The sequence below is a fragment of the Allohahella marinimesophila genome, from assembly GCF_039538005.1.
GTDB lineage: Bacteria > Pseudomonadota > Gammaproteobacteria > Pseudomonadales > Oleiphilaceae > Allohahella > Allohahella marinimesophila.
In genome coordinates, this window is sequence record NZ_BAABBO010000018.1 from 57,672 (window position 1) to 115,342 (window position 57,671).

General features: G+C 56.4%; 56 protein-coding genes and 1 tRNA gene (2 of these 57 cut by a window edge). 36 read left to right on the forward strand and 21 right to left on the reverse strand.

The window, feature by feature from the left end:
• From trhA to ABD735_RS16855, 5 genes are all read left to right on the forward strand, one after another.
• Window positions 1–395, forward strand: the 3' portion of a protein-coding gene (gene trhA, locus ABD735_RS16835; RefSeq protein WP_344808616.1) for a PAQR family membrane homeostasis protein TrhA. 292 nt of this gene lie to the left of the window's left edge; the window shows 395 of its 687 coding nt (coding positions 293–687); the start codon falls outside the window, past its left edge; the stop codon is at window positions 393–395.
• A 219-nt stretch (window positions 396–614) separates the two neighbouring features.
• Complete coding sequence (locus ABD735_RS16840; protein WP_344808618.1) at window positions 615–2,537, forward strand: PrkA family serine protein kinase; 1,923 nt, start codon at window positions 615–617, stop codon at window positions 2,535–2,537.
• A gap of 79 nt (window positions 2,538–2,616) precedes the next feature.
• Entirely contained in the window at window positions 2,617–3,918 is a 1,302-nt protein-coding gene (locus ABD735_RS16845) for a YeaH/YhbH family protein (RefSeq protein ID WP_344808620.1), read from the forward strand.
• A 61-nt stretch (window positions 3,919–3,979) separates the two neighbouring features.
• Window positions 3,980–5,557, forward strand: a complete 1,578-nt coding sequence (locus ABD735_RS16850) for a SpoVR family protein (RefSeq protein ID WP_344808989.1) — start codon at window positions 3,980–3,982, stop codon at window positions 5,555–5,557.
• Between the two features lie 9 nt (window positions 5,558–5,566).
• On the forward strand, window positions 5,567–5,899 hold the full coding sequence (locus tag ABD735_RS16855) for a hypothetical protein (protein WP_344808622.1): 333 nt from the start codon (window positions 5,567–5,569) through the stop codon (window positions 5,897–5,899).
• 8 nt (window positions 5,900–5,907) lie between these two features.
• Here the strand turns inward: ABD735_RS16855 and ABD735_RS16860 are convergent, their stop codons facing one another.
• Window positions 5,908–6,870: a diguanylate cyclase domain-containing protein gene (locus ABD735_RS16860; RefSeq protein ID WP_344808624.1), complete on the reverse strand. Its 963-nt coding sequence runs from the start codon at window positions 6,868–6,870 to the stop codon at window positions 5,908–5,910.
• Between the two features lie 133 nt (window positions 6,871–7,003).
• On the opposite strand from ABD735_RS16860, the gene ABD735_RS16865 reads away from it, so the two are divergent.
• From ABD735_RS16865 to ABD735_RS16875, 3 genes are all read left to right on the forward strand, one after another.
• Window positions 7,004–8,302, forward strand: a complete 1,299-nt coding sequence (locus ABD735_RS16865; RefSeq protein WP_344808626.1) for an NADH:flavin oxidoreductase/NADH oxidase family protein — start codon at window positions 7,004–7,006, stop codon at window positions 8,300–8,302.
• A 117-nt stretch (window positions 8,303–8,419) separates the two neighbouring features.
• Entirely contained in the window at window positions 8,420–8,725 is a 306-nt protein-coding gene (locus tag ABD735_RS16870) for a DUF6482 family protein (RefSeq protein ID WP_344808627.1), read from the forward strand.
• 13 nt (window positions 8,726–8,738) lie between these two features.
• The gene (locus ABD735_RS16875; RefSeq protein ID WP_344808629.1) at window positions 8,739–9,227 is read left to right on the forward strand and encodes an FKBP-type peptidyl-prolyl cis-trans isomerase; all 489 of its coding nucleotides are present in this window, start codon (window positions 8,739–8,741) and stop codon (window positions 9,225–9,227) included.
• Between the two features lie 434 nt (window positions 9,228–9,661).
• On the opposite strand, the gene ABD735_RS16880 is transcribed toward ABD735_RS16875, so the two are convergent.
• On the reverse strand, window positions 9,662–10,702 hold the full coding sequence (locus ABD735_RS16880; RefSeq protein WP_344808631.1) for a type II secretion system F family protein: 1,041 nt from the start codon (window positions 10,700–10,702) through the stop codon (window positions 9,662–9,664).
• A 153-nt stretch (window positions 10,703–10,855) separates the two neighbouring features.
• Between ABD735_RS16880 and ABD735_RS16885 the strand changes: the two genes are divergently transcribed.
• From ABD735_RS16885 to ABD735_RS16895, 3 genes are all read left to right on the forward strand, one after another.
• A complete protein-coding gene (locus tag ABD735_RS16885) occupies window positions 10,856–12,844 on the forward strand; it encodes an NHL repeat-containing protein (RefSeq protein WP_344808633.1) in 1,989 nt (662 codons plus the stop codon).
• Window positions 12,845–12,956: 112 nt separating this feature from the next.
• Complete coding sequence (locus ABD735_RS16890) at window positions 12,957–13,565, forward strand: sigma-70 family RNA polymerase sigma factor (RefSeq protein WP_344808635.1); 609 nt, start codon at window positions 12,957–12,959, stop codon at window positions 13,563–13,565.
• A complete protein-coding gene (locus ABD735_RS16895; protein WP_344808637.1) occupies window positions 13,562–14,299 on the forward strand; it encodes an anti-sigma factor in 738 nt (245 codons plus the stop codon). The genes ABD735_RS16890 and ABD735_RS16895 overlap by 4 nt, the downstream gene beginning before the upstream one ends.
• A 30-nt stretch (window positions 14,300–14,329) precedes the next feature.
• Here ABD735_RS16895 and ABD735_RS16900 read toward each other — a convergent pair whose 3' ends face one another.
• Window positions 14,330–14,866 carry an SUF system Fe-S cluster assembly regulator gene (locus tag ABD735_RS16900; protein ID WP_344808639.1) on the reverse strand — a complete coding sequence of 179 codons (537 nt, stop codon included), beginning with the start codon at window positions 14,864–14,866 and terminating at the stop codon, window positions 14,330–14,332.
• A 207-nt stretch (window positions 14,867–15,073) separates the two neighbouring features.
• Here ABD735_RS16900 and sufB point away from each other — a divergent pair, with 207 nt between their 5' ends.
• The 10 genes from sufB to ABD735_RS16950 all read left to right on the forward strand — a co-directional run bounded on the left by sufB (window position 15,074) and on the right by ABD735_RS16950 (window position 23,576).
• Window positions 15,074–16,516 carry a Fe-S cluster assembly protein SufB gene (gene sufB / locus ABD735_RS16905; RefSeq protein ID WP_344808641.1) on the forward strand — a complete coding sequence of 481 codons (1,443 nt, stop codon included), beginning with the start codon at window positions 15,074–15,076 and terminating at the stop codon, window positions 16,514–16,516.
• 54 nt (window positions 16,517–16,570) lie between these two features.
• Entirely contained in the window at window positions 16,571–17,335 is a 765-nt protein-coding gene (sufC, locus tag ABD735_RS16910; RefSeq protein ID WP_344808643.1) for a Fe-S cluster assembly ATPase SufC, read from the forward strand.
• Window positions 17,332–18,783 carry a Fe-S cluster assembly protein SufD gene (gene sufD / locus ABD735_RS16915; RefSeq protein WP_344808645.1) on the forward strand — a complete coding sequence of 484 codons (1,452 nt, stop codon included), beginning with the start codon at window positions 17,332–17,334 and terminating at the stop codon, window positions 18,781–18,783. The genes sufC and sufD overlap by 4 nt, the downstream gene beginning before the upstream one ends.
• Complete coding sequence (locus ABD735_RS16920; RefSeq protein ID WP_344808647.1) at window positions 18,780–20,009, forward strand: SufS family cysteine desulfurase; 1,230 nt, start codon at window positions 18,780–18,782, stop codon at window positions 20,007–20,009. Before sufD ends, ABD735_RS16920 begins: the two co-directional genes overlap by 4 nt.
• Before the next feature lie 48 nt (window positions 20,010–20,057).
• Window positions 20,058–20,441: a HesB/IscA family protein gene (locus ABD735_RS16925; protein ID WP_344808649.1), complete on the forward strand. Its 384-nt coding sequence runs from the start codon at window positions 20,058–20,060 to the stop codon at window positions 20,439–20,441.
• 3 nt (window positions 20,442–20,444) lie between these two features.
• The gene (gene sufT, locus ABD735_RS16930) at window positions 20,445–20,987 is read left to right on the forward strand and encodes a putative Fe-S cluster assembly protein SufT (protein WP_344808651.1); all 543 of its coding nucleotides are present in this window, start codon (window positions 20,445–20,447) and stop codon (window positions 20,985–20,987) included.
• A complete protein-coding gene (locus tag ABD735_RS16935) occupies window positions 20,987–21,448 on the forward strand; it encodes a SufE family protein (RefSeq protein WP_344808653.1) in 462 nt (153 codons plus the stop codon). The genes sufT and ABD735_RS16935 overlap by 1 nt, the downstream gene beginning before the upstream one ends.
• A 6-nt stretch (window positions 21,449–21,454) precedes the next feature.
• Window positions 21,455–21,766, forward strand: a complete 312-nt coding sequence (locus ABD735_RS16940; RefSeq protein ID WP_344808655.1) for an SGNH/GDSL hydrolase family protein — start codon at window positions 21,455–21,457, stop codon at window positions 21,764–21,766.
• Window positions 21,767–22,040: 274 nt separating this feature from the next.
• A complete protein-coding gene (locus ABD735_RS16945; protein WP_344808657.1) occupies window positions 22,041–22,727 on the forward strand; it encodes an immunoglobulin domain-containing protein in 687 nt (228 codons plus the stop codon).
• Between the two features lie 162 nt (window positions 22,728–22,889).
• The gene (locus ABD735_RS16950; protein WP_344808659.1) at window positions 22,890–23,576 is read left to right on the forward strand and encodes an immunoglobulin domain-containing protein; all 687 of its coding nucleotides are present in this window, start codon (window positions 22,890–22,892) and stop codon (window positions 23,574–23,576) included.
• A gap of 4 nt (window positions 23,577–23,580) precedes the next feature.
• On the opposite strand, the gene ABD735_RS16955 is transcribed toward ABD735_RS16950, so the two are convergent.
• The gene (locus ABD735_RS16955; RefSeq protein WP_344808661.1) at window positions 23,581–24,948 is read right to left on the reverse strand and encodes a flagellar assembly protein T N-terminal domain-containing protein; all 1,368 of its coding nucleotides are present in this window, start codon (window positions 24,946–24,948) and stop codon (window positions 23,581–23,583) included.
• A 4-nt stretch (window positions 24,949–24,952) separates the two neighbouring features.
• Window positions 24,953–25,720, reverse strand: a complete 768-nt coding sequence (locus ABD735_RS16960) for an LPP20 family lipoprotein (protein ID WP_344808663.1) — start codon at window positions 25,718–25,720, stop codon at window positions 24,953–24,955.
• Window positions 25,721–25,966: 246 nt separating this feature from the next.
• On the opposite strand from ABD735_RS16960, the gene ABD735_RS16965 reads away from it, so the two are divergent.
• Both ABD735_RS16965 and ABD735_RS16970 read left to right on the forward strand, forming a co-directional pair.
• Entirely contained in the window at window positions 25,967–27,169 is a 1,203-nt protein-coding gene (locus ABD735_RS16965) for an acetyl-CoA C-acetyltransferase (RefSeq protein WP_344808665.1), read from the forward strand.
• Between the two features lie 4 nt (window positions 27,170–27,173).
• Window positions 27,174–27,638 (forward strand): tRNA (cytidine(34)-2'-O)-methyltransferase, encoded by a 465-nt coding sequence (locus tag ABD735_RS16970; protein ID WP_344808667.1) that lies wholly within the window; start codon window positions 27,174–27,176, stop codon window positions 27,636–27,638.
• Window positions 27,639–27,663: 25 nt separating this feature from the next.
• Here ABD735_RS16970 and ABD735_RS16975 read toward each other — a convergent pair whose 3' ends face one another.
• The 6 genes from ABD735_RS16975 to ABD735_RS17000 form a co-directional block, all read right to left on the reverse strand.
• On the reverse strand, window positions 27,664–28,068 hold the full coding sequence (locus ABD735_RS16975) for an ectoine synthase (RefSeq protein ID WP_344808669.1): 405 nt from the start codon (window positions 28,066–28,068) through the stop codon (window positions 27,664–27,666).
• A 30-nt stretch (window positions 28,069–28,098) separates the two neighbouring features.
• Entirely contained in the window at window positions 28,099–29,424 is a 1,326-nt protein-coding gene (ectB, locus tag ABD735_RS16980) for a diaminobutyrate--2-oxoglutarate transaminase (RefSeq protein WP_344808671.1), read from the reverse strand.
• Window positions 29,425–29,546: 122 nt separating this feature from the next.
• Entirely contained in the window at window positions 29,547–30,074 is a 528-nt protein-coding gene (gene ectA, locus ABD735_RS16985; RefSeq protein WP_344808673.1) for a diaminobutyrate acetyltransferase, read from the reverse strand.
• 273 nt (window positions 30,075–30,347) lie between these two features.
• Entirely contained in the window at window positions 30,348–30,866 is a 519-nt protein-coding gene (secB, locus tag ABD735_RS16990; protein WP_344808675.1) for a protein-export chaperone SecB, read from the reverse strand.
• 40 nt (window positions 30,867–30,906) lie between these two features.
• Window positions 30,907–31,170 (reverse strand): glutaredoxin 3, encoded by a 264-nt coding sequence (gene grxC, locus ABD735_RS16995; protein WP_344808677.1) that lies wholly within the window; start codon window positions 31,168–31,170, stop codon window positions 30,907–30,909.
• A gap of 45 nt (window positions 31,171–31,215) precedes the next feature.
• Window positions 31,216–31,689 (reverse strand): rhodanese-like domain-containing protein, encoded by a 474-nt coding sequence (locus ABD735_RS17000; protein ID WP_344808679.1) that lies wholly within the window; start codon window positions 31,687–31,689, stop codon window positions 31,216–31,218.
• Between the two features lie 223 nt (window positions 31,690–31,912).
• Between ABD735_RS17000 and gpmI the strand changes: the two genes are divergently transcribed.
• The 4 genes from gpmI to ABD735_RS17020 all read left to right on the forward strand — a co-directional run bounded on the left by gpmI (window position 31,913) and on the right by ABD735_RS17020 (window position 37,106).
• Entirely contained in the window at window positions 31,913–33,490 is a 1,578-nt protein-coding gene (gene gpmI, locus ABD735_RS17005; RefSeq protein WP_344808681.1) for a 2,3-bisphosphoglycerate-independent phosphoglycerate mutase, read from the forward strand.
• A gap of 79 nt (window positions 33,491–33,569) precedes the next feature.
• Complete coding sequence (locus ABD735_RS17010; protein WP_344808683.1) at window positions 33,570–34,769, forward strand: murein hydrolase activator EnvC family protein; 1,200 nt, start codon at window positions 33,570–33,572, stop codon at window positions 34,767–34,769.
• Window positions 34,770–34,822: 53 nt separating this feature from the next.
• Entirely contained in the window at window positions 34,823–36,214 is a 1,392-nt protein-coding gene (locus ABD735_RS17015) for a S41 family peptidase (RefSeq protein WP_344808685.1), read from the forward strand.
• A gap of 67 nt (window positions 36,215–36,281) precedes the next feature.
• Entirely contained in the window at window positions 36,282–37,106 is an 825-nt protein-coding gene (locus tag ABD735_RS17020) for a divergent polysaccharide deacetylase family protein (protein WP_344808687.1), read from the forward strand.
• Here ABD735_RS17020 and ABD735_RS17025 read toward each other — a convergent pair.
• From ABD735_RS17025 to ABD735_RS17050, 6 genes are all read right to left on the reverse strand, one after another.
• The gene (locus ABD735_RS17025) at window positions 37,079–37,534 is read right to left on the reverse strand and encodes a DUF2244 domain-containing protein (RefSeq protein ID WP_344808689.1); all 456 of its coding nucleotides are present in this window, start codon (window positions 37,532–37,534) and stop codon (window positions 37,079–37,081) included. The two genes, ABD735_RS17020 and ABD735_RS17025, sit on opposite strands and share 28 nt — an antisense overlap.
• 61 nt (window positions 37,535–37,595) lie before the next feature.
• Window positions 37,596–38,369, reverse strand: a complete 774-nt coding sequence (gene hisF / locus ABD735_RS17030) for an imidazole glycerol phosphate synthase subunit HisF (RefSeq protein WP_344808691.1) — start codon at window positions 38,367–38,369, stop codon at window positions 37,596–37,598.
• Window positions 38,370–38,383: 14 nt separating this feature from the next.
• The gene (gene hisA / locus ABD735_RS17035) at window positions 38,384–39,151 is read right to left on the reverse strand and encodes a 1-(5-phosphoribosyl)-5-[(5-phosphoribosylamino)methylideneamino]imidazole-4-carboxamide isomerase (RefSeq protein ID WP_344808693.1); all 768 of its coding nucleotides are present in this window, start codon (window positions 39,149–39,151) and stop codon (window positions 38,384–38,386) included.
• Window positions 39,152–39,208: 57 nt separating this feature from the next.
• The gene (hisH, locus tag ABD735_RS17040; RefSeq protein ID WP_344808695.1) at window positions 39,209–39,862 is read right to left on the reverse strand and encodes an imidazole glycerol phosphate synthase subunit HisH; all 654 of its coding nucleotides are present in this window, start codon (window positions 39,860–39,862) and stop codon (window positions 39,209–39,211) included.
• A gap of 4 nt (window positions 39,863–39,866) precedes the next feature.
• Window positions 39,867–40,511: an imidazoleglycerol-phosphate dehydratase HisB gene (gene hisB, locus ABD735_RS17045; protein ID WP_344808697.1), complete on the reverse strand. Its 645-nt coding sequence runs from the start codon at window positions 40,509–40,511 to the stop codon at window positions 39,867–39,869.
• A 52-nt stretch (window positions 40,512–40,563) separates the two neighbouring features.
• Window positions 40,564–41,055, reverse strand: coding sequence for an SRPBCC family protein (locus tag ABD735_RS17050; protein ID WP_344808699.1), 492 nt, complete (start codon window positions 41,053–41,055; stop codon window positions 40,564–40,566).
• A 64-nt stretch (window positions 41,056–41,119) separates the two neighbouring features.
• Between ABD735_RS17050 and mutY the strand changes: the two genes are divergently transcribed.
• A complete protein-coding gene (mutY, locus tag ABD735_RS17055; RefSeq protein ID WP_344808701.1) occupies window positions 41,120–42,271 on the forward strand; it encodes an A/G-specific adenine glycosylase in 1,152 nt (383 codons plus the stop codon).
• On the forward strand, window positions 42,268–42,543 hold the full coding sequence (locus tag ABD735_RS17060; RefSeq protein WP_344808703.1) for an oxidative damage protection protein: 276 nt from the start codon (window positions 42,268–42,270) through the stop codon (window positions 42,541–42,543). Before mutY ends, ABD735_RS17060 begins: the two co-directional genes overlap by 4 nt.
• A 32-nt stretch (window positions 42,544–42,575) precedes the next feature.
• Here ABD735_RS17060 and ABD735_RS17065 read toward each other — a convergent pair whose 3' ends face one another.
• Window positions 42,576–42,734, reverse strand: coding sequence for a YqaE/Pmp3 family membrane protein (locus ABD735_RS17065; RefSeq protein WP_344808705.1), 159 nt, complete (start codon window positions 42,732–42,734; stop codon window positions 42,576–42,578).
• A 174-nt stretch (window positions 42,735–42,908) separates the two neighbouring features.
• On the opposite strand from ABD735_RS17065, the gene acnA reads away from it, so the two are divergent.
• From acnA to ABD735_RS17100, 7 genes are all read left to right on the forward strand, one after another.
• Window positions 42,909–45,656, forward strand: coding sequence for an aconitate hydratase AcnA (gene acnA / locus ABD735_RS17070; protein WP_344808707.1), 2,748 nt, complete (start codon window positions 42,909–42,911; stop codon window positions 45,654–45,656).
• 6 nt (window positions 45,657–45,662) lie between these two features.
• Window positions 45,663–46,550, forward strand: a complete 888-nt coding sequence (locus tag ABD735_RS17075; RefSeq protein ID WP_344808709.1) for an alpha/beta hydrolase — start codon at window positions 45,663–45,665, stop codon at window positions 46,548–46,550.
• Between the two features lie 88 nt (window positions 46,551–46,638).
• A tRNA-Phe gene (locus ABD735_RS17080) sits at window positions 46,639–46,714 on the forward strand.
• A gap of 265 nt (window positions 46,715–46,979) precedes the next feature.
• Window positions 46,980–48,140 (forward strand): N(2)-acetyl-L-2,4-diaminobutanoate deacetylase DoeB2, encoded by a 1,161-nt coding sequence (doeB2, locus tag ABD735_RS17085; RefSeq protein WP_344808711.1) that lies wholly within the window; start codon window positions 46,980–46,982, stop codon window positions 48,138–48,140.
• A gap of 70 nt (window positions 48,141–48,210) precedes the next feature.
• Window positions 48,211–49,485 carry an aspartate aminotransferase family protein gene (locus ABD735_RS17090; RefSeq protein ID WP_344808713.1) on the forward strand — a complete coding sequence of 425 codons (1,275 nt, stop codon included), beginning with the start codon at window positions 48,211–48,213 and terminating at the stop codon, window positions 49,483–49,485.
• Window positions 49,482–50,792 carry an ectoine hydrolase gene (doeA, locus tag ABD735_RS17095; protein ID WP_344808715.1) on the forward strand — a complete coding sequence of 437 codons (1,311 nt, stop codon included), beginning with the start codon at window positions 49,482–49,484 and terminating at the stop codon, window positions 50,790–50,792. Before ABD735_RS17090 ends, doeA begins: the two co-directional genes overlap by 4 nt.
• Before the next feature lie 16 nt (window positions 50,793–50,808).
• Window positions 50,809–52,170: an NAD-dependent succinate-semialdehyde dehydrogenase gene (locus ABD735_RS17100; protein WP_344808717.1), complete on the forward strand. Its 1,362-nt coding sequence runs from the start codon at window positions 50,809–50,811 to the stop codon at window positions 52,168–52,170.
• On the opposite strand, the gene ABD735_RS17105 is transcribed toward ABD735_RS17100, so the two are convergent.
• The 3 genes in view from ABD735_RS17105 to ABD735_RS17115 are tightly spaced (each overlapping or abutting the next) and all read right to left on the reverse strand, a layout consistent with a single transcriptional unit that may run on beyond the window.
• On the reverse strand, window positions 52,163–53,653 hold the full coding sequence (locus ABD735_RS17105; protein WP_344808719.1) for an efflux transporter outer membrane subunit: 1,491 nt from the start codon (window positions 53,651–53,653) through the stop codon (window positions 52,163–52,165). The two genes, ABD735_RS17100 and ABD735_RS17105, sit on opposite strands and share 8 nt — an antisense overlap.
• The gene (locus tag ABD735_RS17110) at window positions 53,592–56,828 is read right to left on the reverse strand and encodes a multidrug efflux RND transporter permease subunit (protein WP_344808721.1); all 3,237 of its coding nucleotides are present in this window, start codon (window positions 56,826–56,828) and stop codon (window positions 53,592–53,594) included. The genes ABD735_RS17105 and ABD735_RS17110 overlap by 62 nt, the downstream gene beginning before the upstream one ends.
• Window positions 56,825–57,671: the 3' portion of an efflux RND transporter periplasmic adaptor subunit gene (locus ABD735_RS17115; protein WP_344808723.1), read on the reverse strand. Its footprint extends 305 nt past the window's final position; only the last 847 of its 1,152 coding nucleotides appear in the window; its start codon lies beyond the right edge, outside the window; it ends in the stop codon at window positions 56,825–56,827. Before ABD735_RS17115 ends, ABD735_RS17110 begins: the two co-directional genes overlap by 4 nt.

Consider the following 57,671-nt stretch of genomic DNA (forward strand, 5'->3'; position numbering starts at 1 on the left):
ATTTACTGATCGCCGGCACCTACACCCCCTTTTTGCTCGTTAATATGCGCAGCACGACCGGGTGGGTGGTTTTCGCAATTTTATGGACCCTCGCCCTCACCGGCATCTACTTCAAACTGAAGAGCCCTGGAAAGCGCCACAAGGTGCATCTTGTCAATTACATCGTTATGGGCTGGATGGGGCTGATAGTGGCGCCACAGTTGATGATGAGCCTGCCGCCGGTCGCGCTCGACCTGATCATTGCGGGCGGTATCGTCTACACCGTTGGCATCATCTTTTATCTGCTCGATCGGGTACCATATGCGCACTCGATCTGGCACCTTTTTGTGCTTGGCGGAAGCACCTGTCACTACATTGCAGTGTACTACGGAGTGTTACTTACAGATGCGTCATGATGCGATTTCGAGCAGAAGACGGCTATCCATGCCTCATGAATTCGACTATATTCTAAGTGAACGCAATGCTTTCTGAGCTCTGAAAGCAAGGTTGTCAGAACCTCTTTTCTGATGACTGACCCTTGCGCCCGGGGGAGTTCAGAAGCAATGGAAGGCAGGTTGAATTGCTGGCATCTCATGCCGCACATTGTCACTTAGCAGTCATTCCGGAGCAGCCAGATGAGTCTATTTTCTCACTTCTCGAATCGGTTCGAAGCGCGGCAGGAAGAGGAGTACTCCCTTGAGGAGTATCTCGACATCTGCAAGAAGGACCCCTCAGCCTACGCGTCTGCTTCCGAACGTATGCTGATGGCGATCGGCGAACCCAAGTTCGTCGACACCGCGAAAGATCCACGGCTCAGCCGGATCTTCAGCAACAAGATCATCAAACGATATCCCGAATTCGAAGAGTTCCACGGCATGGAAGAAGCCGTCGAACAGATCGTCTCCTTTTTCAAGCATGCTGCCCAGGGTCTTGAGGAAAAGAAGCAGATTCTCTATCTCCTTGGACCAGTTGGTGGCGGCAAGTCATCGCTTGCTGAAAAACTGAAATCGCTGTTTCAGAAGCAGCCCTTCTATGCGATCAAAGGCTCGCCTATTCAGGAAAGCCCGCTTGGCCTGTTCGACCCGCTCGAAGACGGTCAGATCCTGCAGGACGAATATGGCATTCCCAAGCGCTACCTGAACTACATCATGTCCCCCTGGGCGGTGAAGCGGCTGCACGAGTTCAATGGCGACATCAGCCAGTTCAAGGTAGTCAAGCTCTACCCCAGCCTGCTCAACCAGGTGGCGCTGGCGAAAACCGAGCCGGGTGATGAGAACAACCAGGACATCAGCGCGCTGGTCGGCAAGGTCAATATCAGGATGCTGGAGGAATATGCACAGCATGATCCTGATGCCTACAGCTTCTCGGGCGGCCTGAACAAGGCCAACCAGGGCATGCTCGAATTCGTGGAGATGTTCAAGGCGCCCATCAAGGTGCTCCACCCGCTACTGACCGCGACTCAGGAAGGTAACTACAACACGACTGAAGGTATGGGTGCCGTGCCTTTCGAAGGCATCATCATGGCGCACTCGAACGAGAGCGAGTGGCAGACCTTCCGCAACAACAAGAACAACGAGGCCTTCCTCGACCGAATTTATATCGTGAAGGTGCCCTACTGCCTGCGCGTCACCGAAGAGATCAAGATCTACAACAAGCTGCTGAGTTCGAGCTCTCTGGCCGGTTCGCCCTGCGCCCCGGACACGCTGAGCATGCTGGCCCAGTTCTCTGTGTTGTCACGTCTCAAGGAGCCTGAAAACTCCAGCATCTTCAGCAAGATGAAGGTGTACGACGGGCAGAACATCAAGGACACCGACCCAAAGGCCAAGTCGATTCAGGAATACCGCGACAATGCGGGCGTCGACGAAGGCATGGATGGTTTGTCCACCCGCTTTGCCTTCAAGATCCTGAGCCGCGTGTTCAACTTCGATACCACCGAAATTGCGGCCAACCCGGTTCACCTGTTGTATGTACTCGAGCGGCAGATTGAACAGGAGCAGTATGCGCCTGAAGTTCAGGACCGCTACCTGCGAAACATCAAGGAATTCCTGGCTCCGCAGTATGTCGAGTTCATCGGCAAGGAAATCCAGACGGCTTACCTTGAGAGTTACTCGGAATATGGCCAGAACATCTTCGATCGTTACGTGACCTATGCCGACTTCTGGATTCAGGATCAGGAATATCGGGATCCGGAAACCGGTGAAAACTTCGATCGCAGCTCGATCAACGATGAACTTGAGAAGATCGAGAAGCCTGCTGGTATCAGCAATCCCAAGGACTTCAGAAACGAAGTGGTCAACTTCGTACTGAGAGCACGGGCGAACAACCAGGGCAAGAACCCGTCCTGGCTGAGCTATGAGAAGCTGCGCGCCGTGATCGAGAAGAAGATGTTCTCGAATACTGAGGACCTGCTGCCGGTGATTTCCTTCAATCCGAAGGCCTCGCAGGACGATCAGACCAAGCACCAGGATTTCGTCAAGCGTCTGATCGAACGGGGCTATACCGAGAAACAGGTGCGGCTGCTGTGCGAATGGTATCTGAGGGTGCGCAAATCCCAGTAATGCGACAGGGTCTGAACGACACTCTTGCCTGTGCAATATCTGGCGATGCAATACCTGGCGGTCTTCCAGTGGTGGCTGAATGAATGGAACCCATGTCGTCGACAGACGACTCAACGGCAAGAACAAGAGCGCTGTTAATCGACAGCGCTTCCTTCGCCGCTATAAGAGTCATATCCGCAAGGCCGTCACTGAAGCGGTCAACAAGCGCTCCATCACCGACATTGACCGTGGTGAGCGTATTTCCATACCCACCAAGGATATCAGTGAGCCGCTGTTCCGTAGTGGCCGTGGCGGACGGCGTAATGTCGTGCACCCCGGCAACAAGGAATATACCCAGGGTGACCTGATCGAACGGCCGGAGGGTGGTAGCGGACAGGGTCAGGGCCAGGGCAAGGCCAGTGATTCTGGTGAAGGCAATGACGAGTTCGTGTTCCAGATTTCTCAGGAGGAGTTTCTCGACTTCATGTTCGAGGATCTCGAACTGCCGAATCTGGTACAGAAGCAGCTCAAGGACACGACCAAGTTCAAGTATGTACGTGCCGGCTATACCAGTTCCGGCACGCCCAGCAAGATCAATATCGTACGCAGTCTTCGTGGTGCCTATGCCCGGCGCCTGGCGCTCGGTGGCCGAACCCGTGGCCGAATCAGGGAGCTGGAAGCCGAACTGGAAACCCTGAAGGCTCATCCAGCCATCGACGATCCCGTCCTCAAGCTGAAGGATCGAATGCTGGAAGTCGAAGCTGAAATCGAACGGCTTCGGAAGCGCGTCAAGGCGATCCCGTACATCGATGAAATCGACATTCGCTATAACCAGCATCTGAAGCAGCCGAAGCCGGCTACATCTGCGGTGATGTTCTGCCTGATGGATGTTTCCGGCTCGATGAGTCAGAACCACAAGGATATCGCAAAGCGATTCTTCATACTGCTCTATCTCTTTCTGCAGCGAAACTACGAAAAGATCGATGTGGTCTTCATTCGCCACCACACCAGCGCGAAAGAGGTCAATGAAGAAGAGTTTTTCTACAGCCGGGAGACTGGCGGCACCATCGTGTCCAGCGCCCTCAAACTGATGGCCGAGATCGTAGAGCAGCGCTACCCCGCCCAGGACTGGAACATCTACGCGGCGCAGGCCAGCGACGGTGATAACTGGAACGATGACTCACCGCGCTGCAGCAAGTTGCTGGCAGAAAACATCCTGCCCCGTCTGCAGTACTATTCCTATATTGAGATAACGCCTCACGAGCACCAGATGCTCTGGTACGAATACGAGAAGATCGCTGCGCAGTTCCCTGGACGCTTCGCCATAGAACAGATCGGCGATGCTTCAGATATCTACCCGGTATTCCGAAAACTGTTTCAGAAGCAGCTTGAGAACGGGTAACCGTCAAGGGTGACACATCATGCAGCACGCTATGAATGAGCCGACAAACAAATCGCAGCCAATGTCGTGGGTCCATCCGGTCAAGGCCAGCTCCATCAAGCCCATCGAGACCCGTTTCAAGCCACTCACCGAGGGGAGTGACTGGACCTTCGAGCTGATCGACGAGTTCGACCGCGCCATTCGCGAGTGTGCCGAGGAATACGGCCTCGACACCTACCCTAATCAGATTGAAGTCATCAGTGCCGAGCAGATGATGGATGCCTATTCGTCAGTGGGCATGCCGCTCGGCTACAACCATTGGTCCTTCGGCAAGCAGTTCCTGCAGACAGAAAAGGCCTATAAGCGCGGCCAGATGGGTCTCGCCTATGAGATTGTCATCAATTCCGACCCCTGTATTGCCTACCTGATGGAAGAAAACACCATCCTGATGCAGGCGCTGGTGATCGCGCATGCCTGCTACGGACACAATTCGTTCTTCAAGGGTAACTATCTGTTCCGTACCTGGACCGATGCCGGCGCCATCATCGATTATCTGCTGTTCGCGAAGAACTACATCACCAAATGCGAGCAGCGCCATGGCGTCGAAGAGGTCGAGAAATTCCTCGACTCCTGTCACGCCATCATGAACCACGGGGTCGACCGATATAAGCGGCCTTCGCCAATTTCTGCCGGCGAAGAAGAAAGAATGATGAAGGAGCGGGAGCAGTACCTTCAGCAGCAGGTCAACGAACTGTGGCGCACCATTCCGCAGAAGGATGCCAAGGGCGCCCGGAAGAAGCAGACCCGGTTCCCGCTCGAGCCGCAGGAAAACCTGCTGTATTTCATCGAAAAGAACGCCCCGCTGCTAGAGCCCTGGCAGCGTGAAATCGTCCGTATCGTGCGCAAGGTCGCCCAGTATTTCTACCCGCAGCGGCAGACCCAGGTGATGAACGAGGGATGGGCCACATTCTGGCATTACACCCTCATCAATCGCATGTACGACAAGGGTTACATCCCCGACGGCCACATGCTGGAGTTTCTGCAGAGTCATACCTCGGTCGTGTTTCAACCGGAATTCGACAGTCGTTACTACAGCGGCATCAACGTGTATGCGCTGGGCTTTGCCATGTTCCAGGACATCAAACGCATATGCGAGTCACCCACAGAGGAAGACCGCAAGTGGTTCCCGGACATTGCTGGGTCGGACTGGCTCCAGACCGTTCATTTTGCAATGCGCAACTTCAAGGATGAGAGCTTCATCCTGCAGTTTCTCTCGCCCAAGGTGATTCGCGATTTCAAGTTCTTCCACATTCTGGATGACGATGAAGAGTCGCATTACCGGATTGAAGCGATTCACGATGAAAATGGCTATCGCCGTGTCAGGGAGGCGCTGGCTCGTCAGTACAACCTGAGCATGCGTGACCCCAACATTCAGGTTTTCAACGTCAACGTCCGGGGGGACCGTTCACTGACCCTGCGCCATGCACCGACAGACCGCGTGCCCCTTCATGAGGAAGATGCAGAAGAGGTGCTCCGACACATTCACCGCTTGTGGGGCTTCGACGTGCACCTTGAAACGGTGTTTGACGACCATGTGGTGCGGACGGTGAGTATTCCGGATTACGAAAGTCAGATCGACGAATCCGATCCGGACGTATAGTCTCGTGTTATGGACCCTAGTCATTTTACGGTCGAACGCGCGCAGGAAGCAGCTGCCGCGCTCGACAACATACTTCGTAAGCGGACGCATGCCAGAAAGGTGCTCGGCCAGACGATGATTTTTCCGGGCAGACTGGGGGAAGCCCTGCGCCTGCCGCAGATCAAGAATGCCCTCAACAGCAAGATGAGCCATCGACGCGAGGTCGGTCTGGATCAGTTCCGCAATCTCTGGCCTACCTTGTCAGAGCCGACGAAACGGGCAGTGCTCGATCGCATGGGCTGGTACGAGGTCGATGCCATGGACTGGGAAGATAAACGCTCCAATCGTCGACCGCTGGTCTAGCGCCTGCTTCAGATGGCCCGTTTGGCAGCGTACATTCTCGAATCAGCTCCCCGGAACAAGGTTTCGCGGTCAGTTCCATCATCTGGAAACAGCGCACAGCCGACACTGGCTGTCATCTGATAGAGTTCAGTGCCGACCAGAAATGGCTTTGAGAATACCGATTCGAGTCGCATCAAGGCCTTGGGCAGAACGGTGGCCAAAACTTCTGTCGCCTTCAAGCCCGTCAACAATATCGCAAACTCGTCCCCACCCAATCGACAGGCGATATCCGAGCCTCGAACTTCTGCGTTGAGGCGCTGAGCGATGGCGATCAGGAGCTGATCCCCTGCTTCGTGGCCGAATCTGTCGTTGATGGGCTTGAACAGATCAAGATCCAGGTACAGCAGAGCCATCTTTTCCTGCTTCTCCCCCGCCTGCGCCAAAGCGAGATCGAATGCCTCCTGAAACAGTGTTCGGTTTGGAAGATCGGTCAGGGGGTCATGGTGAGCGAGATGGTGAAGCCTCGCCTCAGCCAGCTTCAGATCGGTGATGTCCCTCGCGACTGCCAGTCGCAACTGTTCCTGCTCGAGCCAGCGTGCAGACCACATCACATGGACGGTATTGCCATTCTTGTGGACATATCGATTGATGAAGTGATGCTGCGCCTCCCCTTGCTTGACCTTGGCTGCCACGAGCTCTGTCATCGCACGATCTTCCGGATGGGTCAGATCGATGATCCGACGCCCGACCAGTTCATCACGTGTATAGCCGAACATACGCTCACAGGCTGAGCTGACGCAGACACAATACCCATCACCGTCCACCACGAACACCGCGTCGAGCAGCAGATCGATGATACCAGGCAAGAGATCAGGTTGTTCAGGTAATGCTAATACCGATTCCATAAACGTCCAGAAGAAATGCCACCAGGAGAAAAGACTGAAACCTTGATCCAGATTATAGTCGGAACTGCCGTTCATTGCTCTCGTCATCCTCTGATTCTCCCAGACCGCCGCCATTTCACCTCTACCCTCTCTAGCCAACTCACTATATACTTCGTAAATGACCCGCGGTCAGTTATCGATCAGAGGCCTGATAACAATGCCAACAAGGAGCTCAACCTGCATGCCAGCCAACCAAGAATCCACGCTTGCGCTCGAAACACTCGCTCAGCCCCTCTTGCTGGCCTGCGGTGTCAAGATCCCGAATCGCTTCTGCAAGGCAGCCATGACCGAGGGTCTGGCCACCCCGCGAGGCGTCCCTGGCGAACAGCTCGAAACCCTTTATCGTCGCTGGTCCCGCGGCGGTGCAGGCCTGCTGCTGAGCGGCAATGTCATGGTCGATGGTCGTTATCTGGAGCGCGGTGGCAATGCCGTTCTGGAAGACGACACCCACCTCGATAACTTTCGCCGCTGGGCAGCTGCTGGTACGGAAGGCGGCAACCAGTTCTGGGTGCAGCTCAACCATCCAGGCCGACAATGTTCGCGCATCGTCAACAGCCAGCCGCTGAGCCCATCTGGGGTGCAGCTGGAGCTCCTGGGCAATTTTGCCAGGCCGCGCAAAATGACAGTGGCCGACATTGAGGATGTCATTAACAGGTTCGGACGCTCTGCCGCTCTGGTGAAAGAAGCAGGATTCACCGGCGTGCAGATTCATTCGGCTCATGGTTATCTGGGCTCACAGTTTCTGTCGCCGGTGACGAATAAACGCAGCGATGACTGGGGCGGTTCGCTGAAGAATCGCGCGCGCTTTCTACTGGCTACCGTCGATGAAGTGAGAAAACAGACCGGGGCAGACTTTCCGATTTCGGTGAAGCTCAACTCAGCCGACTTTCAGAAAGGTGGTTTCACCCTCGAAGAATGCCTGCAGGTCGCAGCCTGGCTCGGCGAACATGGTGTCGATCTACTTGAAATTTCTGGCGGTACCTACGAAAACCTGGTGTTCATGGATACCAGCGAGGCAGATGAACAGCGCGAAAGCACCCGCCAGCGCGAAGCCTTCTTCCTCGAGTACGCCGAGGCCATCGCCTCTGCCACTACGGTGCCGCTGATGATTACAGGCGGATTCCGCAAGGTCAGTACCATGATCTCCGCACTCGAAGACGGGACCACGGCCATGATTGGCCTTGCCCGTCCTTTCTGTGTGGCGCAGGATCTTGCAAACGAGGCATTGAGCGGGCGAATCGAGCAACTGCCAAACCATGAGAAGCGGCTTGTTCTGGGCAAGGGTTTTCTGGGAACGGCGAGTTCGTCTGCGGCCATACGAGCCATCAACAATCAGGGTCAGGCCGGCTGGTATTATCATCAGATCCGTCGCCTGGCTCGAAACGAGCGACCGCGGGAAGAGCTCGGCATCCTGAACGCCTTCTGCCGCCATATGATCAGTGACTTCAGCCTTGGTATTCAGCGGAGACGACTTGGTTAGCGCGCCCGGCCGGCTCAACTTTTGATTGACCAGCACAGTACATCCTGTCAGCCTTTTAGCACGTCAGCGGCCCGGTGGCCCGTCCACCAGGCTCGCACCAGCGTCCGGAGCCTCACGATGTTGATCACCGACAAAGAGTTGCCCAACCTGCCAGCGAATGTTCGGGTCAATGTTCATTCTCATGGCTATTTCGTGTACTCGGTGGAATTCAGAACAGCGAATGGCAGCCGCTTCTATTCCCGCGATGGCCTTGAAGTTCAGCGCTTCATGAGCCTGCAGGGTATAAAAGAGGCCTTCCAGACCCTTCCCTTGCAGGATATCTGGCTGATTCATCACTCGGCTTACGATGAAATGGTCGGGCAGCCGGTTGGCGCCGAAAGCGAGCTCGCGGTGCCTCTGGATTTTTCTTTACCCTACGAATGACAGGAGACACGAATTGATCAGCAACAACAGCGTCGTTGAGGTCAGCTATCGCATACTCGATAGCGAAGGTGAACTGCTCGACCAGACTGAAGATGGCGAACCCATGGTGTATCTGCATGGGCATAACAATCTTATGCCTGCGCTGGAAAAGGCGCTCGACGGCAAGGCTGCCGGCGACGATGTCGAGATCACGCTGCAACCCAGTGAAGCCTTTGGCGAGCTGCAGCCAGACTCGGTACAGCGCGTATCGAAGAAGCATTTCAAGCAGTATGGCAAGCTGTCAGTGGGCGACGTCATTCCACTGCGCACGGAAGATGGTCAGAAAATCGTGACCATCACCAAAGTCGGCCATAGCATGGTCGATGTCGATACCAACCACCCCTATGCCGGCAAGACCGTGCAGTTCAAGGTCAAGGTACTGCGCGAGCGTGCTGCCACCGAAGAAGAAGTCGCGCACGGCCATGCCCATGGCTTTGATGGTGAATCAGGACACCACCACTAGTATCCCCTGAGGCAGACGCCGATTACGAAGCTGCCATAAAGAAGAACATCAGGCAGCTCCCCACTCCCATACCCAGCGTCAGCCAGCCCCAGGGCAGGCTGGCAGCAGATAGCAGTCGTTTTTGCCACGCGGCACGGCGGAGGCTTCTTGAACGTGCCAGATGTGTGGCAGGAAGTCGCCTGAGCGTGCTGCCTGGGATGGGCTGCATTTCTGTCAGCAAGGGCGGATGAAGAGTCTGGGAATGGGTGCTGTCCGGTGAGCTTCCACTGGCAGAAGGTCCACCTTCGAGCGTATTGATCTGTCTCCTGAAAAGAGGTTTCGGCAATTTATTGAAGATGCGCATGGGTAATCCTGTGGTTTTATTATTATGACACCCATCATGTCACGCCACTGCCCCCCGAACTGTGAGCCCCATCCAGTTTTTTGCTGCCGATTCAACGCAGTATCTGGTAAATGAGATAATGACCCGCTGTCACTATCGCCAGGCCGCCGACGGCAACGAGCGCCAGAATCGCAGGCCTGGTGCGCTTGAGCAGCTCGCTATATGAGGCTTTGACGATGTCGGTCACGCCTGGTTCCCACAGCTTGCTCTTCTTCAACTGACTCGCATCGACCATGAGCAGCGTGTCCTGCAACACACCGCTGCGCTGGAAAGCTATCGAGAGCGGATGGCCCAGTGAAACATCCGCACTGACCAGTTTGTACTTTTCTCGCAGGACTGCGGTGGTTTCAGCATCCGCAGACAGGCTCAGCGCCCGTTTCAGCTGAATGCCAGCCTGAATACAGAGCCCGAGATTGAGGAGGTAGTGATAGAGACTCCGCGATCCCTGCGTTTGCCGGAAGAGTGGCAGGAAATTAAGCGCCCGCCAGACTCTCGCATCAGGCCGTATCCACGAGCGGACCAACCAGGTATACACCGGAAGACCAAGCAGCAGCAGAACAGCATGCAATATACCCAGTGCAGACAGATGATCCCCTGCAGCTGATCCGCCTGGAATCAGCAGAATGAAGGGCAGCAGGAGTGTGACCCCCAGCCAGAGCAGCCAGAAGCCGAAGAACAGTGAGCGGCCAGTACTGGCCAGAATGGTGTGGTGATCACAGATTCGGGCGAATACCTCGACCACCCGTCCGCTGGCCAGGCCGAACCGGATAAAGCGCAACTCCCATTCCACGAACAGATCAGACGCCTCGAAATGTGTCAGCAGCGCTGTTTCAGGCGCAGATTTCACCTTGTTCGCCAAGGCCTTGAGCCCACGGTGATAGCACTTGGGCACGACATCCAGCACCTCCTCGAACACTGCGGGAAAGCCGCTGCCGCCAGCCAGCCGGCCTGCTATTTCCGCGAACAGGAGGGCGCGATTACCCGGCAGGCTTTGCGCCCACATATTTACTTGCATGATGGTGAGATCCATTTTCGCCAGAATACGACTCAGTTTGGCCAGCAGGGCGGCTGATGGCAAACGCTGTTTGGTCAAATGCCTGAAACTAATTCCGTGGATTGCCGTAACTCGGTGCACCTCAGGTAAATCCAGATCGGAGTAGTCACTATGACAAAACAAGATAATCAGTCAACGCCACGAGTATGCCGCCCAGACTTCGGACATAAACTGCCCAGGAGCCTGATTTGCGTGCTGGCACTAGGCACCGCTGCTGGCATCGCAGGCTGCGACAACGATGACAATGACGATAAAAATCGTACCACCCCACCTGCACTCGAGACGGCTCAGCTTTATCTTTCAGCCAATGGCGCCGCGTCAGCAGGCACAGTAACGGCTTTGGATACTCTGGCCGCAGCCCAACGTACGTTTCAGTCAGGCAATAATGAAGGCATTCTGATCGACGCAAGCGGTGATGCCTTACATGCAGGCGATGGCTCGAATATTGGCTTGAGAACAATATGTCGCATTGATAGTCGCCCCGATGGTGCTGTCTACGATGAGACTGTTGATCGTGAGCTAGCTGGACCGAGCACAGGCATGGTGAATCCAAAAGGTATAGCTACGGCGGAGGCCAGCGGTCTCGTATTCATTGCTGACTTTGGCGCCAGCAAGCTGAGCGTGTTTGGCAAGGCTGCCGATGGTGATGCCTCGCCGTTGGGTGAAACACCCTTGGCCGTCAAGCCATGGGACCTGGCCTATGATGAAGCCGCCGATAGGCTGTTTGTCGCGCTGACCGATGGCACAATCGCCGTGTACGATGGCTATGTCGCCAGCGGCTACGTCGGCACAGCCATGCGAACAATCACCCCCGCGAATGCCAATGCGGAGAAAATCTCCACCAATCTCCATGGCATTGCTTATGAGGCAGCCTCAGACAGACTCGTCGTCAGTGACGTCGGTGATGCCAACGTTGCCACTGATGGCGCGCTCTTTGTGCTGAGTGCAGCTTCGACGGCTGATGGCCTGATATCGGTTGATCGACAGATTGCCGGCCCCTCCACTTCACTGGGCAATCCGGTCGATCTGACGCTCGACGGCACTACAATGCGGATTGCAGAAAAGTCGAATGACCTTATTATCACTTACGCAGATATCTTTGCTGGCGCCAGTGGCGATGTCGCCCCTGACTATACAGCCGCAGCAGATAAACCAGAGTCGCTGGCGCTGGTGGAGGGCCAGTTGACTGGCACGGATGGCTCTGATCTGGCGCCCGGCGCTGAGCCGCGCTCCGCAGTGGTGGCCACCAGCAACCCGGCGACCGTCGGTCCAGGCTTTGGCATGGTCTCCAGTATAAACCTCACACTGGACACTCCCCTTGCGAGCTTCGACAGCACACTTGCCTTGGAGAGTACGGCTTTCGACATCGCTGGCGACGCCTATTCGACTTTCGACAGCAATTCGATGGGCGGCCTGTTGGTGACTGGCAGCCTGGCTTCTGAGCGAAATGGCGATAGCTATACTGCGTCGAGAGACAGGATGATCACCGGTATGGCGACTACCCTGACAGCGCCCAAGGGCCTTGATGTAGCATCGCAAGCCGGGCTGGTGTTCGTGGCTGAGAATGATGCTGCGAGTGCTGGCATCAAGATTTTCTCTGCCTGTGCGGGCGGCGATGTCGCGCCTTTGATGACGCTTACCGCAAGTGGTGGCATTCAGCCATGGGATGTTGATTATGACCCGACCAGTGATACAGCGTATGTGGCATTGACGAACGGCACGGTAGCTGTCTTCGATGCGGTCGTAGAGCAACTGAACGCCGGCATGTCATCAATCAGCACAGAGTCGAGACTCATTCAGCCTGCGGTTTCAGGCAGTGCCCTGGCAGGACCGACCAACTTGCACGGTATCGACTATGTGCCTGAGCAGGACGCCCTCATTGTCAGTGATGTCGCCAGCCCCACTGACGCGACTGACGGTAAATTGATGACGATAGCCAATGCGTCGGCTGCCAACGGCCTTACTGAGGTCTCCGCCCTGATTGCAGGCTCAGCCAGCCAGCTGGGAAATCCTGTCGACCTTGTGTTCGATGGGCAGGCAGTGTTCGTTGCAGAAAAGTCCAATGCACAGATTCTCAGGTTTGATAACATTTTCGCCAGTTCAGGCGGAGATATTGCCCCTGCTGGATCTATTGCATTTACTGCACCTGAAAGTGTGGCTCTGATGCCGACTCAACGCTAGTCGATCGAAAGCTATCAGGCTATGATCGGGAATATTTGCGTGAATTCTGCCCATACTTCCGGGTCAGATTCGCCATTCCCGTTCATCAGCCTTACTGGATACCGAACTGCTCATGATATCAAGCTCTGTGAACGCGGCACAATCGGCGGGGTCCGGGAAGCATTCCGTCCCGGACACAGGCAGGCTCGTGGAGCTGCTTGCGCAGGTCGCCGAAGCTGACAGGGCTGCTTTCCATCTCCTGTATCAGGCCACCAGTCGGAAATTGTATGGTGTGGTCCTGCGAATAATGAAGCGTCAGTCACTGGCTGAAGAAGTTCTTCAGGAGGTTTATCTTCGCATCTGGAACAGAGCGGACTCCTTCGAAGCTTCAAAAGCCTCTCCCATTACCTGGATGATGACCATAGCCAGAAACCGCGCGCTCGATGAAGTTCGTAGGCGGACGCCAGAGCTGGACGACAATAGCGAGATTGAGATGATTGCAGATGGCAGCGCCAGTTCGCCCCATGGTCGAGCTGAAGTCAGTCAGGCCCTGGGTCGCTTGCAGACGTGTATTGACGGCGTCGGCGGCCAGCAGGCTCAAATGGTAAAGCTGGCCTATCTCGATGGCCTGTCGCGCGAGGCGCTGGCGACTCGTTTCAGTCAGCCAGTCGGCACGGTAAAAGTATGGCTTCACAGAAGTCTCAAGCAGATCCGGGCCTGTATGGCGGAGGTGTTGTCATGAACGAACTCGAGCGCCTGGCGGCCGAATATGTTCTCGGCACGCTGGACAGTGATACCCGTCAGCAGATCAGCCTGCGGCGGCTCGATGAGCCGGATCTCGAAGCCCTGATCAGCGACTGGGAGGCTCGCCTGAGCCCCCTGCTCGATGAGGTCGAGGAGGTGACTCCGAAGGCCGACCTGTGGAGTCGGATCGAACAGAGGCTGAACGACTCTGGCGCCACTCGTACCACGGCATCAATTCAGGGGCCAATAGCTACAGACGAGCTTGGTCAGTTAAGGCAGCAACTCTCGCGCTGGAGAGCTGCGGCAGTGGGTGGGTTCGGAATTGCAGCCGGGCTATTGGTAGCGTTATTACTCGGCAATCCGCTTGCTCATGACGCTATGGTGAAGACGCCTCACGTAGCGGTTTTCCAAAGTAACGACGAGCAACCAGCCTTCCTCATGACGGTTGACCTGGATACCAGACAATTGAAAATCGAGCCTGTGAAAGCTCAAGGCGTATCAGGCAAGACCTATCAACTCTGGATCAAGTCCGACCGGCTCGGCCCGGGCGTGCATTCTCTCGGCTTGCTCGAGTCAGCGGACCTTCCCACACGTAAAAAACTACAGGATTATGATCCCGAACTCCTGCGCTCAGCGACGTTTGGCATCAGTCTCGAACCAGAAGGCGGCTCGCCAACCGGTCAACCGACAGGTCCGGCCATACACGGCACGCTATACGATACATCCATCTAGTCAGCGCAGGGCCTGGAACAACCAGCCCTGCTATCGGGCGAGCTGCACCATGGCTATCCGCCCCGGTGCAGCCTGATTGTTCTGTACCCTGGCCACTACGTCCTCACGCGTCAGCTGACCAGACATATCCTTGAGCGAAATCGCCGAGAACAGGGAGGTCACGGTGCCATTGATGACCGACCAGTTGCGCTGCACGTTGCAGTTGCTGATCACATCACACTGACGGCTGTCACTACAGCAGTCGGTCAGGGCGACTTCCCCCTCTACTGCCGACAGCACATCAGCCAGGCTGATCTGCTCTGCTGGTGCAGCCAGACGATAGCCCCCACGCATCCCACGCTCGGAAACGACGATACCGCCGTCCACGAGCAGCTTCATGATCTTTCTGGTGGTCGCAATCGTGAGTGAGGTCTGTTCAGCCACCCACTCCAGCTTGACCAGTTCGGTCAGCCTGCCCACTGAAGATGAGCCTGAAGTCGGTTCCTCTGCTGCGCGAGCGGTCTCGGCGCGCGAGAGCGTAGCCGCGATCACAAGGCCGTAATCGGCCAATTTGGCCAAACGCATCATCGCGTGATTACCGTGTCTTTAATTGCTGCCACGATCGTGCCTCAAATACAGGATTTGGCTATACATTACCATATTGGTATTGATTTAAAAGCCCTGCTCCATTAATATTTGCCGTACAGAGACGAGCAAAATAATACAAGTCAGACCCGTCAAGCTTTCAGCAGCCCCTTCCGGGGATACATACTTCAGGACCATCGCGGAGCAACAATGAGCAACGCTTCAGTTAACGAATACATGTCGCGTAAATATCAGGCAGGTTTCACTTCGGATATCGAAAGTGACTCACTACCGCCTGGTCTGAACGAAGACGTGATCCGCTTCATCTCCGCGAAGAAGGACGAGCCTGAATTCATGCTTGAATGGCGCCTGAAAGCCTACCGCGCCTGGCTTGAAATGAAGACGCCGACCTGGGCGCACGTCAAGCACCCTGAGATAGATTTCAACGACATCATCTATTACTCGGCGCCGAAGTCGAAGAACGACGGCCCCAAGAGCCTGGATGAGGTCGACCCGGAGTTGCTGCGCACTTACGAAAAGTTGGGCATTCCACTGCACGAACGTGCCGCGCTCGCTGGCGTAGCGGTCGATGCCGTATTCGACAGCGTTTCGGTCGCGACCACCTTCAAGGAAAAGCTGTCGGAAGCCGGCGTGATTTTCTGCCCTATTTCCGAAGCTGTGCGAAAGCATCCGGAGCTGGTGCAGAAGTACCTCGGCTCTGTAGTACCGATTCGGGACAATTTTTACGCCGGTTTGAACTCCGCAGTCTTCAGCGATGGTTCGTTCGTGTACATCCCCAAGGGCGTACGCTGCCCGATGGAACTGTCGACCTATTTCCGTATCAACGCGGCGAAGACCGGGCAGTTCGAACGCACGCTCATCATTGCCGATGAAGGCAGCTATGTCAGCTACCTCGAAGGCTGCACCGCGCCCATGCGTGACGAGAATCAGTTGCACGCGGCCGTGGTCGAACTCGTGGCGCTCAAGGATGCACAGATCAAGTATTCAACGGTACAGAACTGGTACCCGGGTGATGAGGAAGGTAAAGGTGGCATTTACAACTTCGTCACCAAGCGCGGCATCTGCGCCGGCGAAAATGCCAAGATCAGCTGGACGCAGGTTGAAACCGGTTCCGCCATCACGTGGAAATATCCCAGTGTCATCCTCAAGGGTGACCACTCGACTGGCGAATTCTATTCGGTTGCGCTGACCAATAACTTCCAGCAGGCCGATACCGGCACCAAGATGATTCATCTTGGCAAGAACACCAAAAGCACGATCATTGCCAAGGGCATCTCCGCAGGTCGTAGTGACAGCAGTTATCGCGGTCTCGTCAGATTCGGGCCTGGCGCGGAAGGCGCTCGCAACTTTACCCAGTGCGACTCGCTATTGATCGGTGACAAATGTGGCGCGCACACCTTCCCTTATATTGAAAGCAAGAACATGAGCGGCGTCGTCGAGCACGAAGCCACGACTTCGACCGTCAGCGACGAACAGCTTTTCCTCTGTCAGCAGCGTGGCATCGATGCAGAGCGGGCGGTTTCCATGATCGTGAACGGCTTCTGCAAGGAAGTGTTCAAGGAGCTGCCGATGGAGTTCGCTGTCGAGGCAGGCAAGTTGCTTGAAGTGAGTCTCGAAGGCGCAGTCGGCTAAGCGCTGCCGCCTCGGAAGAATTGTTTAATCACAGCTTTGATACAGGATATCGCTATGTTGTCAGTCAACGACCTCTATGTTCAGGTCGAGGGAAAGGAAATACTCAAGGGCCTTACGCTGCAGGTCAAGCCTGGTGAAGTGCACGCCATCATGGGCCCCAACGGCTCTGGCAAGAGCACACTGAGCCATGTACTCGCTGGCCGCTCCGGTTATGAAGTGACAGGCGGCAGCGTGTCCTACCAGGGTAAGGATCTGCTGGAACTGGCGGCCGAAGAGCGTGCGCGTGAAGGCATCTTTCTGGCCTTTCAGTATCCTGTCGAAATCCCGGGCGTCAGCAATCTGCAGTTTCTGCGGACCTCGCTCAACAGTATTCGCAAGCATCGTGGCGAAGCCGAGCTGGATGCAGCAAGCTTTCTGCGTCAGGCGCGGCAATTGATCGGCAAAGTCGACCTCGACCCGGAGTTCCTCAAGCGCGGCGTTAACGAAGGCTTTAGTGGCGGCGAAAAGAAGCGCAATGAGATTTTCCAGATGCTGATGCTCGAGCCCAAGCTGGCGCTGCTGGACGAAACTGATTCAGGCCTCGACATCGATGCGTTGCAGGTTGTGGCTACCGGCGTTAATACACTGAAGCGTGAAGATCGCTCAGTGATACTCGTCACTCACTACCAGCGTTTGCTTAAGTACATCGTGCCTGATTACGTGCATGTACTCGCCAATGGCCGCATCGTGAAATCCGGCGGCAAGGATCTCGCTCTGGAGCTCGAAGAAAAAGGCTATGGCTGGCTGAACATCGATGATGAGGCAACGGCAACGATATGAGCGCAGAACTCACGCAGACATCACCGACCGACCTCGACAGCAAGAGCTTTGGCGAACAGGCTCAGCCACTCAGCTTGCCGGATGACCTTCGTGACTGGCTGGTCGATCAGGCTCTCGCACGCAGCGCTGATCAACGCTGGTCGTCTGCAGGAGAGCGCTTCAAGCAGATTCAGGCAGATGCCCTGCAGACTTTGAAGGCTACGCCCTTCCCTACCCGGAAAACCGAATCGTGGCGCTACACCAGCGTTCAGCCCTTGATCGCTGCCGTGAATGCTGCAGCGTCGAGCGCAGATGCGAATGCAGATCCGGCTTCGGAAGAGTGCTTGCAGCCAGAAGCCCTTCAGGCCCTCATCGATCAGGCGGATCTTGTTGTCCGCTTTTCTGACACCGGCGAAGCCATGCTGAAACTTGGCGAGGCTCAAGCCGCCCATCTGTTGTCGTTCACCTTGCATCAGGCCTCCGGTGAGTCGACAAAGGCGCCCAACGGCGAAGCTGACCTGCTCGGCGAGTTTGGCTCCCGCGTTCCCCAGGGTTATTACCCCTTTGTGTCTGTTAATGCGGCGCTCTTGAGCACTTGCCTCGAGATCCGCGTAGCAGCAGCGTCTGATGACAGTGAGAGCGTCAAGCCCCGCATACTGTTGTTGAACGGCAGCCAGGACGCCGGACAGGGTTCGTTGTCCGACAGGCAGCACAGCAGAGTCCTGCTGAAGCTGGCTCGTGACGCCCATGCCGAATTGACCGAAGTCAGGCTTGATGCCGGTTCTGCAGCAGTCTTTGCGACCTCCGTACTGGAAGCTTCGCTAGAAGCCAATAGCAGGCTTCAGCACTACCAGTTCTCGGCGGCTGCAGCCAGCGATAGCCTATATGCGGCAGCCTTCATCAAACTGGGCAATCATGCGAACTACGCGTTCAACGGTCAGAGCACGGGTAGCGCACTCTCACGTACCGATCTTACGGTTGAACTGACGGCACCTGGTGCCTACGCCGCGCTGAATGCGCATATGCTGCTGAATGGCAATAATCGCTGTGATTATCATACAGCGCTCGAACACATGGCCCCGCATTGCGAGAGCGATGAACAGGTCCGCAGCATCGTGAGCGACAAGGGCAAGGCAGTCTTCAATGGCCGAATTCATATTCACCGCGATGCCCAGAAGACCCGTGCGGAAATGAACAATCGCAACCTGCTGATGAGCCCTCAGGCTGAAGTCAACACCAAGCCCGAGCTCGAGATTTACGCCGACGACGTCAAATGCGCGCACGGCGCGACGATCGGCCAGCTGGATGCGAGTGCCGTGTTCTATTGCAAGTCGCGCGGTATCGATGAGCAGAGCGCTCGATCGCTGCTGAGCGAAGCCTTCATTGTGGAAACGATTCAGCTGATGCCTGCCCAGGCCCAGCAGGATCTTGCCATGGCACTGCTACAGCGTTTTCAGGAGACGGTGTGAGCCCACAGGCCTTCGACGTCGACAGAATCCGGGCAGACTTCCCGATTCTGGCGCAACAGATTCGCAACAAGCCGCTGGTCTACCTCGACAATGCGGCGACTTCGCAGAAGCCCTCCTCGGTCATCAGTGCCGAGCAGCTGTATTATGAGCAGTTCAACTCGAATGTACATCGCGCGGCTCACGCCCTGGCGGATCGTGCCACCATTGCTTTCGAGGGTGCAAGAGAGCGTGTCAGAGTCTTTCTGAATGCCAACAGCACTCAGGAAATCATCTGGGTCAAGGGTGCAACAGAAGGCATCAACCTGGTAGCACAAAGCTGGGGCCGGGAGAATCTGAAACCTGGCGACGTCATACTGGTTTCGATGCTGGAGCATCACGCCAATATCGTACCCTGGCAACAAGTGGCTCTGCAGACAGGGGCTACCGTGCAGCCGGTTCTGGTGACGCCTGAAGGTGACATCGACCTGGATGACTATCGTAGCAAACTGACGACCAAGGTCAGGCTGGTAGCTGTGAGCCATGTCAGCAATGCCCTGGGCACCATCAATCCGGTTGCCGACATGATCAGACTGGCCCATGACGTGGGTGCGAAGGTTCTGGTTGATGGCGCGCAGGCCACGCCTCACCTGATGGTCGATGTGCAGGCCCTGGATTGCGACTTTTATGTCTTTTCGTCGCACAAGGTCTTCGGCCCCACTGGCATTGGCGCGCTGTACGGCAAGCAGGCGCTGCTGGAAGCCATGCCGCCCTGGCAGACCGGTGGTGAGATGATTGAACGGGTGTCGTTCGACGGCACCACCTTCAATCAACTGCCATTCAAGTTCGAAGCAGGAACGCCCGCTATCGCCCAGGCCGTCGGACTCACTGCTGCCCTGGATTATCTCGGCCTCATGGATCGTCAGGCCGCCGAAGCGCATGAACAGGCGCTGCTTGCTCGGGCAACCGAAGTCTCACGCGACATCCCCGGCCTGCAGCTTGTTGGCACGGCGAGAAACAAGGTCAGTGTCCTGTCTTTCAATATCGATGGCATCCATTCAAATGACATCGGCACCCTGCTCGATCAGCAGGGTATTGCCATTCGAAGTGGTCATCACTGCACCCAGCCCCTAATGAGCCATTTTGGTATCACAGGCACCGCCAGGGCATCCTTCGCCTTCTATAACACCATGGCGGAAGTGGATGCGCTCTTCAGCGGCCTGCAGAAGATCGTGAAAATTTATGGGTGAGACCTCAGCTGGTTTCTCACCACATTCGACAATCGGGAAGGTAACGCTATGACTGCACAGGTAAACACGGTTGAGCCCACCGCCCGCGGGCGTACCCTTGAGCTCACAGAGAATGCCAGAGCCCACATCGCGGGTCAGATGCAAAAACATCCTGACGCGGCAGCTTTCAGAATCGGCGTGAAAATGAGCGGCTGCTCCGGCTATATGTATGTTGTTGATGTGGCAGATGCCATCTCAGCGGAAGACGAAGTGTTCGACTTTCAGGGCACGCGCGTGGTGGTCAGCCGCCAGGCACTACCAGTGCTGAGTGGCACGACTGTCGATTTCGTCAAGCAGGGGCTGAACTCCATGTTCCGCTTCCACAACCCCAACGCGGGCGCCTCATGCGGTTGTGGTGAAAGCTTCACCACCGACACCCTCGTAACGGAGTAACAGATGGCACTGGAGCGTGAAGTCGTACTCACCAAGCGGCCCTGTACAGCAAGGCTGGTGCCCGATGGCACTGAAATCGAGGTGCCTGCTGATGTCTTCGTGACCATTACCCAGGCGCTCGGCGGCAGTTTTACGATCGTCTACAATGGCAATATGGCTCGTATCGAGGCGAAAGATGCCGATGCACTCGGCAAGAGTCTCTTCGACTTCGAGTTCTCTGAGCCCGTGGAAGGTGAAGTCAGTGAAGCTCACGTCTGGGACGCGCTCGGCGCAGTTTACGATCCGGAGATTCCCGTCAATATCGTGGACCTGGGACTGATCTACCGAATGGAGATATGTCAGGACGGCGATGAGAATATCGTCGAGATCGATATGACATTGACTGCGCCAGGCTGCGGCATGGGCCCAGTTATCGCTGATGACGTGAAGTCGAAGGTGTCTATGGTGCCGAATGTCGACAGGGTCGAGGTCAAGATGATATTTGATCCACCATGGGACAACGACCGCATGTCGGAAGTCGCCAAGCTTGAACTCGGGATGCTGTGATGGCCCTGTCCAAATCTGAACTGGATAGCCTGCTCGAGACCAACCCACTCGGTAGCGAAGTCACACTCGACGAAGTCAAAGAGAACTTCGAGTTTCTTGAAGATTGGGAGGACCGTTACGGCTACATCATCGAGCTTGGGCGAAAATCGCCACCTGTTCCGGAAGAAGCCCGGACCGAAGACAATCAGATTTTCGGCTGTCAAAGCCAGGTTTGGTATCTCGCCACGAGAGATGAGCAGACAGGCGTACTACGAGTGCTGATCGACAGCGATGCGCATATCGTCAAGGGTCTTGCCGCGATCGTCATGCTGGCAACCAATGGTAAACCTGCAAAACAGGTGGCCGATGCCGATCTTCATGCCGTCTTTGATGAACTCGGCTTGCTGAACCACTTGAGTCCGACTCGGGGCAATGGACTCAGAGCCATGATTGGCACTATTCAGAACATCGCACGAAGTTAAATTGCTTTGACCTACCCGCATTCAAGCGCCCAGCTGATGCGCTGGCGGTCCAGCTACCTTCGCCCCCTGGTTTTTCTCCTCTTCGCGTGGCTACTGCAGGGCTGCGATCAGCCCCCTCAATATTCTCTTCTGCCAGCCGATGCCACCTTCTTCGCCGAGCTGGCAGATGAGGAAGCGGTGCTGTTGGTGCCTGACGTCTTCTCGCGAATATTGTCCTCCGAAAGCTTGCGTTCAGATCGCATTCACCCCAACGCCGAAGGCTATCGCGAGCTGGCTGAAGGTATTGAAGAAGTCCTCAAAGAGTCTGGCTTGCTATAGGTCGGCGGTGAGACCCCTCGACTGATCACAACTTGATCAACTCCAAAGCCACTTTCCAAAACGTTATTAACTCTTCAAATAGGATATGACATCTGACTTGTCCAATCCATGATGCCAAAAGAATGTGCACCAGCTCTCACTTCAATGAATTGATAGGTATTTTGACGTAATCCTTGCGTCTTTCTATCCATAAAAGTGACGCCCGTCGCTGTACGAGCTTCTACTCATCGTAGACTGCCCGCCTTGTTAAGGAATTGTAATCAAGGATGGCAGTATGAATTTCATATCACTCACCAGATTCTTCTCCGCTTTTATTTTGATAACGCTGCTGGGACTCCAGGGCTGCTATGAACAGAGCTCACCGGGCACGAATGATGCCATCACCGATTCAGACGATAACTCTGAAACACCCCGCCAACAGGCAGGCAATAGCAGCCGGGACTCTGTAGAGATCTCCCTGCATCCCATGTCCCAAAGCGTGCATACCGCGCAGAGCTTCACGCTGAACGTGAGTGCAAGCGGCAATAAGGTACTGCGTTATCAATGGCGCAAGAACGGCAAGGTCATACGCGATGCCGTTCGGCCGAACTATACAGTACAGCGGGCCAGTGCCGCGGATGCAGGGAGTTATGAAGTGATCGTCATGAGCGGCAGGCGCTTAGTGATGTCGCGGATCGCGCGAATCACCGTCGGCTCCGATCGCAGCGCTAGCCTCTCATGGGCACCACCGGCGAAAAGGGCTGACGGCTCCCCGCTCGCTGAAGAGGAGATTGCTGCCTATCGGATCTACCACAGTAACGATGACGGCAGTATCGGCCGTGATTACGAGGTTGACCCCAGCCAGCAGCGCTTCGAACTCACCGACCTTCCCCGCGGTGCTCACCACTTCGCCATCGCCACCGTCGATATCAACGGTATGGAGAGCACGCTCTCTGCAGTAGTCACAAAACGAATTCTGTAGGCAAGACTTTGTGACCTGGCCCGCACAATTGCACGTTTAATGAGCTGCTGACAAATACTTGACGCTTTTAGTGCCTCAAAAGTGACGGTATTCCAGTGAAATCGATGAGCCAACCATAAACTGATCTCAACTTGTTCGAGATTAGTTTTAAGGGTGGCAGACATGACTATCAAATCATTCAACAGATTCTTCACCGGCAGCGTACTGCTTGCCGTGCTTGGCCTGCAGGGTTGCTACGAGCAGTCGACCAAAGACTCCACCAGCCCGATTGCCGGATCAGATGCCAGAGAAATCGATAGCAATACCGGTAGCAACAAGGTCAACGGTGGCAAGGTAGAGATATCCCTGCACCCTGTGTCGCAGACCGTCTTTCTGAATAAGAGCGTTACGCTGAATACTAGCGCCACTGCCAAGGGCGTTATCAAGTATCAGTGGCGCAAGAACGGCCAGCCAATTGCCGACGCGGTCAGATCAAGCTTTACTATCAGCAATGCTGCTCAGACTGATGCCGGTAGCTATGATGTGCTGATTACCAGTGGCAAGACCACAGCGACAACCCAGGCAGCCAATCTTGCGGTAAGTGTAGATCGCAGCGCACGTCTGTCATGGGGCGCTCCGAGCAAGCGTGTCGACGGTAGCCCGCTGACGCCAACCGAAATTGCCGCCTACCGCATTTATCACACCAGCGCTGATGGCAACATAGGTCGCGACTACACGGTGGATTCGTCACTACAAAGCTATGCACTTGACGGCCTGCCAAGTGGTGAACATCATTTTGCGGTAGCGACGGTAGATCTCAACGGCGAAGAAAGCGATCTCTCCGTGGTAGTCTCGAAGCAGATCATGTAAGGATCTACCAGAAGATCAGCACGTCACCTTTCTGCACATTGTAACGGCCAGGGTCGGCCGGCAATGTAGCCAGAGAAAAAAGTGGCTGAACATGTGAAACATTGGCCACCAGTTTCAGATCCAGCAGTTCCCGTCCCAGCATCTCACCATCCATATAGAGTTCCCGTGATCGATACACCTGAAAGCGGTCGCCAGGTCGGATGCCAGTCACGCTGCCCTGCTTCAGCATCACGCGCTTGTCATCGAGGCCGGCTATGCGGGTCATGAAAGGCTGACAGGCAGTATTTGCTTCAACATCAGCGGCCATCTGGCGAGCCACACTGATCACGGCCTGACCGTAAGGCATATTCAGAAAGGCAGCATCATCCATCTGCAGGGCGGTTTCAGCCTCGGCGTCATAGCGACCCTGAACCTGATACCGCTGCTGATAAATCAGGGCTCCACTGAAACCATCATGAATAAAGAGATCGGCTTCGAACCAGCGCTGCTTGTTGGTAGTGCCGAGCAGATCACGCACGCTGGTATAGACAGAGTTGCTATAGGCATCAGCTGATTCCACGTCCATGCGCCGGATCACACCGGATACGATGAACTGGGTCCCGAAATCTTCTGCCAGACCAAGGCTCTGTTGAGGCCCGACGCCGTGCTCATTGCTCGCGGGCGCATTGCGGGCATCGGGCAGCACATTGATATCGGTGACCAGCACCGGATCCAGACGCTCGGAATTTTTCAGGAATTGCCCAACGCGTGCAGGGAAGCTGCGCTGAAAGTCGTTCAGCCGGCCCAGGCCGGCATCCTGAGCATTATCAATGCGGAAGCCGGTGACGGCTACCGAACGGCGCAGGTGCGCGCTCTGGCTTGCCTCCGCAGGACATAGCGGCAAAGGCTGCATGAAGGCCTCAACCGCCATCAATATGCTGCCCTCGGTGAGCTGCTCATCGTTCCAGACCACCTGCGTAGCCCGTGCCCTGGTCGACAGGGTGGTCTTCGACTTCAGTAAACGCCCGCCCTCCATCGTTTCCGAGCTGGATATATCAGCTTCATAAGACAAGGCAGCATTTCTCAGGGCATCCTTCTGAGCGGCCACTCTCGCAGCCTGGGCATCCCCACCAATCACCGGTGCCTCACCGATAGCACGCACCCACGCACCATTACCCTGCCATTGCAGAACGCCAATCCTGAGCTGGCCACGGGAGAGTTTCTCGCGAAGCGGAAGGCCGGCTACTTCGGCCGCCGGGACTACTGCAGCTGGCACGGCCACATTTCGCTGTGCTGCCTGTCGCTCTGCCTGACTCGCCATCACGGGCACTGCGCTCAATATCAAACCTGCGGTGGTAATACCTGCGAATAGACGTCCTCTTCCGACTTGCATTAATTTACTCCCCCTGAGGCCTGTCGTTTGCTGGCGCATACAGTCCACTCCCCTTTCGTGCAGACTCGATCAGGCGCTTGCGACCCTCAGCGGTAGCCGGGCGAATGCTTCGAACCGCCTCTGGCTCCTGAGCTATCTGTGCCTGTATCGGCAAATCAGCTTCCACCTGCGAGCTGCGATCGTCTGACCTCCAGTTGGCTGATGGCACCGACACAGCACTGTAGCTGGTCAGCCCAGAATCTGCCGATGGCATGGGCAGACGGCAGTCCGCGTCGTAGCGGAAATAGTTGAGACTGGTGAGACAACGCTGAAAGCGTCCATCCAGCGAGACCTCCATAAGGGTTTCATATCCACCGCCAGACAGCTCTGTCGTGCTCAGAACCCTTGCGCCACGCACCACCGAATCGACCAGGGTGCGGAAGCTGTCGTGCTGGAGCACCAGGTCGTTGACGCTCGAAGACCCGGTAATCGATGTACCATAGATTCGTTCAGCCAGCGCGCGATAGGCATCCAGTTTGGACGCCCGCATGGCTAGAAGGCGCTTGCGTTGTGACCTGGCATCCGATGCATGTTCATAGGTACCGTAGCCGCTGGCCCTGATGATGATCGGCTCCAGTCGCTCAGGCGCTACCACGCCTTCTGGCACCACCTGAACATGCCCACTACCGGCATCGTGGGTGTGGTGCAGCCATCCTGGGCCGCTTTCGCAGGCACTCAGCAACAACATGGCTGATGCGGTACACAGGCCTAGAAGAGTCGGGCATCTTTTCATAATACAGGTCCAGTAAGTTCGCCAGAGCTTTGACGCAGACAGAACTATATGAAAGATTCATGCCACAGCAGCAGATCAGGCCTGCACCACTATAAATCAGTGGCTTGGGAGAAAGTTTCTGATGCCGTAGCTGGAGAGTGGCAATTTGCTGCCGTCGCCATTGGCCTCACCCCAAGGCTGCAGTAGACTGCCGTACTCACCGCACATAGCACTAGCCGCATTCAAGCCAGGTCAGGAGACAAAAACATGAGCCAGTACAGAGATGTCGTTATCGTAGCGGCCAAGCGAACAGCGATCGGCGCATTCAACGGGGCACTGTCGAGTCAGCCAGCCCATGAACTGGGGGCTGCCGTGTTGCGTGACATTCTGAAGTCCACCGGCATCGCGCCCGAAAGCGTCGATGAAGTGATTCTTGGCCAGGTCCTCACGGCAGGCTGTGGCCAGAACCCGGCGCGCCAGGCTGCGATCTCCGCCGGTCTGCCCGACACCGTATCGGCGATGACGATCAACAAGGTCTGCGGAAGCGGCCTCAAGGCCATTGGCCTGGCGTCGCAGGCGATCGCTACTGGAGAAGCAGACATCGTCTTCGCTGGCGGGCAGGAAAACATGAGCCTGTCGCCTCACCTCCTGCCGAAGTCTCGCCAGGGCCAACGCCTCGGCAACTGGGAACTTGTCGATTCGATGATCAAGGACGGACTGTGGGATGCCTTCAATCAATATCACATGGGTATCACCGCCGAAAACGTCGGCGAGCAGTACCAGTTCAACCGAGAGGATCTCGATGCTTTTGCAGCGGCATCACATCGGAAGGCTGTCGAAGCCCAGCAGGCAGGCCGCTTCAATGACGAAATCGTCGGCATCCAGATTCCTCAGCGCAAAGGCGATCCGGTCACCGTGAATCGCGATGAGGGGCCACGTGGTGATGCCGATGCCCTCAGTCTCGCCCGTCTCAAGCCCGCGTTCAAAAAGGACGGACTGATCACCGCCGGCAACGCCTCCTCACTGAACGATGGCGCTGCTGCGGTGCTTTTGATGAGCGCTGAAAAGGCTGCTGAACTTGGTCTGACACCACTTGTGAAAATTGCAGCCTTCAGCAGCGCGGGCGTCGACCCCTCGATCATGGGCACTGGGCCCATTCCTGCCACCAGACGCTGTCTTTCTCGAGCTGGCTGGGAACTGGATCAGCTGGATCTGGTCGAAGCCAACGAGGCTTTTGCGGCACAGGCCATGGCCGTGAACCAGACCCTGGGCTGGGACACCAATCGAATCAACGTCAATGGTGGTGCCATTGCGCTTGGCCATCCAATTGGTGCATCGGGCTGCCGCGTCGCCGTCACGCTCATTCATGAAATGATCCGACGCGATGCTGCAAAAGGACTGGCGACATTATGTATCGGCGGCGGAATGGGTGTGGCCCTCGCCGTGGAACGCCTGGCAGACTACAAGTAGTCGCGTGTTTCATATTGCGCTGTACGAGCCGCAGATTGCGCCGAATACCGGCAATATCATGCGGCTCGCCGCCAATAACGGCTGCAGGCTACATATCATCGGTCGTATGGGCTTTGTGCTGGAAGAACGGAAATTGCGTCGGGCCGGGCTCGATTACACCGATCTGGACAATCTGACGATTCATCGGGACTTCGAGTCATTTCAAAGTCTGATTGCGGGAAACAGGCTATTTGCGATCACCACCAAAGGCAGTCGTTCACATTCCAGTGTGGACTATCACGAGGGGGATGTGCTTCTGTTTGGGTCGGAAACCAGCGGTTTACCGCCAGAAATATTGCAGTCGCTGCCAGAACAGCAGCGACTGCGAATCCCCATGATGCCGAATAACCGCAGCCTGAATCTCTCCAATGCCGTAGCTATCGTCACCTACGAGGCCTGGCGCCAGTTTGGGTTCACTGGCGCCATTTAGTGCCTCTTGAGGGACACTGAAGTTTTCAGCCTTCTACAGCTTCAGCTTCGAGCTCATAAGCGCCTTCCGCGTTATGAACTTCCTTGCCGGACAGTGGCGGATTGAAGACACACGCCATCTTCATTTCCTTGAACGCTCGCAGAATATGCTTGTCGTTCTTGTCCAGTATATAGAGCGTGCCTGGCTTGATCGGATGGACCACGCCATCGGCGACCGTTTCCACTTCACCCTCACCTGAAATGCAGTACACCGACTCCAGATGATTCTGATAGTGGATGCCGAAATCAGCACCCGCGTAGATAGTAGTGATGTGGAAAGAGAAACCCATCTTGTCACCCTTGAGCAGCATTCGGGTACTTTCCCAATTGCCGTCTGGCGACACGATACGACGATTACTCTTTTCAGCTTCTTCAAGATTTCTGACGATCATACTGATTCTCCCATAGCTGAGTACCTGAACTCAGCTGACTGCCTTGAGGGTGTCTTGCGGCTGCTGTGACTCGAAGAATACTTCCTCTTCAGGAATCGAGTCTTCACCGCGACAGATTTCCTTCACTGACTCTTCAAGGATATCGATGCCCCTGGCAAGATTCTCATCGGTAATGACCAATGGGCACAGCAGTTTGACGACGTGATCATCGGCACCACTGGTTTCGATCATCAAGCCTTTCTGGAACGACAGCTTGGTAATCTTGCCGGCAATTTCACCGTTCACGCAGTTGATGCCCTGGAACATGCCACGACCACAAGCGGTGAAGTTGCCTTCACCATATTTGGCCACGATCGCGTTCAGTCGCTTGGTCATATACTCGCCCTTGCGAATACATTCCTTTGAAAACTTGTCGTCCGACCAGTAATGATCGATCGCAGTCTTGGCCGTGATGAAGGCGAGATTGTTACCACGGAAGGTACCGTTGTGCTCACCTGGCTTCCACTGGTCCAGCTCTGGACGGAACAGAACGACTGCGAACGGCAGACCGTAGCCCGACAATGACTTGGACATGGTGACCATATCTGGATCGAGGCCGGCTTCTTCAAAGCTGAAGAAGGTACCTGTTCGGCCACAGCCCGCCTGAATGTCGTCGACGATCATCAGCACGTCGTGCTTGCGGCATACAATCTGAAGACTCTTCAACCAGTCCATGCTAGCGGCGTTGATACCGCCTTCGCCCTGGACTGTTTCCACAATAACGGCTGCTGGCTTGTCGATACCACTACTTGAATCAGACAGCACCTTATCGAGGTATTCTGTAGTGTCGAAGCCCTCGCCAAGATACTCATCGTAAGGCACTCGGCTCGTGCCACCCAGACCGATACCGGCAGCACCGCGATGGTGAGAATTGCCAGTGACGGCCAAAGCACCCAGGCTCACGCCATGGAAGCCGTTGGTGAACGAAATGATGTTCTGTCGGCCAGTCACTGTACGAGCCAGTTTCATGGCCGCTTCAACAGCGTTTGTACCTGTAGGACCAGTAAACTGGACGACATAATCCAGGCCACGTGGCTTGAGAATCTTCTCATTGAAGGTCTTCAGGAATTCGGCCTTGGCCACTGTATACAGATCAAGACTGTGGGTGATCCCATCGGCCAGAATATATTCGACCAGCTTTTCCTTGAAGATATCGTTGTTGTGGCCGTAATTCAGCGTGCCGGCACCTGCCAGAAAGTCGAGGTACTCATTGTTCTCGTTATCGTATAGAAATTCGGCTTTGGCGCGGTTGAACAGGCGCGGGAAGGATCGTCCATAAGATCGTACTTCTGATTCGATTTCTTCGAAAATTTTCATAGTGAACTCCTATCAATTCATTCTGTCATTCATGACGCTACTCAAGCGTTGGCGCAGCGTATTCATGAACGGATCAAACGTGATCCGGCGGGCCTGCTCAGGCCTGCCGACTTGCAATGCGACTAATGCGCGAAAGGTCCGATGCTCACAAGCATCTCGGTGTCATGGCGATCGTCAAAGTGTGTTTTACGATCGAACATCACCGAGGTATTTAACGGAGCGTCTAGGTTTTTTGCGAGCCGCTGAAACAGGCTCCAGGACGCTTCATTGTTTTTGGTGATCGTGGTCTGCAGCTCGGTGACCTGGCTGCACTGAGTGCGGCCGAGGATTTCTTCGAGCATGCGACTGGCCAGTTTCTGGCCGCGGGCGCTTTCGTGGACTGCAACCTGCCAGATGAACAGCACGTTGGGTCGGTTCGGTATCAAATACCCGGATATGAATCCGCACAAAACGTCGTTACGAACTGCGGCTACGGACGTGCCAGCAAAATGCGACGCCTGCAGTAAGTTGCAGTACATCGAGTTCGTATCAAGAGGGGGGCAGAGACTTATCAAGTCAAATACAGAGGCACCATCCTCTGCGCGTGGTTCCCGAAGCGTGATGTTCGACTGCTCTGGGGCATTACTCTTTAAGCTCTCAGTGTCTGTCATCCTGCTCCTGTCCGATTGCTACATTTTCAGAACGCGACGTATAGAAACAGCTTTGGGGGGGTCATGTCAAATGAGAGGAGTCTGAAATGGCCATGAAACAGGCGGCAAGCGATAGCGTATGATGTTGATTGTAAAAGGATTTGCAGCTGCGTGCAGAAAGAGGAATTATATATACCGTTATCTTTTGTGAAATTTTCTTGACAAGTAGCCACTAAGCCATGAGCGAATACCCGGCTCCCAACAGGAGCCGGGCAAGCTGATCAGCGCTCAGCCCTAGTGGGTACCGCCGTCAGCGCCATTGCCCGGAGCAGCGCCCTGGGCTTCTGCCTGCTTGCGACGCACAGCATCCGCAAAAATTGCGTCGAAGTTGACTGGCTGCAGCATAAGCGCCGGGAAACTACCTTTGACGACGAGAGAGTCGATGGTCTCACGAGCATAAGGGAAGAGAATATTCGGACAGAAGGCGCCGAGTGTCTGTGCCAGCTGCTGTGGCTCAAGCCCTTCGATCATGAATACACCGCCCTGCTGGATCTCCACCAGAAAAGCCGTATTGTCACCGACCTTTGCGGTCACTGTGAGGGTCAGCACGACTTCCCACTGACTGTCGTTCAGCTGCTTGTTCTCGGTATTCAGGTCGAGATTGACCGCGGGCTTCCAGTCCTGCCCGAATACACCTGGTGAACTGGGCGATTCGAAGGAAAGGTCCTTCAGATAGATTCGCTGTAGTGCGAAAGAAGGCTGCTTTGCTTTACCGCTGGTATTCGCGGCCGCCTGGCCCTGTTCATCTGCCATATCATGGTTTCCTTATTGTCTGTACTCGTGGTTTTATTGGTTAACGCCCAGCCAGCAGAGCATCGAGCTCCCCTGCCCTGGCCAGTTCGTGGAGCTCATCACAGCCACCGACATACCTGTCGCCAATCCAGATCTGCGGGACACTGGTCCGGCCTCCGGCCTTCGCCGACATTTCGCGCCGCAGCGCTGCATCCGAATCCACTTTGATTTCATTGAACTCGGCACCCTTGCCTTTCAGCAACTGCTTTGCACGCACGCAGTAAGGGCAGAAGGTCGTGGTATATATAACGATTTCGGCGGACATGTCATGATCTCCCGACAACTGGTTTTCAGCCTCGCATGGGCTGGTTCAGGACTTGTTCTTCGTCTTCGCGTTCGTTGTCTTGACGTTATTGGCCTTGCTGCCGCCGGGCTGAACAAGTGGCAGGTTGGCCGATTGCCATTCGACGACTCCCCCACCCATTCGAACGACGTTGGTATAGCCTGCGGTTTTCAGCAGCTTGACCGCGCTGCCCGAATGCTGGCCCATCTTGTCGACGACTACAATGGTCTTTTCGCCAAACTTCTTCAGCTCGGGAGCCCGATCCTTCAGCGCCGAGTAAGGAATGTGGTGTGAACCGGTAATAACACCCTTTGCGATGTCCTTCTTGTCGCGGACGTCGACCACCACACCCTGGTCGCGATTCAGCAGCATGACGGTTTGCTGCGGCGTCAGCGTCTTGCCTGAACGCTTCTTTTCCGTAAAGAGAAGTGCAATCAGCAATCCGACAAATACTGAACAGAGTATCCAGTTATTGGTAACGAATTCGATAAACTGGGACATGTAAATTCCTGGCCGGGGCTCACAGAGGCGAACGAGAAAAGCTTTGAAAAGCGAAGGGTCGGCATTATACACACTGCTGGCAGCAAGCTGAAGCGACTGTCTGCTGTATACTGGGAGAACTGTCTGCCGCCAGCGCCGGAATGACCCTGTCACTGATGTCACTTTGACTGCGGCCATGACGCCGTTACACTTATCTGCCGATCAGCCCCACAGGAAGGACTACATGCAAGGCTCCAGCACGAACGCCGACACCCAATCACGTAAAGCACCGGCCGTCTTACTGATACTTGATGGATGGGGGCATCGTGAGGAGGCCGACAACAACGCCATTTTTCATGCCTACACCCCCTACTGGGACAAGATCTGGCATGAACGCCCGCACACCCTTATACAGACTTCCGGTGAAGCCGTTGGGCTACCTGAAGGGCAGATGGGCAACTCCGAAGTAGGCCACATGAACCTCGGCGCTGGTCGCACTGTCTATCAGAGCCTGACGCGTATAGATAAGGATGTGAAGGAAGGCGGCTTCCCGAACAACCCTGTCATCGGCAAAGCCCTGCAGAAGGCGATTGAAAACAATTCACGGCTTCACATCTTCGGCCTCGTCTCCTCCGGAGGCGTGCACAGCAGCGAAGAGCACATTCTGGCACTGTGCGATGCAGCGAAAGCGGCTGGTGTGAAGAGGCTTCGGGCCCACGCTTTCCTCGATGGCCGTGATACCCCCCCGCGTAGTGCTGGATCCTCTCTCGAAAAACTGCAATCCAGGCTGGCGTCGCTTTCTTCAGACGAGCAGTTCGACGGCCGGATCGCCTCCATCATCGGTCGCTATTATGCCATGGACCGGGACAATCGCTGGGAGCGGGTAAAGGCTGCGTACGACCTGCTGACCGATGCCAAGGCCGAATACTCCGCAGCGGATGCGATGGCCGGCCTGCAGGCCGCTTATGATCGCGATGAAAACGATGAATTCGTCAAGGCTACAGCCATCGCCGAGGCAGACGGTCGCATAAAGGATGGCGACGTGGTCATTTTCATGAACTTCAGGGCAGACCGCGCGCGCCAGCTCAGCCGGGCTTTCGTTCACCCGGAACAGACCGATTTCGACAAGGCCCGTATTCCAAAGCTGGGCACCTTCGTGACGCTGACCGAATACGCTGATGACATCGATGCCGAGTGCGCCTACCCACCCGCCGCCATACATATGGGCCTGGGCGAATACATGGAAAAGCTCGGCAAGACCCAGCTCAGGATCGCCGAAACTGAAAAATACGCTCACGTCACATTTTTCTTCAGTGGCGGCCGGGAAGATGAGTTCAAGGGCGAAGACCGTATATTGGTCCCCTCCCCGCAAGTGGCCACCTACGATCTCGAGCCGGAAATGAGCGCTCCGGAGGTCACTGATCAACTGTGTGACGCCATCGTTTCCGGGAAATATGACCTCATTGTCTGCAACTACGCCAATGGTGACATGGTGGGCCATACCGGCGACTTCGAAGCAGCCGTGAAGGCAGCCGAGTGCATTGATGTCTGCGTCCAGCGTGTATGCGCAGCGGTAGAGCGAATGCACGGTCATTGCCTCATCACGGCTGATCACGGCAACCTTGAGGAAATGATCGATCATAGTGGAGAGCTTCATACCCAGCACACCACTGGCCCGGTGCCTCTGGTCTATGTGGGCGGCGCAAAGCTCGAGCTGACCGAAGGTAGCCTGAGCGATATCGCGCCATCCCTGCTGACGCTGATGGGGCTTGAGCAGCCAGAAGAGATGACTGGTCGCTCGCTCGTCCGCTCGCTTGCTTAAACTGCAATCCCATTCGAAAGGTGCGCCGCGGGGCAGTATTGCTCCCCGGCGTGTGCCCAGGGTACTTGCGGTCGCGCTGATGGCCCTGATTGGTCTGCTGCCGGCAACGTCCGGTATCGCTGCGCAGAATTCGTCGCTCGAGGCTGACGAAGTCAAGCGCATCAACAAGCAGATACAGGCCAGGGACGCAGAAAAGCTCAAGGCACTCAAGGCTGCGATACAGAAGGCCCAGGCCAATCTCAAAAGCAGCAGCTCGGCGCTGAGCAGGAATGAGACTGCGCTTCGGGCTGTCGAGAAGTCCGTGGATGCCAAAATCGTTGCCTTGAGGGCACTCGACGCCAAGCTGAAGCAGACCAGATCAGAACTCGACTCACTGCAGACCACGGGAGAGCAGTTGCAGGACGACCTCGAGGCTGGCCGTTCACGAATTGAAGCCTTGCTCAGAGCAGCTCATCGCGCGGGGCAAGTGCCAGCCCTGGCGATGCTTCTGGGGAGCGAAGACCCCACTTCTGCTCAACGCAAACTGACTTACCTGAGCTATTACTCAACTGCTGAGCGGGAAAAGTTGCTCGCTTACCGCGATCAGCTCGACGCCCTGCAGCAGAACCGCGATGCCGTGGAGAGCGCAGCAGCGAGGCTCGAGGCCACGCGCGCGCAGCTTGCCGGCGAACGCCTTGAGCTCGAGCGCGAGCAGCAGCGGCGCGAGCAGCTCGTCGCCAGCTTGAGGAAGGAAGTCGGCGGAGAACAGTCCCGTCTGGCCAGGCTGGAAGCCGATCAGAAGTCGTTGAGCGCCCTGGTCAAGGAGATGAACGAGACGCTGGCGCGGATAGACCTGGCCTATGAAGCCGAGGATTTCGCGAAGAGAAAAGGTGCGCTGCGCTGGCCTCTGGACGATGCTGCCCTTGCCAGTATCGGCGCCAGAACCGGCTCGAAAGGGAGCGCCTGGAAACTGCCCGCCTTTCGCACTTCCTTGCGGGAGGGTAACGGCTTGTTCATCAGCTTGCCGCCCAGCTCGCCGGTCCACTCTGTCCACCAGGGCCGTATCGTCTTTGCCGATTGGCTTCGCGGCTTTGGCCTTCTGTTGATTATTGATCACGGGGATGGTTTTATGACGCTCTATGGTAACAACCAGGCGCTGTATGCCCACACTGGCGACCAGGTTCGCAGTGGCGACATCGTAGCAAGCTCTGGTAGTAGCGGTGGTCGGCCCGAAGCAGGTTTATACTTTGAAATTCGCAAGGATGGCCGACCCCAGAATCCGCTGCCGTGGCTGAGATGATCAGGTCACGCCCATCCGCAGCTTACGTCCAGCCTCACTTCAGGAAGATTACTATGCATTTCGTTCAACGGGTCATGGCTGCACGTCGCAGTTCACGCACTATATTCCCGTGGCTTTTTTCGGCTGCGCTCTGCCTTCTGCCAGTGGCTCATGCCGCTGACGAAGAGTCGGATGCGGCGGAAGTACCTGCTGCAGAAGCTCCGGCCGCTGACGATGCGCTGACAGTCGAGTCGGTGCCATCAGCTGTGCCTGTTGATGATATTCGTAAATTTGCAGAAGTCTTCGATCGCATCAAGAAAACATACGTCGAAGAAGTCGACGATGCGACACTGCTCAATAGTGCTATCCGGGGCATGCTGTCCGGGCTCGATCCTCATTCAGCCTATCTTGAACCCAGTGCATTCGAAAGCCTGCAGGAAAGCACCACTGGCGAATTCGGTGGTCTGGGCATCGAGGTGGGGATGGAAGATGGTTTCATCAAGGTCATCACCCCCATCGATGACACCCCGGCGCAGAAGGCTGGCGTCGAAGCCGGTGATCTCATCATCAAGCTGGATGACAAAAGCGTCAAAGGCATGACGCTGGACCAGGCTGTTGATGCCATGCGCGGTCCACCAGGCTCTGAAGTCACGCTCACGATTGTTCGCGATGGCGAGGAAGGTCCGCTGGAAATTGCAGTAGAGCGCGCGGTGATATCGGTGAACAGCGTCAAGCGGATGCTGCTTGGCGGCGGTGTGGGTTATATCCGCATTACCCAATTCCAGGCCCAGACCGGTAGCGATTTCACTAAGGCTGTTCAACGTCTGAAGAAGGCCCTTGGGGACGACAACGAGCTGAAAGGACTGGTGCTCGATTTGCGTAATAATCCAGGCGGCGTATTACAGGCCGCTGTTGAAGTATCAGATGCCCTCCTCGAAGATGGCCTGATCGTCTACACCGATGGCCGGATTCGCAGCTCCAAGCTGAGGTTCAATGCCACACCCGGCGATATTCTGGAAGGTGTGCCGGTCGTGGTACTGATCAATGGCGGCTCTGCCTCGGCTTCAGAGATCGTCGCCGGTGCATTGCAGGACAACCGTCGCGCGATCATTCTCGGCACTGATACTTTCGGCAAAGGCAGTGTGCAGACCGTACTCCAGCTGGACGATACTCATGGCCTGAAGCTCACTACCGCACGCTACTACACCCCGAGTGGGCGTTCGATTCAGGCACTCGGTATTGAGCCGGATATCCTGGTAAATCGCGCCAAGGTGACAGAATTGCAGTCATCACCCATATTCAAGGAAGCTGACCTGGCCGGCCACCTGGTGAACGGCGGCAGCAAGAAGGGCAAGGGTTCCGTGATGAGCGAAGAGGACATCAAGGTTGCCAGCGAAATGATCTCGAAGGATTTTCAGCTTCGGGAAGGCCTGAATGTGCTTCGCGGCCTCTCGATTTTGAAGTAGTCGCGGGACAAGGCTGTTGAAGCAAAACTTTTTGCCGTGTTCCCGCTTACGGGGGCGGGCGGGACCGTTGTGGGCAGCTGTCTTGCTCCTGCTAGCGCTACCTCCGTTTGCCGCAGCCGAAGTTCCGTCAGTGCTGGAGATGGAGGCAGGCGGCTATGATGAAGCCCCTTTGCCCGCCATCGCCATTATCATCGACGACATGGGTCACGATAATGGTAATGGGCGTGAAGTCATCGCACTCGATGCACCGCTAACTTTGGCCTTTCTGCCTCATCGTGCTGCGACTGGTCGTCATGCTGCAGAGGCTCACCGGCAGGGCAAGGAAATCATGCTGCACATGCCCATGCAGAATATCTATAGCATGGCGCTTGGTGAAGGCGCGCTCACCGAAGATATGAGCGATCTGCAAATCAAGGCGACCTTACAGAATGCGCTCGACGACATTCCGTTCGTCTCCGGCGTCAACAACCATATGGGCAGTCTGTTGACGCAGGATCGCCGTGCGATGTCCGCCGTCATGACCATTATCCAGCAGGCCCGAATCCCCCCGCTCTACTTTATCGACAGCCGCACCACGGCACAGACGGTCGCGCTGAATACGGCGCTTGACCACGATATCCCAGCGATGAAGCGGGACGTCTTTCTGGATCATGTCGTCGAGCGGGAAGAGATACGTTTTCAATTCAAACGTCTCATCAGCCTGGCACGCAAGAACGGCACAGCGATCGCCATAGGCCACCCTTATCGTGAGACCATCGATGTATTGCGGGAGGAACTTGCGCTGCTTGGAGAGGCTGGCGTGACCATCGCCAGCGTCAGTGGGCTCATGCAAATCGCACAGGATGGTACACCAGCGAGCGTAGACTACGACAGGATCGCAAAGCGGTTCTGATACCCGTCTACCAGTATCCGTAGCTGTCTCAGCAGATGTTCCCGATCTGCCTCATTCAACTCCATGCCAATTGGCACCCTGTTCTGGCGGCAGACCAGGAAGAGCTGCAGACTTTTCCATCTGTCCCTGTCCACCTCTATGCGGGTGGCCACTCTCTCCATTGAACAGCGGAACTCGAGACGACGGTAGCCCCGCTCGAGGGTGACCTCGGTCTCTGACAGCTCGATGATTTCCCTGGTGAGGCAGCGACGGCAAATCCTGTAGGTAAGGTAGGTCAGCAGCGAGAGCTCGATCACTGTGAAAAAGAGCACGAGAGTCGCGCCTATAGTGAAGAGGTAAATCGCGCTAGTCAGTGAGATTAGCGACAGGCAGGCGATGAACCTGAGATTGTTCCGCCAGCCAAACGCATTGTTCGGGGACAGTGTCAATCTGGCACATCCGGGAAACCCACCCGTCTCCACTTCCACCATCTACACTGTCCTCGGCAAATTACAGACGCATTTCAATACCGCGTTCTGCCATGTACTGCTTGGCTTCGCCAATGGTGTACTCGGCAAAATGAAAGATGCTAGCAGCCAATACGGCATCCGCCCGCCCTTCGATGACTCCATCGGCAAGATGCTGCAGTTTGCCAACGCCGCCAGAAGCGATGACCGGCACACTCACGGCTTCGCTGACCGCACAAGTCAGCGCGAGATCGAAGCCATCACGGGTGCCATCCCTATCCATACTGGTCAGCAGGATCTCGCCCGCACCGAGGCCAACCATCTTGCGCGACCATTCGACGGCATCGAGGCCGGTAGGCTTACGCCCACCATGGGTGAAGATTTCCCAGCGTGGGGGCTCGCCTGGCTGCGAGACCTGCTTGGCGTCGATGGCAACCACGATACACTGGCTACCGAAACGCTGAGAGGCTTCGAATACGAATTCAGGATTGAACACGGCGGCAGTATTGATGCTCACCTTGTCGGCGCCAGCGTTCAGCAGATGTCGAATATCCATGAGCTTGCGAACGCCGCCGCCAACCGTCAGCGGGATAAACACGCTCCCCGCCATCCGCTCGACGATATGATAGGTCGTGTCGCGATCCTCATGACTGGCCGTAATATCGAGAAAGGTAATTTCGTCCGCACCTTCTTCGTTATAACGGCGGGCAATTTCTACCGGATCGCCCGCGTCACGGATACCTTCAAACTTCACACCTTTGACGACGCGACCGTTGTCGACATCGAGGCAGGGAATAATACGCTTTGCGAGTCCCATCAGGACGTCCTCTCTCAGCCGTGCTCTTCGCGCATACGGTCGCAGTAAGCCTGCGCCTCGGCAAAATCCAGCGTGCCTTCATAGATGGCACGACCGGAAATCGCGCCCACAATGCCGCCATTGCCGCTCTTTGTACCGCGCAGACAGGCCGACTGCAGGCGAACGATGTCTTCCATTGAGGTAATACCACCCGAAGCGATGATAGGCAGTTCACAAGCGCCAGCCAGCGCTTCTGTGGCGGCCACATTCACGCCCTGCATCATGCCGTCGCGATCGATATCGGTATAGATGATGCTGTTGACGCCAGAATCAGCAAAGTTCCTTGCCAGCGTCTCTGCTCTGACGTTACTGACTTCGGCCCAGCCTTCCACGGCCACCCAGCCATCCTTCGCATCGATACCTACGATGATCTTGCCTGGAAACGCCTGGCAGGCTTCGCGAACGAAATCTGGGTTCTTGACCGCCATGGTGCCGATGATGACGTAATCAACGCCAAGATTGAGGTAGTGCTCGACAGTCTTGAGATCACGAATACCACCGCCGATCTGTGATTCGAGATCCGGATACTCCTGCACGATATCCCGAACGATTTCGCCATTGACTGGCTCGCCAGCAAAGGCGCCATTAAGGTCGACCAGATGGATACGACGAGCGCCCGCATCTATCCAACGCGCCGTTACTTTCAGGGGATCAGTCGAGAAGACCGTGGATTCGTCCATGCGGCCCTGACGCAGGCGCACACATTGACCATCTTTCAGGTCGATTGCCGGGATGACTAACATGAGAGTGACCTCTGATAAATGAATTCGGTATTCAGACCTGGAGGAGCCGCCATCTGGTCAGCAGGACCAGCGGGAAAAATTCTGCAAGAGCCTCAGGCCAGCGTCGTGACTTTTTTCGGGATGAAACTGGGTGGCAAAGATATTGTCTCTGGCCAGGGCTGCCGTTACTTCAACCTCATAAGCAGCGGTAGCGCATACGGATTCGGTTTCGCTGACATCAGCATAATAGGAGTGCACGAAATAGAAGCGAGTGCCATCGGCGATCCCCTCGAACAGTGGATGTGCTGTCGTGCCACCTGCACCAGCCACTTGAGTCACTGCCGACCAGCCCATGTGCGGAATCTTCAGACCTTTTTCCAGCATTCGCTCGGGGAACTTGTGAAGGCGACCGGGTATGAGCCCCATGCCAGCCACACCGCCATTCTCGTCGCTATGGTCCAGCAACACCTGCATACCGACACAGACACCCAGCATGGGACGCCCCAGCGGCAGCCAGCTGTTGATAGCTTCATCGAAACAGAGATGCCTGATTTCCGCCATGCAATCTCGAATAGCCCCTACGCCAGGTAGAACGATGCGGTCGGCCTTGTTCAGCTGCTCCGGATCGGTCAGCAGCGAGACCTTGCTATCGGGGGACACTCGCTGCAGTGCCTTGACCACACTGTGCAGATTACCCATGCCATAGTCGATGACGCCAATCGTACCTGCCATGGCGTTACAGGCACCCCTTGGTGGAAGGCATGATGCCTGCCATGCGCAGATCAGGCTCTATGGCCATCCTGAGCGCCCTGCCGAAGGCCTTGAAGATGGTTTCAGCCTGGTGGTGGGCATTTCGACCCTTGAGATTGTCGATATGCAGCGACACCAGGGCGTGGTTGACGAAACCCTGGAAGAATTCGTAAAAGAGGTCGACATCGAACTGGCCGATACTCGCCCGCGTAAATTCGACATCCATTTCCAGGCCGGGACGACCAGAACAATCGAGAACGACCCTCGACAGTGCTTCATCGAGCGGAACATAGGCGTGACCGTAACGACGGATGCCGGTCTTGTCGCCAAGCGCCTTTGTGAAGGCCTGACCCAGCGTGATACCAACGTCTTCGACCGTGTGGTGCGCATCGATGTGCAGATCACCCTTGGCATGAATACGGATATCGATCATGCCATGACGCGCCACCTGATCGAGCATGTGCTCAAGGAAGGGAACACCGGTGTCAAAGTCGCCCTTGCCGGTGCCATCCAGGTTGATGCTGCAGTTGATCTGCGTTTCATTGGTGTTGCGGGTCACTTCAGCGATGCGGGCCTCACCGAATGAGGTGGTCGAAACTCCGTTGCTGTCGTTCATAGGCGTCTTGGACATGCTTCTATTCCGGCTGTATATATGCGGCGCAGTATACCTGAAGGCGCCTGTATCAACTAGCCAGGCCCTGTTGAAGATTTTCTGTGTAGTCATCAATGAGGGTGTTGAACTCGTGCTTCACCAGTGGGCTGGCAGCCAGCTTCATGATGCCAGGCAGCGGCAAGGTGACCGTACCGGTGTTGCTGAAATGACAGCGGGTGACCTCATTGCCCTGAACGTCGCGCTCGGCTTCGAGCGTCCATTGCCCCTTCACGATGCTGTTGTCATCGCCTGAGGCAGGCTCCTCGATCGGCTCCCAGCGAACAGTGCCGGCAGCCCGATCGCTGATGTAGCGGCAGGCGTATACCGTCTGCAGTGAATGTTTGTCGACGCCTATGCGCTTCAGTGCCCAGCGGTAGCAGTTATCACCCAGGTCGGTGAGCTGCTCGAGCTTGGGAAAATAGGACGCGGATGTCGGTACGTCCGCCAGGACTTCGAAAACGTTGTCCAATGGTGCTTCAATGACGAAGTTCCGTTTGATTTCAGTGGTGATGCTGACTGCCATGGTCTGTTACTCTGCGTGGTATTGGCTTTGATTGCTTTCCATTTCGTCGAACCTTCTTTCGGATATGACCTTGACTGACTTTGCCACTGCCGTACTTGCCTGGGCAGCTGAACATGGCCGCCATGACCTGCCCTGGCAAAATCCGAGAACACCCTACCGTGTATGGGTGTCGGAAATCATGCTGCAACAGACTCAGGTCGAGCGCGTGAAATATTTCTTCGAGCGCTTCATGCAGCGCTTTCCCGACATCGCCAGTCTCGCCGCCGCAACAGAGGCTGAAGTCATGCCCTATTGGGCCGGGCTTGGCTATTATGCCCGCGCCAGAAATCTGCACAAGGCTGCTGGTATCGTCAGTACTACCACAAGCCGCGCCCTCCCTGAATCGCTTGAAGCACTGACGGAGCTTCCGGGCATTGGGCGCTCAACGGCTGGGGCCATACGCTCGCTCGGTCAGGGCGCATACGGCGTGATTCTCGATGGCAATGTCAAGCGCGTGCTGTGCCGCTACGCCGGTATTCGGGACTGGCCCGGTCAGGGCAGTGTACAGAAGTCACTGTGGTCACTGGCCGCCAGTCTTACGCCGACTGCCTCCACCGCAGCCTACAACCAGGCGATGATGGATATCGGCGCTACGCTGTGCACCCGTCGCCGGCCGGCTTGTGAGCGCTGCCCCGTCGCCGAACACTGTGTCGCGAGAGCCAAGGCACTCACTGCTGTGATCCCGGCGCCTAAGCCGAAACAGGTGCGCCCCATTCGCCACCGTTTTGTGCTGGTCGCACACGACCGACGCCGTGTGCTGCTGGAAAAAAGACCCTCATCCGGCCTCTGGGGCGGACTCTGGTCGCTGCCGGAAACGGACAAGGACGCCCCCCTTCCCGAAGCTGGAGAGGTCTTCTCCCGCCTCCTCGGCCTGCCCTTGCATCCAGGCCTCGACAGTTATACCGGATCCACGATACAACATGATTTTACTCACTATCGGCTGATGATGACGCCGGTGTACCTGGCTGTGGATGATGCTAGCGCTGGCACAGTTCATCCAGAGCGGCTCGCTGACGGTACTTACCAGTGGCACGAACTGAAAGGGCTTGATTCAATCGCGCTGCCTGCGCCGATCATGTCCCTATTGAAAACATTCGCCAGAACGGGAGTCGGGCAGTTATCGCTCGATTTTTCCTCTGGAGAGCAACAGGTCTTATTCTTGGAGAACGTACAATGACACGCACAGTGTTCTGTAGAAAATATCAGAAGGAACTGCCCGGACTGGACCAGCCCCCGATGCCCGGCAAGATAGGCCAGGACCTGTATGAACATGTTTCGTTGAAAGCCTGGCTGGAGTGGCTGCAGCATCAGACCTTGCTCATCAACGAAAAGCACCTGAACCTGATGGACCCGGAAAACCGGAAATATCTGCAGGAGCAGATGCACAAGTTCTTTTCAAATGAAGGTGTGGATACTGCAGAGGGCTATGTGCCCCCTGTTGAACCATAAACGGTCGGTCTTCTTGTAAGACTGACAAGATTCTAACGCTTGGCGATGATCCAGACGGCATGAACGATGCCCGGAATATAGCCGAGAAGAGTGAGCACGATATTGATCCAGAAATGCTTGCCGATGCCCACTTGCAGGAAAACTCCCAATGGTGGCAAGAGGATAGCGATCAGGATACGAATGAGATCCATATAAAAACTCCTTGAATGATGAGACCGCGGCGACCAGGCCGCCGCGTAAGCGTTCTCAGGTAGAGACTCTGCCACGCAATATACGGTCCACATCGGCATCTCAGTCTGCGCGGCAAGATCTTTCGTATCAGGCTTAACACTTACGCCATCAAACCATGGACTCGGAGCTACAGTATGACCACCGCAGACTCGAACACCTTCCACGCGCTTTCAAAGCTCGACATCGATGGCACTGCTTATCGCTATTTCGACCTCAAGGCGCTCGAGCAGGAATTCGGCATCAGCAAGCTGCCGTTTTCCATCCGGATCCTGATCGAGAATCTGCTGCGGAACGAGGATGGCAAGGCCATCAACCATGCAGATATCGAGGCTCTGTGCCGATGGTCGCCCTCTGCGAGCCCCCAGGACCTCGCGAACATTCCGGTCCAGTTCATCCCCTCGCGAGTGGTCTTGCAGGATTTCACCGGCGTCCCGGCGGTAGTTGACCTGGCTGCGATGCGGGATGCCGTGGCTGATCTAGGGGGTGACCCGAAGCAGATCAATCCACGCGTGCCGGTAGATCTCGTCATCGACCACAGTGTCATGGTGGATTACTTTGGCTCGAAGGACTCGCTCGACCTGAACACCAAAATCGAGTTCCAGCGCAACGAAGAGCGCTACCGATTTCTGCGCTGGGGACAGCTCTCGTTCGATAATTTCCGCGTCGTACCGCCAGGCACCGGTATCGTGCACCAGGTCAACCTCGAGTTTCTCGGCCAGGTCGTGATGCAGACGAAATCCGACGAAGGCGCCCTGCTTTATCCCGATACCCTGGTTGGCACAGACTCGCACACCACCATGATCAACGGCCTTGGCATACTCGGCTGGGGCGTGGGCGGCCTGGAGGCTGAAGCAGCGATGCTGGGCCAGCCTGTGACCATGGTGGCCCCCGCTGTGATTGGCTTCGAACTGTTTGGCCGTCTGCCTGAAGGCGCGACTGCAACGGATCTTGTCTTGACGGTCACGCAAATGCTGCGCAAGAAAGGTGTGGTGGGCAAGTTCGTCGAATTCTTCGGCGACGGCCTCGACAGCCTGCCCCTGGCGGATCGGGCGACCATCGCCAATATGGCACCGGAATATGGGGCGACCTGCGGCATCTTCCCGATCGACCAGCAGACCATGCAGTATCTGAAACTGTCCGGCCGCTCTGAAACACAGCTCGGCGTGGTAGAAAAATACGCCAAGGCGCAAGGCTTGTGGCGCTATGGCGCGAATGAAGCGCAGCCGCAGAGTGGCGGTGATATCGCTCCAGCGGTCGCACTCGACAAGAGCTCGTTTTCGGACACGCTCCAGCTGGACCTGGCCGATGTAGTACCAAGCATTGCCGGACCCAAGCGGCCACAGGACAGGATTTCGCTCACACAGGCGAAGCAGTCCTTCAACGACTACCTGTCGCGCAGCCTTGGCGAGCGCAGCGGCGATGAGGCTGATGTCAATGCATCAGCCACTGTGTCTATGGAGGGTAAGTCCTTCGAGCTGAATCATGGTGATGTCGTCATTGCGGCGATCACCTCCTGTACCAATACTTCGAATCCGGATGTCATGATCGCTGCAGGCCTCGTGGCCCGCAATGCAGCCCGCAAAGGCCTTCAGGTGAAGCCCTGGGTGAAGACTTCCCTCGCCCCCGGCTCGCAGGTCGTGCCTGCTTATCTTGAACAGGCCGGTGTGCTGGATGATCTGCAGCAGCTCGGCTTCAATATCGTCGGCTTTGGCTGCACCACCTGTATCGGTAACTCGGGGCCCTTGCCTGAAGCGATCAGCAAGGCCATCAATGAAAAGGATCTGACGGTCACAGCCGTCCTTTCAGGCAACCGTAATTTCGAAGGCCGGATTCATTCAGATGTGAGAGCCAATTATCTGGCTTCTCCCCCGCTGGTCGTGGCTTACGCCCTGGCGGGTTCAATGAAGATCGACCTGTACAAGGACGCGCTTGGCGAAGATGCCGATGGCAAGCCAGTCTACCTGCAGGACATTTGGCCCAAGCGGGAAGAGATCGATGAACTGGTCCGCACGACCGTGTCTTCGGACACATTCAACGCTAAATACGCAGACGTCTTCAAGGGCACTGAGAGCTGGCAGAAACTCGAAGTCCCGGCCTCCGAGCGCTACGAATGGCCAGACTCGACCTACGTGCGCAAGCCGCCCTACTTCGATGGCATGCAGCCCGAACCGGCCGAACTTGCCCCCATCCGCGACGCCAGAGTGCTGGTGAAGGTTGGCGACTCGATTACCACCGACCACATCTCACCAGCCGGTGCCATCGGGCCGGACAGCCCAGCGGGGCGATATCTGCAGGATCAAGCCGTATTACCTGCTGACTTCAACAGCCTCGGCAGCCGCCGCGGCAATCACGAGGTGATGATGCGGGGCACCTTTGCGAACGTTAGACTGCGTAACCAGCTGGCACCCGGCACAGAGGGCAGCTGGACGACCTATTGGCCCTCCGAGGATGTTATCGATATCTTTGAGGCATCCACACGATACAAGCGTAATAACACAGCACTGCTCGTCCTGGCCGGCAAGGAATACGGCACAGGTTCCAGCAGGGACTGGGCGGCGAAAGGCACGCAGTTGTTGGGCGTGAAGGCCGTCATCGCCGAAAGCTACGAGCGCATTCACCGGTCCAACCTGGTTGGCTTCGGCGTTGCGCCGCTGCAATTCAAGCCCGGCGAGTCGGCAGAATCGCTTGGCCTGACCGGCAAGGAGCGATTCACGATTGGCTCGATGAGCGACTCGCCGAAGGAGGTCGACATCGTCGCCACCGATGACGCCGGCAAGGACACGTCATTCAAAGTTGATATCAGAATCGATACCGATACCGAGTGGACCTACTTCAGGCATGGCGGCATTCTTCATTACGTAATCCGTGACATGACGCAGTAGGTCAATATGCGGTCTTCGATTTTCCGGCTTGGCAGGCTCGTCAAGACTACGGGCCTTTCCTTGTTCCTCGCTGGCTGCAGCAGCGCCAAGTTTGCTGTGGTCAACACACCGGTGCTGTTTAGCGATGTTGAGGTGACCAAGGGTGTGGTGTTCAACGAAGCGCACCAGCTGGCGCTCGATATCTATCGGCCACCGGACGACATGCGCCAGTCCGGCAAACCGTTCAAGACGGTCATTTTCTTCCACGGCGGTGGCTGGGAGAGCGGGACACGCTCCAACTATGCCTTTGTAGGTGAGCGGATGGCGAAGTCCGGCTACCTGACGGTCGTGCCGGATACCCGACGCTATCCCGAAGTGCTGTTTCCTGGCTTCATGCACGATGCAGCCGATGCGGTGGCGTGGGTGCAGGCAAACATTAGTAAGTATGAAGGCGATCCGAAAGATATCGTTCTGATGGGCCACTCCTCGGGCGCCCACATTGCTGCCCTCGTGGTAGCTGACAAAAGCTATCTGAAAACGGCCGACGCTTCGCTGGAGTCGATACATGGCGTGATTGGCCTTGCCGGTCCATATGACTTCGAGCCGAAGGATGAGACTTACAAGAAGATATTTTCCACGACGAATGATTATTATGAGATGAAAGTCACGAACTACATCGATGGCAACGAGCCGCCTATGCTGCTGGCTTACGGGCTACAGGACGAGCTGGTGGGCGAGCAGAATCTGCGTCGCCTGGTTGGGGCTCTGGAGGCCAAGGGCGTGCCGTTCAAGACGGCCTTCTATGACGATCTCAACCACATGGACCTCGCTGCAGCCTTCGCCTGGCCCTACGCTGGCGACTCGAAAGTGCTGGCTGATGTACTGAATTTCCTAAAAGCCACACCGGACTCTTGACACCCGCAGCCGGAGGCGATTAAATACGCCCCCATCGTTAGTCAGGTGTTACCGCGCAGATGCGCAGCACCAGCGGCGCAGACGATATGCCCAGATAGCTCAGTTGGTAGAGCAGAGGATTGAAAATCCTCGTGTCCCTGGTTCGATTCCGGGTCTGGGCACCATTTTTCAGGTGCTCACTCAGTACTCTCCTCGTTTGTCAGCCTACACCCAGGCCCCCCCTCATTTGTGTATTGCGCGCAGGACAGATAAGATCGAATCAGATCTTCAATAGTCTTTGCTCATAAAAACAACAATCTGAAGCGCAACGAATCCTTTTACAACGAATCTCAATCGCTTCAATCACGCAGACTCATCGATCAAACTCCTGAATGACTCGGCCAATCGAGAGATTTTCCGGCTGTCATTCCCCTCTCGACGAGGCAGTCTATGCAAGATTTCTGGCAGCAGACGCTTTCAAGTGCTCAGGCTTTTCGGCGTGAGCTGCACGCTCACCCGGAACTTGGGTGGCAGGAAAATCGTACCGCGATGCGGATTCGGGAAGAGCTGTCCAGCCTGAACATTCCGTGGCGTGAGTGCGCGGGCACAGGCACCCTGGCCTTTCTGAATCCGCAAGGCACAGGCAGACATACCGCCTTACGCGGCGATATCGACGCACTACCCATCGAAGAACGCAGCACCCCGGACTGGGCATCCACTCATCCTGGTTGCATGCATGCCTGTGGTCATGACGGCCACACAGCGACGCTGATGGCCAGCGCGCGCTGGCTCAAGCATGTCGAAGCGCAGCTACCCGGCCCGGTTACCCTGATATTTCAGCCTGCTGAAGAAGGTGGGCACGGCGCCAAAAAAATGATCGAGGACGGCGCTCTCGAAGGCATCGACTGTATTTATGGCTGGCACAACTGGCCGGCCCTGAAATTCTCCCAACTTGTCTGTCCTGAAGGCATCGTCATGTGCGGGAATGGCACCTTCGACATCGAAGTGATTGGCCAAGGCGGCCATGCCAGCCAGCCTGAACTCTGCCGAGACCCGGTGCTGGCGGCGAGCGCGATGGTCCTGAATATCCAGCAAATCATCAGTCGCCGCCTACCGCCTCAACAAGCGAATGTCGTGAGCATCACCTCCATAGAGGCGCCCAGCGCCGCTACCGTCATACCTGAAAAGGCCCGCATTGGTGGCAGTATCCGAATCGCAACCGAATCTGCTCGACACACCATCAATCAATTGATCGAGGAGATCGCCTTGAGCACGGCAGCCAGCTACGGCGTGCAATGTGAGGTCAGGATTTCCCCCCGCTATCAAGCCACGGTAAACCACGCTCAGTCAGCCAAGGCGGTACGCGAAGCATGGCTCGCCCTGAACGATCAACATTCGCTCGATCACGATATTGCCGTGCCGATCATGGCGTCTGAAGACTTCAGTTACTACCTGAAGGCAGTGCCGGGCGCATTTGCCCTGATAGGCGCGGACGATGGCCATAACCATCATCATCCCTGTCATAGCGCCTACTACGATTTCAACGATCGCCTGCTTGAGCCAGTCACGAGACTGTTCGCCAAACTCGTCGGTGCCCCTATACCTCACTAAAATCTGCCGTAAACGACCTCAGAATAATCTTGGAACAATAAGACTTATTTTACCTTGAAGGAGAGATGTCATGAATATATTCGAGCAACGGGAATCCGAAGTAAGAGGCTATTGTCGCGTCTATCCTGTGATCTTCGATACTGCTGTCAACGCCAGGCAGACAGACGTTGACGGCAATGAATACATAGATTTTTTTGCCGGTGCTGGCGTGCTCAACTTTGGCCACAACAATGAGCATATGAAAAACGCCATGATTGAGCATCTTCAGTCGAATGGTGTCACTCATAGCCTGGACATGCATACCAAAGCCAAGCAGACCTTTATGGAGCGCTTCGCCAGAATCATTCTGGAACCGCGAGGCATGCCCCACAAGATGCAGTTCATGGGGCCGACGGGTACAAACGCCGTCGAGGCGGCCTTGAAGATTGCCCGCCGTGCTACAGGACGAAAGGAAGTGCTTGCCTTCAGCCGCGGCTTTCATGGCATGACACTCGGTTCTCTGGCCTGCACGTCCAATTCCATTTTCAGAAATGCCGCAGGCGTCCCCCTGAACCACGTGTCGCATGCGGCCTTTGGTTGCGAGAAGCCTTGCCTGGGCTGCGACATGGGTTGTGGGCTCGACAGTCTGAAGGCCCTGCGCGCGCGATACCTCGATAGCTCCAGCGGTCTGGAGGCGCCTGCCGCCTTTCTGATCGAAACTATTCAGGCGGAAGGTGGCGTCAATGTCGCTGACCGAACATGGCTGAAAGCTGCCCGCGATCTGGCCCGTGAACTCGGCGCAATATTCATTGTCGACGACATTCAGGTAGGTTGTGGACGAACTGGCTCCTATTTCAGTTTTGACGGCATGGACATCGACCCCGATATCGTCTGCCTGGCCAAGGGCGTCGGCGGCATGGGCACACCCCTGGCCATGAACCTGGTCAAGCCTGAGATCGATGCCCTGTGGAAGCCCGGAGAACACACCGGCACCTTCCGAGGCCAGGGCCTGTCCTTCGTGGCCGGCTCTGAAGCATTGGCTTATTTCGAAAATGACGAGTTCATGGATCTCGTCAAGCAACATGCCAGCCTGATGGAAAAGGCGATCAAACCCCTGGAGCAACAATTCAAGCGACTCCAGGTTCGTGGTCAGGGCATGATCTGGGGCATCGATGTCGGCACTGGCGAGCCTGCCAAGGCCATCGTGAACGCGTGCTTCAAGGACGGCCTACTGGTGTCTGCCTGTGGTTCGGGCGGGCGCGTCATCAAACTGATTCCACCTCTGACCATTCCCGAGAGCGACCTGAAGGAAGGCCTGGATATTTTGCTGCGCAATCTGAAAACAGTGATGGAGGCTCAGTCATGATCCCTCGTGATGATATGACCTTCCCCTTCGCTGAGTATGAACGACGACTCAGCGACCTGCGTCTACGTATCCAGCAACGCCACCTGGATGCGGTGGTGATTACCGACCCCGAAAACATCATGTATCTGACGGATTACCAGACCACCGGTTACTCCTTTTTCCAGGCCCTGGTCGTTCCCCTTGAGGACGAGCCTTTCATGATTACCCGTGCACTGGAGGCGTCGAACATTTACGCCAGGACCTGGGTGGAACGAACCCGGCCCTATCCCGACACGGGCGATGCCATTCAGATGCTCGTGGATGCATTGCGGGAATTTGGCTTGTCCACCAAGCGTATTGGTTATGAGCGGAACAGCTACTTCTTTCCGGCCTACCAGCAGGATTTCATACATACCACCTTGCGAGACGCCAAGCTGCTCGACTGCTTTGGCATCGTCGAGCAGGGCCGGATTCGCAAATCTGAGGTCGAAATCCAGTTGATGCGGAAGGCTGCCTACGCGACAGAACAGGGTATGCGGGCCGGCATAGAGGCCAGCGTGGTCGGTGCCACAGAAAACGAGATAGGCGCGGCCATCAGCTCGGCGATGTTCCGGGCCGGAGGTGAACCGCCTGCGGTCATGCCCTATGTGACGTCTGGTCCGCGCACCATGATTGGTCATGCCACATGGGAAGGCCGGACTGTCGAAGCCAATGAACACGTCTTCCTGGAGGTCGGCGGCTGCTATCGTCGTTATCACACTGCCATGATGCGTACCGTCGTCATGGGCACGCTGACTGACTCGATGTATAAGGCCCAGGAGCGAATGAAGTATGCGCTGGATTGTCTACATCGGGATATTCAGCCGGGAATGACCGTGAGTGACGCTGACAATCTTATCCGTAATATCATCACTGACAACAATGTCGGTGCCTCCCTGGTCACCCGCTCGGGGTATTCCATTGGTATCGCTTTCCCACCAAGTTGGGACGAAGGCTATATCATCAGTCTGAAGCAAGGCGAGTCCAAGGTACTCGAACCGGGCATGACCTTGCATATCATCCCATGGATGTGGGGGGTCGACGGTGATAAGACTTGCGGCATTTCGGACACTATTTATCTCACTGAAGACGGTTGCGAGTCTTTCTTTACCCTGGACCGCGACTTCGTGGTGAAGCCAGATAAAGCCGCTAAAGGCGTCACTCAGTTAGATGCCCAGAAAAATAAGCGTGACAGCTCGGCTTCGATAAAAAATTCGACCGCGACCAAACAGACAAACGCCTCTTCAGACGACCAGGCAAGCAAAGACACGTCTGAAAGCACCCCATAAACTCTGAGGCCACTCCATGTTGATAGCGACCAACCCTTTTACAGAACAACGACTCGCTGAATACCCCTCATTGAAGGGGCAGGCCATTCATGATCGCATCCAGCTGGCGCAGGATGCATTTCCAGCCTGGCGAGACAAGTCCTTTCCCGAGCGCGCACAGGTCCTGAAGGATGTCGCGGCCGAATTACGCAAGCAGAAAGATGCGCTAGCCCAACTCATGGCCGATGAAATGGGCAAGCCGCTCAAGGAAGGCGGGCCAGAAGTCGAGAAATCCGCCTGGTGTGCCGAACATTACGCCGAACATGCCGAGGCTTACCTGGCCGACGAACATCTGGCGTCCGATGCCAGCGAAAGCTACGTCAGTTATGAGCCCCTGGGCGTCTTGCTTGGCATTCTGCCGTGGAATGCGCCGCTCTGGCTGGCCTTTCGCTACCTGGCGCCATCACTGATGGCCGGTAACACTTGTACCTTGAAGCACGACCCAAACGTGCCTGGTTGCGCCCAGGCCATCTGTGATGCTTTCAAAGCCGCGGGCGCCCCTGACAATATCGTGGTGAATCTCCCTCTTGAAACGCCTGATGTCGAAACCGCTATTCGCGCCCCTCAAATAATGGCAGTGTCGTTTACTGGTTCAGCCCCGGCAGGCAGCAAGGTAGCGGCCATGGCGGCTTCGGAAATCAAGCCATCGGTACTGGAGCTGGGCGGCTCCGACCCTTTCATTGTGATGGCTGATGCTGACCTGGAAAAGGCGATGGATATTGCCACCCTGTCGCGCATCATCAATGCCGGACAATCATGCATCGCCGCGAAACGCATCATGGTTGAAAAAAGTGTCCATGGTCGGTTTGTCGAAGGCGTCAAGACGCGCCTGGAAAAACTCAGGATGGGTGACCCGAACGACGCAGCCACGGATATTGGTCCTCTTGCCCGTAAAGACCTGCAGCAAAACCTTCACCGTCAGGTTCAGGCGACTATTGAGGCGGGCGCAAGCTGTCTGTTAGGGGGAGAGTTGCCTGATGGGTCGGGATTTTTCTATCCACCCACCCTGCTGACCGATGTCAGCCCTGCCATGTGTGCCTTCCATGAAGAAACCTTTGGTCCGGTCATGGTAGTCATTGCGGTAGACAGCCTGGATCAGGCCATCGAGTTGGCGAACCAGTCTGAGTATGGTTTGGGCGCGGCATTGTGGATGGCGGACACCGAGCAAGCCAGGCAGGCGGCCAGACGTTTATATACGGGCCAGGTCGCGATCAACGGCATTGTGAAGACTGACCCGCGCCTCCCCAGTGGCGGCGTCAAACGCTCAGGCTTTGGCCGGGAACTTGGGCCTCACGGCATAAAGGAATTTGTGAACGCAAAACAGATCTGGATCAAGTAGGCGGCTCTGGTTCGTCCGTTCCGCCACCCAAGGCTATATACAACTCCACCAGGTTCTGTACCTGAGCCCGCTTGATCTGAACGTAATTCTGCTCAGCTTCAAAGAGATTACGCTCGGCGTCCAGGACCTGTAGATAGTTCACCACGCCCTCGTCATAGCGGTCGTTGGCGAGGTCGGCAATGCGCTTCAGTGTGGCTACGTTCTCGGCCTGTGCCACCAGCTGCTCTTCCAGATACCGCCGCCCAGCGAGTGCATCGGCGACTTCGCGGAAGGCTGCGAGAATCGCCTGCTCATATTGCGCGACGGCAATATTCTCGCGGGCTTCCGCGACGGTGAGCCGCCCTTCATTGCGGCCGAAATCGAACAAGGGTAGTGTGATTGCCGGTCCGACGCTCCAGGTCTCGTTACCACTGCTGATCAGATCATTGAGATCGGTAGAGGCATAGCCAAAGTTCCCCGTTAATGAGATTTGTGGAAAGAAGGCAGCTCTGGCGACACCGATGTTCGCTCTGGCGGCACGAAGCGACGCTTCAGCGGCCAGGATATCCGGACGCCGATACATCAGGGCTGACGGTAGTCCTGCGGCGAGTGTTTCATCGGCGATCTGATTGGCCAGGGGCACTGCGGGCGGCAACGATTCTTCCAGGGGACCTCCCACCAGCAGGACAAGATAGTTACGCTGTTGCGCCCGCATCAATCGCAAGTCCGCCAGCTCTGTCTCGGCTCGCGTCAACAGCGCCTGTGACTGATTCCATTCGAGCGCTGATGTGATGCCCGCATCCAGCCTGACTTTCGCGATGCGTAGCGCATCCCGGCGGCTGTCGACAGTGGCCATGGCCAAGGCGATTCGCTCCTCTGCTTCACGCAGGCTGAGATAGGTGGCGGCGACATCTCCGATCAGAGATAAACGGAAGGCCCTCTGCGCCTCTATCGTCTGCAGATACTCTGCCTGCGCAGCTTCTGTCAGGTTGCGAACGCGACCCCAGAAATCCAGTTCGAAGGCTGACACCCCGACACCCAGGGAGTAGTACTCGACCACATCACTACCACCCGCGGCAGGTGCCCCGCCGCCCTGACCCGCCGCTGCGCCTGCTGGAAATCGACCTCGTGTTGCTTCCGCATTCGCATCGAGCGTGGGGTAGCGACTGGCCCCTTCGATGCCGTACTGCCCCCTCGCCTCTTCTATGCGCTCGACCGCCACACGCATTTCACGATTGGCACCGAGCGCGACTTCGATGAGCCGCTGCAGACGGGGGTCATTAAAAAAGTCTCGCCAGGCGATATCACTGGCGGCCAGCTGGCCTTCGTCAGGCTGATAGCTCGCGGGGTAGGTGTCTGCCGCTGGGGATTCAGGCCTTTCATGTTCAGGCGCAAGCTGACAGCCTGCCAGCAGCGCGATAACAGGGAGGCACCAGGCAAATCTAGACATGGACAGGCGCCCCTGCATCGTCGTCACGGCCTTTTCGATGCTCTCTATCTTCACCTTCGCCTCCACGTCTGCGATCTCCGCTTTGGTCCTCGTCCTCGTCATCAGCCTGGCCTTGGTCAGTCGGCGGCTTACGATTCAGCCAGCGCCTCACAGCCATGTAGAACAGCGGTATGTAGAACAGTCCCAGCAAGGTCGCCAGAATCATGCCGCCCATGACACCGGTACCTACTGCTATTCTGGCCCCGGCCCCTGCACCACTGGCCAGCACGAGTGGAAGCATGCCGAGAATGAAGGTCAGCGAGGTCATCAGCACCGGCCTGAAGCGCATGCGCACGGCACTCATCACCGCGTCATGCAGTGACTTCCCCCTTCCCTCCTCCTCTATCGCAAACTGCACGATGAGAATGGCATTCTTGGCAGAGAGCGCGATGATGGCAATCAGCCCGACATTGAAGTACACGCCGGCCGGGAGATCCCGCAACATCGCAGCGAGGATGGCGCCGAGCGCGCCGAGAGGCACTACCAGCAGGACCGCGACGGGAATGGTCCAGCTCTCGTACAGCGCTGCCAGCACCATGAGCACCGCTAGCAGGGACAAGCCCAGCAACAAGCCCACCTGACCCGAAGCCTGCTGTTGCTCATATGAAATGCCCGACCACTCATAGGCGAAACCTTGCGGCAGATCGCCAGCAAGCCTGGCCATTTCGTCCATGGCTTCGCCGGTGGAATAAGCGCTGGCAGCGCTGCCAGATATGGTCATGGCAGGATAGCCGTTATAACGCTGCAACTGCTTGGGCCCGAGTATCCACTCCACCTCGGCGAAGGCGCCGAAGGGTACGCCCTCGCCCTGCTGATTCACCACCCTGAGGCTCGTGACATCTTCTGCCGTCATCCGGAACGGCGACTCGGCCTGTAACAGCACCTGCAGAACCTGGCCATCCATGTTGAAGTCATTGGCGTAGGCGCTGCCAAAAGCGGTACTGAGCGAGGAATTCACCTCATTCATTGACAGTCCGAGTGCCCTGGCCTTGATCCTGTCGATATTGACCCGCAGCCTTGGGACGTCTTCTGCCCCTTCAGGACGGACGTTCTCGAGCAGCTCACTCTTACTGGCCGCAGCCAGTAATTGATCGCGTGCTTCGGTCAAGGCCTGATATCCCTTTCCTCCGCGATCCTCCAGCTTGAAGCTGAAGCCCCCCGATTCACCTAACGCAGGAATTGGCGCCGGATTCAAGGCAATCACGGTGGCCTCGGCAATCTGTGAAAATACACCCATGCTCCGCTCTACCAGCGCCTGTGCGCTCTGGTCGGCTTCGGGCCGCTCTTCCCAGGGCTTCAGGCGAACGAAGGCCATGGCGTTTGCCTGCCCCTGACCGAAGTAGCTATAGCCATATACGACGAGCGTGGTATCGACAGCGGGTTCGTCGGCATAGAAGGCCTTCACCTTTTCCACAGCCTCGGTTGTGCGTTTGATGGTGGATCCCGGCGGCGCCTGAATGACCGTCATCACGGAACCCTGATCTTCCTCCGGCACGAAGGCGCTTGGCATTCGCAGAAAGAGGAAGACCGTCAGCGCCAGGAGGGCGGCAAAACCCAACAGAAACAACAGCGGATGGGCAAGCACGCCTGCCACTCCACGGTGGTAGCGCTCAGTACTCCAGTCCAACCCCCTGTTGAAAGGCGAAAAGATGCGTTGGCTCCAGCCGCGTTTGTTGTCGTTCTCGAAGACAGGCCTGAGCAGCGTCGCACAGATCGCAGGCGTGAGCGTCAGGGCAAGCAAGGTAGAGATGCCCACTGCAGTAGACAGCGTGACGGCAAACTGCCGATAGATGCCACCCGTTGAACCTGGAAAGAAGGCCAGCGGCAGAAATACGACCACCAGTGCCAATGTAGTACCGATGATCGGCGCGGTGACCTGCCCCATGGCTTCCATAGTGGCATCATATGGAGACATCTCCTCCTCATCGATCAGTCGCTTGACGTTTTCAACGACCACAATGGTGTCGTCTACCAGAATACCGATGGCGAGTACCATGGCAAACAGGCTGAGCAGATTGATCGTGAATCCCAGCAACCACAGACCAGCGCAGGTGCCAATCAGGGTAATGGGAATGACGATGGTGGGCACCAGCATCGTTCGCCAGGTCTGCAGAAACAGGATCATGACGAGCACTACCAGGATCATCGCCTGCGCCAGCGTGACCAGCACCTGCTGAATCGAAGCGGAAATGAATGGCGTCGAGTCGTAAGGGATGTCCCAGCCAATGCCTTCTGGAAAGCTGTCTTCCAGCTCGCTCATTCGCTGTTTCACGGCGCTTGCGGTATCGAGCGCGTTCGCGCCAGGCGCCAGCTGTACAGCCATACCGGCGATGGACTGATTGTTCAGCTCACTCTGCGAATTGTAGTTCTGCGCTCCAAGCTCGACGCGGGCGACATCACTGAGACGAATCACGGAACCATCCGACTCAGCTCGAATGATGATGTTGGCAAACTCTTCCGGGGTACTGAACCGTCCACGGGTTTCGATCGGTGCAGTAATCTCGATGTCTTCACTGAGCGGCAAATCACCGAGGGATCCGCCCGCCGCCTGGCTATTCTGCTGTCGTACCACGTTCAGCACTTCGCTTGCCGAAATTCCAAAGCTCGCCATACGGTCCGGATTCAGCCAGATGCGCATGGCATAGGGCGTATAGAACTGCTGAATATCGCCGACACCCTTGATTCGTCGCAACTCGCTGATCACGTTGGTCGTCGCAAAATGACCCAGCTCGACGCTGCTACGATCGCCGCTTTCCGATTTCATGGCGATGATGAGCAAAAAGTTTTCAGAGGCCTGAAACACCCGGATGCCCTGGCGCCGTACTGGCTCCGGGAGACGTTGCTCAATTCGGCTCAGCAGGTTTTGCACTTCCATCTGAGCGATATCGATGTCTGTGCCAGGCTCCAGCGTGAGTGTGATCTCGGCACTGCCATTCGAACGGCTGGTCGAGTCCATGTACAGATAGCCTTCGACAGCATTGAGCTCCTCTTCGATGATGCGAGTCACATTCATCTCAAGCACGGAAGCATCGGCGCCTGGATAGGTCACACTGATATTGAGGGCCGGTGGGGCTATCGTTGGATACTGCTCTATCGGCAGCGCGCGCAGGGCCAGTATTCCGGTCAGAAGAATGGTGAGCGCAATGACCCAGGCTAAGACCGGGCGACGGATGAAAAACGTTGGCGTCATTCGGCTTCGGCCTCTCCGGATTCCTTAGCCTCTCGGGGCCGCACGGGTTCGCCAGGGCGCGCGTCCTGCCAGCCTTCTACAATGATGCGGTCTCCTGCCTCGAGGCCATCCTGCACCACCCAGTTGCCATTCTGCATGTTGCCGAGACTGACCTCTCTGGACTCGGCCTTGTCATCCTTGTCGACGAGCATCACGCTTGCGCCACTGTTTGTCATGATGACTGACCGCTGCGGAACGACCAGACCGTCAACCCGTTTGCCGGCGTAAATCTTCGTGCGTACGAACTGGCCAGGCAGCAATGCTCGATCTGGATTGGGCACCTGTGCACGTGCCGCGACCGTTCCGGTGGATTCATCTATCGACATCGCCAGAAAGTCGACGTAGCCGGGGTGGGGATATTCGCTACCGTTCTCGAGTAACAATCTCACCTCGACCCGACTCCCGTCCGGAAGATCGAGCTCACCTGATGCTATGTCAGCCCGAAGCGCCAACAGGTCGGCGCTCGCCTGAGAAAAATTCACGTAAACCGGATCAAGTTTTTCGACACTGGTCATCAGGGTTGCTTCGCCCGCTTTGACCAGCGCCCCAACTGTGACTTCGGCTCGACCAGCGACACCTGAGATTGGCGACTCGACCGAGGTATACCCGAGATTCAGTTTCACGGCTTCAAGGGCCGCTTCTGCTTCAGCCACATCCGCCTGGGCTGTGCGCAGTCGCGCTTGCGCCGTATCAAATTCCTGCTCGCTAATGGCCTGCTTTTCCACGAGACCATCGTATCGCTCTACATCCTGCGCTGCACTCCGCGCAGTCGCTCTGGCTCGCGCCAGCATCGCTTCAGCTGCA

Coding starts and splice junctions, on each gene's coding strand:
- ABD735_RS16840 (WP_344808618.1), top strand. CDS start 615: ATGAGTCTATTTTCTCACTTCTCGAATCGGTTCGAAGCGCGGCAGGAA.
- ABD735_RS16845 (WP_344808620.1), top strand. CDS start 2,617: ATGAATGGAACCCATGTCGTCGACAGACGACTCAACGGCAAGAACAAG.
- ABD735_RS16850 (WP_344808989.1), top strand. CDS start 3,980: ATGTCGTGGGTCCATCCGGTCAAGGCCAGCTCCATCAAGCCCATCGAG.
- ABD735_RS16855 (WP_344808622.1), top strand. CDS start 5,567: ATGGACCCTAGTCATTTTACGGTCGAACGCGCGCAGGAAGCAGCTGCC.
- ABD735_RS16860 (WP_344808624.1), bottom strand. CDS start 6,870: ATGACGAGAGCAATGAACGGCAGTTCCGACTATAATCTGGATCAAGGT.
- ABD735_RS16865 (WP_344808626.1), top strand. CDS start 7,004: ATGCCAGCCAACCAAGAATCCACGCTTGCGCTCGAAACACTCGCTCAG.
- ABD735_RS16870 (WP_344808627.1), top strand. CDS start 8,420: ATGTTGATCACCGACAAAGAGTTGCCCAACCTGCCAGCGAATGTTCGG.
- ABD735_RS16890 (WP_344808635.1), top strand. CDS start 12,957: ATGATATCAAGCTCTGTGAACGCGGCACAATCGGCGGGGTCCGGGAAG.
- ABD735_RS16895 (WP_344808637.1), top strand. CDS start 13,562: ATGAACGAACTCGAGCGCCTGGCGGCCGAATATGTTCTCGGCACGCTG.
- ABD735_RS16900 (WP_344808639.1), bottom strand. CDS start 14,866: ATGATGCGTTTGGCCAAATTGGCCGATTACGGCCTTGTGATCGCGGCT.
- sufB (WP_344808641.1), top strand. CDS start 15,074: ATGAGCAACGCTTCAGTTAACGAATACATGTCGCGTAAATATCAGGCA.
- sufC (WP_344808643.1), top strand. CDS start 16,571: ATGTTGTCAGTCAACGACCTCTATGTTCAGGTCGAGGGAAAGGAAATA.
- sufD (WP_344808645.1), top strand. CDS start 17,332: ATGAGCGCAGAACTCACGCAGACATCACCGACCGACCTCGACAGCAAG.
- ABD735_RS16925 (WP_344808649.1), top strand. CDS start 20,058: ATGACTGCACAGGTAAACACGGTTGAGCCCACCGCCCGCGGGCGTACC.
- sufT (WP_344808651.1), top strand. CDS start 20,445: ATGGCACTGGAGCGTGAAGTCGTACTCACCAAGCGGCCCTGTACAGCA.
- ABD735_RS16935 (WP_344808653.1), top strand. CDS start 20,987: ATGGCCCTGTCCAAATCTGAACTGGATAGCCTGCTCGAGACCAACCCA.
- ABD735_RS16945 (WP_344808657.1), top strand. CDS start 22,041: ATGAATTTCATATCACTCACCAGATTCTTCTCCGCTTTTATTTTGATA.
- ABD735_RS16950 (WP_344808659.1), top strand. CDS start 22,890: ATGACTATCAAATCATTCAACAGATTCTTCACCGGCAGCGTACTGCTT.
- ABD735_RS16955 (WP_344808661.1), bottom strand. CDS start 24,948: ATGCAAGTCGGAAGAGGACGTCTATTCGCAGGTATTACCACCGCAGGT.
- ABD735_RS16960 (WP_344808663.1), bottom strand. CDS start 25,720: ATGAAAAGATGCCCGACTCTTCTAGGCCTGTGTACCGCATCAGCCATG.
- ABD735_RS16965 (WP_344808665.1), top strand. CDS start 25,967: ATGAGCCAGTACAGAGATGTCGTTATCGTAGCGGCCAAGCGAACAGCG.
- ABD735_RS16975 (WP_344808669.1), bottom strand. CDS start 28,068: ATGATCGTCAGAAATCTTGAAGAAGCTGAAAAGAGTAATCGTCGTATC.
- ectB (WP_344808671.1), bottom strand. CDS start 29,424: ATGAAAATTTTCGAAGAAATCGAATCAGAAGTACGATCTTATGGACGA.
- ectA (WP_344808673.1), bottom strand. CDS start 30,074: ATGACAGACACTGAGAGCTTAAAGAGTAATGCCCCAGAGCAGTCGAAC.
- secB (WP_344808675.1), bottom strand. CDS start 30,866: ATGGCAGATGAACAGGGCCAGGCGGCCGCGAATACCAGCGGTAAAGCA.
- grxC (WP_344808677.1), bottom strand. CDS start 31,170: ATGTCCGCCGAAATCGTTATATATACCACGACCTTCTGCCCTTACTGC.
- ABD735_RS17000 (WP_344808679.1), bottom strand. CDS start 31,689: ATGTCCCAGTTTATCGAATTCGTTACCAATAACTGGATACTCTGTTCA.
- gpmI (WP_344808681.1), top strand. CDS start 31,913: ATGCAAGGCTCCAGCACGAACGCCGACACCCAATCACGTAAAGCACCG.
- ABD735_RS17010 (WP_344808683.1), top strand. CDS start 33,570: ATGGCCCTGATTGGTCTGCTGCCGGCAACGTCCGGTATCGCTGCGCAG.
- ABD735_RS17015 (WP_344808685.1), top strand. CDS start 34,823: ATGCATTTCGTTCAACGGGTCATGGCTGCACGTCGCAGTTCACGCACT.
- hisF (WP_344808691.1), bottom strand. CDS start 38,369: ATGGGACTCGCAAAGCGTATTATTCCCTGCCTCGATGTCGACAACGGT.
- hisA (WP_344808693.1), bottom strand. CDS start 39,151: ATGTTAGTCATCCCGGCAATCGACCTGAAAGATGGTCAATGTGTGCGC.
- hisH (WP_344808695.1), bottom strand. CDS start 39,862: ATGGCAGGTACGATTGGCGTCATCGACTATGGCATGGGTAATCTGCAC.
- hisB (WP_344808697.1), bottom strand. CDS start 40,511: ATGTCCAAGACGCCTATGAACGACAGCAACGGAGTTTCGACCACCTCA.
- ABD735_RS17050 (WP_344808699.1), bottom strand. CDS start 41,055: ATGGCAGTCAGCATCACCACTGAAATCAAACGGAACTTCGTCATTGAA.
- mutY (WP_344808701.1), top strand. CDS start 41,120: ATGACCTTGACTGACTTTGCCACTGCCGTACTTGCCTGGGCAGCTGAA.
- ABD735_RS17060 (WP_344808703.1), top strand. CDS start 42,268: ATGACACGCACAGTGTTCTGTAGAAAATATCAGAAGGAACTGCCCGGA.
- ABD735_RS17065 (WP_344808705.1), bottom strand. CDS start 42,734: ATGGATCTCATTCGTATCCTGATCGCTATCCTCTTGCCACCATTGGGA.
- acnA (WP_344808707.1), top strand. CDS start 42,909: ATGACCACCGCAGACTCGAACACCTTCCACGCGCTTTCAAAGCTCGAC.
- ABD735_RS17075 (WP_344808709.1), top strand. CDS start 45,663: ATGCGGTCTTCGATTTTCCGGCTTGGCAGGCTCGTCAAGACTACGGGC.
- doeB2 (WP_344808711.1), top strand. CDS start 46,980: ATGCAAGATTTCTGGCAGCAGACGCTTTCAAGTGCTCAGGCTTTTCGG.
- ABD735_RS17090 (WP_344808713.1), top strand. CDS start 48,211: ATGAATATATTCGAGCAACGGGAATCCGAAGTAAGAGGCTATTGTCGC.
- doeA (WP_344808715.1), top strand. CDS start 49,482: ATGATCCCTCGTGATGATATGACCTTCCCCTTCGCTGAGTATGAACGA.
- ABD735_RS17100 (WP_344808717.1), top strand. CDS start 50,809: ATGTTGATAGCGACCAACCCTTTTACAGAACAACGACTCGCTGAATAC.
- ABD735_RS17110 (WP_344808721.1), bottom strand. CDS start 56,828: ATGACGCCAACGTTTTTCATCCGTCGCCCGGTCTTAGCCTGGGTCATT.